The sequence below is a fragment of the Bacillus sp. FSL M8-0063 genome (assembly GCF_038005545.1).
Lineage (GTDB): Bacteria > Bacillota > Bacilli > Bacillales > Bacillaceae_G > Bacillus_A > Bacillus_A wiedmannii.
In genome coordinates, this window is the sequence record NZ_JBBOTJ010000001.1 from 2,438,270 (window position 1) to 2,495,940 (window position 57,671).

Sequence of the window (57,671 nt, forward strand, 5' to 3'; positions counted from 1 at the left end):
AATCGATCATTGGTTTAATGAGTTTTGCCTGCCCTGTTCCTTCTTTATTAATCATATCCAACATTTCAGGAGTAATTAGAGCGTCTTGTGTTACATTTAACGGATAAATAGTCGCATTCTTTGCGTACTTCATAACAATATTTGCGGCGATTGGATCTCCATAAAAATTCGCTTCTGATACAGGAGTAACGTTACCAGGAAATAAAAAAGCACCACCCATAATATAATACGAACATACCTTATCCATGACATTTGGATATAATAAAAATAACGTTGCCAATGTTGTTAATCGTCCTGTCGCTACAATAATGATATCTTCTGGACAAGGCTCAATTAATTTAATTAATTCACAAAAATTTTCCCGTTTACAAATCCTCATATCAGGTGGAATAATTGGACCTAAACCGTGATCTCCATGAATTTCAGGAAAGAATAAAGGTTCTTCTGCTGTCATCGGTCTTGCTGCACCCTCAATGATTTTTACTTCTGTAGCATAGTATCTTTCTAAAAAATACACATTTTCCGTTACAATCTCTCGCGATACATTCCCATATTCAGCAACAATACCTATAATATCTAATTTACATGTTTTATTTGCATAAATTAACGCCACAGCATCGTCAATACCAAAGTCTCCAAAAAAGATGATTTTCTTATTAACTATCCTCACCCCTCTTCAGCATAGTCTACTACTATTATTATGTGAAAAAGACAAGGCTGTGAAACGGTACAAACTAAAAAAGCCACCTATTTATTGGCGACTTCAATCTTTTTATAAGATAAATATGCTAGTACATTTTTACTTGAATCGTATTTTGGATTATTTCCTTTTCTCGGTTCTCTCATATGTGTTTTTTCAAATCCAGGAATATCTGGCATTTTCTCCATAAATTCAAGCATTTCTTCTTCAGTTCCTTCAATACGTACGCGAATCATTATTATATTTCCTCAATTCTCATTTTCTCTGTACTAAGTATAACGTACTTTGAAAAGACTGCAAGAAATTTATCTTTTTAATGTCGCGCTTTTTTTGCATACAAACAATGCCATTTCAGTATAAAACGAATTTATTTTATTATTTTCAATTTGAATATTAAAGAATTCTTGCATTTCAACTGGTGTTTTCATCATACATTCTGTTAATTTCATACGTTTCTGCAAAGGTACATTCATCATATCGCACCACCAGTCAAATTCAAATTTCTTGTCAAAAGTAAGGCATGATTGCATTTGCAAACCGTTTTTTTCTAACATGGTAATCCATTCTGTTTTTTTCAGCGCTCGTTCATGACTCGGATCTCGCTTTTTTTCTATAAAATTATAAAATGTATCAAATTCATTATTTTCCGGTGAAACATTATCTATCAAAATAAACAATCCATTATGTTCTAACGTACGATTTACTTCATAAATAAACTGAGCTGGATTCGTAAAATGATGTGCTGCAATTCGGCATGTAATCGTATCAAAAGAACTATCGGCAAACGGTAAACTTTCAGCGTTTCCAGCGACAAAAGATACATTTTCATATCCATTACTTATAATAAAGTTTTTTGCATTCTCTAACATTTTTTCTGTTAAGTCTAAGGCAACTACTTCTTTAAACAATGGAGCTAATACATTCGCAACATGTCCACCGCCAGTAGCAATATCAAGAAGACGATTATTATGACGAGACTCTACTTGTTGAACTACATATTGTAAATCGGGTCCTTTTGAATGAATTTTACTTTTTACATACTTTTCCGCATTATTACCAAACTGTTGTTTTACAAGCTCTTCTTTACTCATTTTATCATCTTCTTTCTATTGTTACTTACATATAAGATTCATGTAATAATTAAAGTTCTCTTTATGTATTTTCAAATCCTCTTTTCAGCTTACTTCTTATCATGCTGTCCTATCATCGATATAATATTAATGTTACGTTTTATTACTAAACAAAAAAGGCTACGGGAACTTGTCCCCTAACCTGACTAAATATTTATTACATTTTTACTTTTTCATATACATCTATATAATATAAATCCTCTTTCAACTTCATAATAACGTCTACTTCGTTATAAGTAGCCTCACGAGCATGTAAACCAAATTGATCCATACCAATCCATATCCATCCAGGTGTATGCTGTAGAACATCTATGTTAAAATAATCTAATTTAATAAGCTCCGATTTAATAAAATTATCTTTATTAGCGATTTGTTTATCTATTAAACCATATTCTTTTCCATTTTCAAGTAGCGATATAATTTTCCCTAAAATCGGATGTTCACGTATAATAAAATGATATTCCCTTTCGTCTACATTCGCCATAATTAAACAAGAATTAGATAAATCAGATCCTAAATTCGACATCTTTATTTATTCACCTCCTTTATGAGTTTCACAAACATAATAACAAATGAATATTCAAATAAAATTAATATAATGTAAAAAATAAAAAAGCTGACTCCCTTTTAGAAATCAACCTTTATATTTGGATCATCTGTATACTTTTACAAACTATTATAATGTTTCTTTTTCCTCATCATTCCCGGAAACTAAATTCCCAATAGCATCTGCCGTTACTTCAACTACAAATTCACAAATACCTGCTACAACTTCTCCAATTACTTCATCCATCTTTTTACCCCCTTATTTTATGTAACTTATTTGTAGTATAGAAGAGATTGGTTATTTTTAACTATCGGAAAACGTGACAAAAACATTACAATTTTGTAATGTTTTGTAATTTGTTTAGTTCCTATCCTTTGAAACTCCAAGTATGATTAACAAGCATATAGGCCATCATAATATCAATTAAGTTCCAATTATGCTAGAGGAGGCGTGTAAAATATACTACGTAAAATTAATTAAAGGTCAATCATTCTATGCTTTTGATCATCGTTTCTTAATGTCTGAAGAAGAAAAGGTTTCCGAGAAAGTTTATAATTACTTACGTCGTAATGAATTTTTCGAAGTACGTAAAGAAGAATATTCAGCCTGATGTATTAAAAGCATCAAGAAAAATATCATTTAATTGTGATATTTTCTTGATGCTTTTATTTTATTTATCCTTAATTTCAATGAATATGTAATCATTGGTTGTATGCATTTTGACTTACTTGTTTCATCTATTAACACATCAAATTTTTGACAAATCAAAAAGATTGAAATCCACTCATGAAACACGTAATATAGACTCTGACTCTAAAAAAGTTCGTTATAAATTATACATAAAATAAGGAGGTTTTATATACGAGTTTTTCATTTTAAAAGACGGAGAGGTTTTACATTATGTGGCGTAATAAAAATGTTTGGATTGTGTTAATTGGGGAGTTTATTGCTGGTCTAGGGCTATGGCTTGGTATTCTTGGCAACCTTGAATTTATGCAAAAATATGTCCCTTCTGATTTCATGAAATCAGTTATATTATTCATCGGACTATTAGCTGGTGTACTAGTTGGTCCTATGGCCGGTCGTATTATCGATCAATATGAAAAGAAAAAAGTTCTTCTTTATGCTGGGTTCGGTCGCGTTATTAGTGTTATTTTTATGTTTTTCGCTATCCAATTTGAAAGTATTGCCTTTATGATTGCATTTATGGTTGCTCTTCAAATTTCTGCAGCATTTTACTTCCCTGCATTACAATCTGTAATTCCACTCATCGTACGTGAGCATGAGTTATTACAGATGAACGGTGTACATATGAATGTAGGTACAATCGCTCGTATTGCAGGTACTTCACTAGGTGGAATTCTTTTAGTTGTAATGAGTTTACAGTATATGTATGCCTTCTCAATGGCAGCATACGCTTTATTATTCCTCTCAACTTTCTTCCTACAATTCGAAGATAAGAAATCAACAACACCAAGTAAACAAGCTGCGAAAGATAATAGCTTTATGGAAGTCTTTCGTATTTTAAAAGGAATTCCTATTGCTTTTACAGCACTTATATTAAGTATTATCCCTCTATTATTTATAGCCGGATTTAATTTAATGGTAATCAACATTAGTGAAATGCAACATGATCCAACGATTAAAGGCTTTATATATACCATTGAAGGTGTAGCATTTATGTTAGGGGCCTTCGTTATTAAACGTTTATCTGACCATTTCAAACCTGAAAAATTATTATATTTCTTCGCTGTTTGTACCGCTTTTGCACATCTTTCCTTGTTCTTTAGCGATATAAAATGGATGTCTCTTACATCATTTGGTTTATTTGGTTTTAGTGTTGGTTGCTTCTTCCCTATTATGTCGACAATTTTCCAAACGAAAGTGGAAAAAAGCTATCATGGTCGTCTCTTCTCATTCCGTAATATGTTTGAGAGAGTTATGTTCCAAATTGTCTTACTCGGCACAGGCTTCTTCTTAGATACGATCGGATTGCAATATATGGTTCTCATTTTCGGTGTGATTTCATTATTAATTATTTTCATTTCATTATCTAAACAGAAACAATATGAAAAACAACCTTCGCAATCTGCGAATTTATAACATAAACAAAGACGCATGGATCATATTTGATTAATCCATGCGTCTTTGTTATATAAAGCCTTATTTATTACGTTTATTGTAATTATTTAAAGGAGTACCCTCTTTCGCTTTCGAATACAGTATACTAACATGATATATACAGGAGGTGCGAAATTGTCTGATGGTATGCAGTTATTTAGTATCTTTATTTTTGTATTAGCTCTGTTTAGCATCATAAACTTTTTAGCTATTTCCTTATCTGGACATAACTTTAAAAGAAGAATTATCGCAGGTTTCATATTTTTACTGATAACTCCTATTGTTTTTTTTGCTACCTTAGCATTCGCTTCTATATTTGATAAAGCTGGATTTGGCGCAGGTGGGCTAGCCTTCATTGTTGCAATTATATATATTTAAAATGGAATAATGATCCTACTTTCCTCATTATTTTTCCTCAAAAGAGACATAACATAGGCTATAGTACTCTGCATGAATCTGACTTTATACTAGATTCATGCTTTTTCAATTCTCCCAAAATTTTTATGTGAAATTAAATAATTCTTTATAAAAATTTAAACTTTATTTATTACAATATTTGTATCGTATTCGCACGTTTATTGAAAATGAAAAGAAAGGAGTACAAAATGAAAAAGATTCTATTAATTATTCCAATATTCATCGTTCTACTTAGCGGATGTAGCAATAATGATATATACGGTTCTTGGGAAGTCGTTGACAACAAAAATGGTCTTTGCCCTGCATCTTATAAATTTGAAACAGTTGTAAAAGAAGAAAAGAAAGAAAAAATTGTTCAATATTTAGTTGAGATGCAAACATCAAAGGAAAAAGAAGATTTATACAAAGGCTCATTTGTAAAGAATTCTAATGTATATCACATTGATTATGGTAACTCATTTACATCGGATCAAACTTTAAAAGTTGTCGATGGCAAATTAAATGTATACTTTTATGCAGTGGAAAAGTTATGTACATATAAAAAGAAATGATTACACTTCATATAAGACGCAGAAAATATTTTCTGCGTTATTTTTAATTTACAAAACCTCCCCAAAAACATTTCCCTCTTTTAAATCTTTAAATTTAAATGTAGTATTATATAATAACAATATTTTAATGCGAGGTGCTTTTTTTGAGAAGTTTAAGTTCATTAATTGTATCAACAATCTGTTCCATTATCCTAATCCTATGGAGTGCACTTTCATTTTATGAAAGATTCTCGACAGGAAATTCATACTATTGGCTTAGTGGTATATTAGGCCTCGTTTTCATGTTCTTTTTCATCCAAAATATGCGGGATATACTTAATAAAAACTATAAAACATCCTAAACCGTATAGAAATATATAATAAACAATTCAGTTAACCAATCCTTATTTACAACGCCCTTTCAAAAAAGACTAATCCTCCCTCTAAATTTGTCAATCGTTTTAATTTTCATAAAAAAATGATAAAATGTAAACATGTGTTTTCAGAATAATTAAAAACGCAGAAAGAAAACACTGTTTTTAGGAGGGGTTTTGATGACTTACACGTTAGCAACTAGAATGAAAGCATTCCAATCTTCTATATTTAGTGAATTAGGGGCTTATAAAAAAGAAAAAATTGCAGCAGGTCACAAAATGATTGATTTAAGTATCGGGAATCCTGATATGCCGCCTGCTGACTTCGTAAGAGAAGAAATGGTACATACAGCAAGTAAAAAAGAAAGCTACGGATACACATTAAGTGGTATTCAAGAATTTCACGAAGCTGTAACTGAATATTACAACAACACTCATAACGTTAAATTAAATGCCAATAAAGAAGTTTTATTATTAATGGGTTCACAGGACGGACTCGTTCACTTACCTATGGTTTATGCAAATCCGGGAGATATTATATTAGTTCCGGATCCAGGATATACAGCTTATGAAACTGGAATTCAAATGGCTGGTGCAACATCTTACTACATGCCATTAAAGAAAGAAAATGAATTCTTACCTAATTTAGCAGCTATCCCCGAAGATATTGCTGATCAAGCAAAGATGATGATTTTAAACTTCCCAGGGAATCCAGTTCCAGCAATGGCTCATGCAGATTTCTTTAAAGAGGTAATCGCATTTGCGAAAAAGCATAACATTATTGTTGTCCATGATTTTGCTTATGCTGAATTTTATTTTGATGGCAATAAACCAATTAGCTTCCTCTCTGTACCTGGTGCTAAAGAAGTTGGAGTAGAAATCAACTCTTTATCAAAAAGTTATAGTTTAGCAGGTAGCCGTATTGGATATATGATTGGAAACGAAAAAATTGTTCGTGCACTTACTCAATTTAAATCAAATACAGATTATGGTGTGTTTTTACCAATTCAAAAAGCGGCATCAGCGGCACTAAGAAATGGCGCTGCGTTTTGTGAGAAAAATCGCGGTATTTATCAAGAACGTAGAGATACTTTAGTTGATGGATTCCGAACATTTGGTTGGAATGTTGATAAACCAGCTGGTAGTATGTTCGTCTGGGCCGAAATTCCGAAAGGCTGGACTTCTATAGATTTCGCTTATGCATTAATGGATCGTGCGAATGTCGTTGTTACACCCGGTCATGCATTTGGACCTCATGGAGAAGGCTTTGTACGTATTGCACTTGTTCAAGATAAAGAAGTGTTACAACAAGTTGTTGAAAACATTAGAAATAGCGGTATTTTTTCTCTTGAAAAAATAAATGAATTAGTTAAAAATTAATGATAACTCCCCTGCTTAACTGTAGCAGGGGTATTATTTATTGGAGGTACTTTCATATGCATATTAAAGACACTCTTCCTCATCGTTATCCTTTTTTAATGATTGATAAAGTAACAAATATAATCCATAGTCAATCCGTTACGGGATATAAACTCATTTCAAATAATGAGTGGTTTATAAATGATAATCAAAAACATATGCCTCATATGTTAATTGTAGAAGCACTTGCTCAGCTTAGTCCATTTGTACATACAAGTGACTCTGAAGGGCTAGGCTTCCTCTCCTCATTAGATGGGGTTGAATTCCATGGAAACGCATTTCCCGGTGATAAGCTTGATTTACATTATGAGCTAACTCGTAATCGACGAGGTTTTATTCTCGGTAAAGGTACTGCAACTGTTAACGATCAGCCGATTGTAACTATAGAAAAACTATTAATATATCAAGCAGAATAGAGATGATGTAATTCGTCGGGATATCTCACTCCTACAAATTCGTTTCACTAATATGAACAGAGTAAATAAATTACTTGGTTAGGGGCATGAAAATGGAAAGTACTATCGGTATCGATGCCGGAGGAACATTAACGAAAATTGCTTATTTGAACGAACAAAAGCAATTAGCTTTTGAAAAATTTTATTCAAATGAACAAGATAAAATAATAAATTGGCTTAAGAAAAACACTCGTATAAAACAAATATGTATTACAGGTGGTAAAGCAAAACAATTACAGCAACTACTTTCACACTCATATAAAATAGTAGAACGAAACGAATTTGAAGCTACTCTAATAGGTGTCCAATACATATTAAAAAAAGAAAAATATGATATAAATAACTTTATATTAACAAATATCGGTACAGGTACTTCCATTCATTACGTTTATAATGACCAATATATTCGCGCTGGTGGAACCGGTGTTGGCGGTGGTACTATTATGGGGCTTTCAAAATTGTTAACAAATATAGACTATTTTGAAGATGTGATTCCTTTAACAAAAGTAGGTTCTAGAAAAGAACTAGATATTACGGTTGGAGATATTTATGGTGGCATTCTCTCTCCTATTGATAATAGCTTAACTGCAAGCAATTTCGGAAAAGCTACCAAAACAGATTCAAATTTTAGTAGTGCTGATATACTAGCAACTGTGCAAGGGCTTGTAGGTGAAGTCGTTACTGCATTAAGCCTTCAATTCGCCGAAACAAAAAACATTGACCATATTATTTATATTGGTTCCACTCTATGTAATAACGTACACCTTCAAAATATTATTAGTAACTACACAAAATATCAAAATAAAACACCAATCTTTTTACGAGATGGTGGTAATAGCGGTGCGATTGGTGCTTTACTTCATGTTACGAATAAAAAAAGCTGACTTTTGTCAGCTTTTTTGCAACGGTACTTCAAATTCAATAATCGATTTCCCGTTTTCTCCAATTCGCTTTACACTAATTCTATCAATTACACATTGTAACTTTTCAGGGAAACTCTTAATTTCCTTAGCTACTTCAGCAGCTAACTCAGTACTTTCTTTTCTCCCGACTGTTACATGCGGTATGTACGAAATATCTTCTTTCAAAAATTGTAATAAAGCGCCTGTATACAGCATATCATGAAGTTCTTCTATTTGTTTTTGCCCCTTTCCAACTCGTAAAAATAAATATTCCCCTTCACTCGTAATTTGATTCGCAAATTCAATTTCTACCTCCTGTATCCCTTTTGATAATTTTAAAATATGTAATTTCAGCTCATCATTTGAAGTCGAGCTTTCAAATGGGAATACAATTGTAATATGCGGTGGGATTAAACCGAATAAAGGATCATGTTGTTTCCTAATGTCCTCTATTTCATTAATAGACATGTCGTTTAGAAAAAGTAAAATTGTACGCATTTTTATATCCCCTACTTTCTCTTTTTTATATTCATCATATTGTATGGTAGCTTGCACTTCAACAAATGATTTCAATTACATATAAAAAGAAAAAACTTCTCAAAAGAAAAGTTTTTTCTTATAAAGCATGATTACTATTTTCCCGCCAAACTTTCCTAAACTTTATATAACTAGCTATTCTCCAAGGGATAATATACGATACTGCAATAACATAAAATAATAAACCAATCGTTTGTTGATCTAAGTCAACAATATATTGTCTTGAACCGTATCTTAAAACGACAAGTGCAATAAAAGTAATTAAAAAGGCTGCACTTTTTTTCGTATAAATATTCCCATCATCTCTTCGCTCATAATTTGTTAAAACTATAAGTGGTACGGCGAAAAGAACCCCAATGAATGCTGCTATTATACCTTGTAAAATAGCTGGATGTACGGGACCAAAAAACCATAAAACACCAGGTGTTAAAAATAGTAATGGCCACAAAATACGTATCCCACTGCCCTTTATTGGCTTATACATAGAACGATAACGACGCCAGAGTATTAGTAGTGCAATGCATAAAAAGACTGTAACGAGTGAAGATGTATCTCTCATTTGTTTTTCCTACTCTCCCAAAATATTTACTTAATTACACTTTAAATTGTTTGCTCAAATGATACTTTTTGAATAAATATACCGCTAGTCACGATATAGACGATAGTTAATATAATTGAAATGACAATAAAGTATGGGATATCTATTAAAGATAGATTAGATGTAGAATTTAAATCCTGTATTCCTACGTCTGCATAAAGCACACTATTCAATGATATAAAAAATGTTCCGCCTATCATAAGACCAATCCACTTAAAACGTTTCTTAATCACTACTGCTACTTGAAAGAAAGTTGCTATTGTAACATACAATAATAGTTGTACAATAAACTGTTTAACTGAGTGTTCTCCTAACCTTTTGCATTTGGTACTAAAATCGCTAGATAAATAACGTTAAAGAGAAAATTCTTCTCCATCGTATCCTTACCATCAAACCAATATGTCTCAACCATATCTTCTGTAAAGGCTCCATTCCCTCTTGCACCATAGTTTACCTTTATACTTTCATTCTCTAAACTTATACTTTGAAATGTTTCACCACCGGGTAAATGATTAAGAATTGCAACCACATCTGAGTTATTATCAAACATATGTCCCAGCATATTTCTTAAAAGCACCAGGTTCAATATCAGATATTTCTTTTATTCTTTCTCCGCTAGAACAAGCAGAAATAAGTAAAAAAATTGTTAGCATAACAACCACATTACGATGCATATATTTCATTTAGCATCCCCCATTATTATCGATATTTCGTTCATTACAATACTTCTTCTCAAAACCCTTTAAAATATACGCATTTTAATCAAAATTAAAAATTTTCGATTTTTATGTTTACAATTATCCATTAATTGTATATACTTACTAACGTAAGAAAAAATTCTAAAAGGAGGTCGAAGGAAATGATGAAATTACAATTACATGCTTTAACTTTAGCGTTAACTGCACCTTTGTTTTTCGGACAATTAAATATGAATTCGACCACCCTAATGGAGAATTGAAAATCGCACTTTATTTCTATTAATTCATAAATTCGCCACAGGAGGTCGTATACTTTCCTGTGGCTTTTTGACGCCCAGCCGTAGGAGAACTATATCTTCCTGTGGCTTTTTTGTGCGATTTTTTAGCCTCTTATATTATTTTTTAAAGAAAGGAGCAACATTCGATGACTATTAGCGTATTGTTTTTAAGTATTACGATTCAAAGAAATACAATTTCCAAAGATGAAATTTTTCATAACGAGCAAATTGAAAAAGCTATGAATGATGTTAAGGAGCGCCAAGCGCTTTATTGTGATCACCTGTAATTCCTTTTCGAGAGGAGGAATTCATTTATGGCTTTTCATATTTTCTTTTTTACAACTGTACTTCAGAAAAAGACTTTATCTGAAGATGAAATCATTCGTAAACAACAATTAAAGCAACTGACTGATAAAATGACTGACATTAAAAGTTCATACTATACGCAAATGTATTAAAAATATATTTTTAAGGAGCAATACCTTCATGAAATTTAAAGCATTCTTTTTAACAATCACCATTCAAAAACGTAAGCTTTCTCAAAGTGAGATTTTGCGTGAGCAACACATTCAAACTATTATGGACGAAGTGAAAGAGCACCAAGCTTCTTATTACAGCCGTCTTTTCTAAATAACTTTTAAAGGAGCAATACCTTCATGAAATTCAAAGCATTCTTTTTAACAATCACCATTCAAAAACGTAAGCTTTCTCAAAGTGAGATTTTGCGTGAGCAACACATTCAAACTATTATGGGTGAAGTGAAAGAGCGTCAAGCTTCTTATTACAGCCGTCTTTTCTAAATAACTTTTAAAGGAGAAATATCCTAATGAAATTTAAAGCATTCTTTTTAACGATTACCATTCAAAAGCGTAAGCTTTCACAGCAAGAAATTTTGCGTGAGCAACACATTCAAACTATTATGGGCGAAGTGAAAGAGCGTCAAGCTTCTTATTACAGTCGCCTTTTCTAAATAACTTTTAAAGGGGAAAAAACATATGAAATTTAAAGTATTCTTTTTAACGATCACCATTCAAAAAACTAAGTTCTCAGACAGTGAGATATTGCATGACCATCAAATTAATAAAGCTATGGAGGATGTAAAAGAACGTCAAAGTCACTACTGTAGCCATCTATAATTCCTTTCGAAAGGAGGAATGTATCATGAAGTTTCACCTTTTCTTTTTAACAATTACAATTCAGAAAAAAAACTATTCTGATGCGGAATTAAAACAAGAACAACAATATAAACAGGTTATAGACGAAATTCGAGATCGTAGAAGCAAATACTACTCTCACCTATAAATCTTTAAAATATAAAAATTGAAAGGAGTCGATTATGATGTTGATAGCACGTTCTAAAGAAATGATTTGGATAGTTCAGAGGGATTCCACATAGTTTTATAGACATACTATCACACAAGTATATCGTTATATTTGATGTGTAATAAATATATAATAAAATTACACCCGTACACTTTTAATGTTGAGTAATAAACAAAAGATACACCACTTAAAAAGCGGTGTATCTTTCTCAATTTATACTATTTCCGATTATTTCGTTTCGTCTTAAACAATCTCACTAAGTTCGAAACAACTGTTTTCGTTACTGCATAAACTGGCACTGCTAAAATCATTCCGATAATTCCCGCAAAGTTACCTACCCCTAAAATTAAAATAATAATTGTTAAAGGGTGGATATTTAATTTTGAACTCATAATACGCGGTGAAATGATGTTACTTTCAAACTGTTGTACAATTGTTACGATAATAATTACGTACAACGCTTGCATCGGAGATACGAACAGACCTACAATAACAGCTGGTGCTGCACCAATAAATGGACCTAAGTTAGGAATGATATTTGTAAATGCTGCTATAATTCCTAAAACGAAAGCGTACGGTAAATCGATAATTAAATAACCGATAAAAGTAAAAGCACCTACAAATATACAAACGAGCGCTTGCCCTTGAATATACGCAGATAATGTTTCGTTCGTTTCCTTAATGATACGAAGTCCTTCTTCACGGTAAGACACAGGTAATAGACTAACTGCTTTCCCTGGAAACGCATGTCCATCTTTAAACATATAAAATAAAATAAACGGTACTGTGAAGATAACTAATGCAACGTTTGTGATAATACCAAATAAAGCCGTTGCACTCGACGTAATCGTGTTTGGTATATCCTTTAAGTATTCAATCGCGTTTTTCTCAATTGTTTCAATGGAAACGTAGTTTTGTGTAGATAACCATTCAAATAATCTGTGATGGGATAAATCTTGTATGTATAGTTTTCCCTCTTTAATATAACCTGGCATATTTTTTACTAAATCCATTAACTGTTGTGAGATCGTTGGAACAACTACCCCAACTCCAACTGCAGTTAATGTTATAATAAAAAGATATAACAGTAAAATCGCTAAATTTCTAGGTACTTTTTTTTTCTCCAAAAAGACTAACAATGGGTTAAATATGAAGTATAAAAATAACGCGATTAAGATTGGGAAAAACAACGTAGATATGAAGATACCAATCGGTTGAAATAGAAACGATATTTTTGTGCAAATAAATATGATCGCTACAACCATTAGCACTTCTAATGTCCAAAAGTGCACTTTCGATTTCAAAAAAACGTCCTCCTTTAAACTAGCACTTCTCTTCATTGTACCAAAATAAGCAAGAATTTCACATAATATTTTCCTTTACAATATTCCAAAATACCAATAAATACACTACAATGAGATTACATACAAATTTGCAGGTAAAGGTGATAAAAATGACACAATGCATCATATGCAGAAAAGATACGAAAGAACTTAGTGAACAATATGTCATCCCCGAAATATTATGTGGATATTATTTCACAAACTCAATTTGTGATACTTGCCATGAACAAATGACAACAAATATTGATCGTCCCTTAATTCGGCATAAATTAAGTCAATTTAAGATTGAACAAATGAAAAAACAAATTGATTCCCCGCTCTATACGAATGAACATGGTGAGGAACTTGCGGCTGCTGAGACAGATGTTGTTGAAGTAAGTGATGAAATACTTTATTCCAATACATTAATTATGAAACTATGTAAAAAGCACGATATTTCACTACATAATGAAATTTGGAAAGAAGAACGTGTAACGAAAGTAGCTAGCTCTATTCAACGTGAATTACTTTTAGATAACCGTAAATACAAAATGAGTGTATTAAAAATGGCTTATACTTTCGCTGTACAAGCTGTTGATGGCTATTTTGAAGATCCAGATGCGATTGATATTTCTAACATTCTATCAAATGCCGATTTTATGGAATTAAAAGAAAAAAGTATAGTTCGCGATTTAAGTAAAAGTTCTTTATGGAATACATTAAATACAAATAGCGAGAACCATTACTTTATTTTATTAAGTGATAAAGATGGCCTGTTCTGTTTCATTCGTCTATTTGATATATTTGACGTTGTCGTTCACTTATCAGAAAAGAGATATGAACTTTCATCTCCAATTGTCGGCGTAAATGATGTAAATAGACAGGAATTTTATATCCAAACTTTAAAACAGTATATGGATGGGCTATTTAAAGAAAAAAAACCTTCTATTTAATCGAAATCAGAACATACGGTCTCCTTTCTTGACGAAAAGACACTGTGTTATAATAAGTATGAAAAGAACAATACAATCACATAAACCAATTATTAATTGTAAATAAATAAAAAAGACCAGTGTGCGGCTACACACTAGTCCACGTAACTTAGCAGATTGGATTGTTCATTTATCCTATTTGTTTCTTACAAACAAAACAACCCACATTCTATTGGCATAGGTGGGTTGTTATTTTTTGAGCTTGTCTATTAAAACGACGACGAACGTTAACAATGCAACGAGAAACAGTCCACCCTGCAGTAACAACGCTATTTCACTCACGTATTATCACCCCCCTCCTATTCGGAGAAGTGATAATTGAACAACCAACCGTACCTTAAGTTACTATTTAATTTTACCATATTTTCTAATAGTTTACGATGAAAACCCGCAAGTGAAATACTTGCGAGTTTTTTATCCCGTATTAACAGGCAATAAACAAAATGTAGCAAAACATAGGTGAAACTGCCTGCAAATGCCCGATTGGTTCAACTAATAATCCTTTGGGACAATTCACCCAAAGGATTAAAGTTTCATTTTATTTCTCACTATTTTTTTAATGCATATGCATCAGCGATCATTTCCCCAACAATTTTATTTTCTTGTTTCTTCTCGTCTTTCAATAAAGGAAATAACATTTCTGCCACTTCATATGCCTCTTCTAAATGGGGGTATCCTGATAATACAAACGTATCAATTCCTAACGCTTCATATTCTTTTATTCTTTCTGCTACTGTATGCGGATCTCCAACAAGCGCAGTACCCGCACCACCTCTTACAAGCCCAATTCCAGCCCATAAGTTAGGACTTATCTCTAACGACTCTCTCGTACCTTTATTTAAGTGTGTCATTCGTTTTTGTCCGACTGAATCATATCTTGCAAATGTTTTTTGAGCGAGCTCAATTGTTTCATTATCTACATATTGAATTAACCTTTCAGCTTCTTCCCATGCTTCTTCTTCTGTCTCTCTTACAATTACGTGTAGTCTAATACCAAATTTTACGTTACGCCCCTTCTCTTCCGCAAGTTTTTTTACTTCATCTATTTTCTCTTTCACTTGCTCTGGTGGCTCGCCCCACGTTAAATATACATCACTATGTTCAGCTGCAACTTCTTTACCTGCAGCGGACGATCCGCCAAAATAAATTGGTGGATACGGTGTTTGAACCGGAGGAAATACAACTTTACTCTCCGTAACTTTAATATGTTTTCCTTCTAAAGAGATTGTTTCACCTTGTAATACTGACTTCCAAACTTTTAAAAATTCATCCGCTGCTTCATATCTTTCATCATGTTCAAGATATAATCCATCGCCATGCAATTCAACAGGATCTCCTCCAGCTACTACATTAATAAGTAACCTCCCATCTGAAATTCTATCAAATGTAGATGCCATCCTCGCTGCAACTGTCGGTGACATTAGTCCTGGTCTAACTGCTACTAAAAATTTTAATTTCTCTGTCTCAGCTGCAAGTGCCGATGCTAATACCCATGGATCTTCACACCCTTGACCAGTTGGAAGTAATACACCCGAATATCCTAAATAATCAGCTGCAGCTGCAACTTGTTTATAATAACCATACTCAGCTGCTCTTCCTCTTTTTGTCGTTCCTAAATATCGACCATCTCCATAAGCCGGAATAAACCATAATAATTCCATACCTTTACACACCCCTTATTTATTTTGAAACGCATACTAACATACTCTATATAAATTACCCCTAATAATTTACCCCGCTATTTGCGGGCAGTAAGATCCCCACCTTAAAATTCAGCGAAAGCAAAGAAGTTAGGTGGGGGATGACCCTCCCCACTGATTAAAGTTTCACTTTATATGTTAATTCCCTGTCTCTCCTTTAAAATTATCTCGCCATCTTAAAAACTTCACTTCTAGTAAACGTACGAGTGAATCAGAAAACTTTCCAACGAATGCAAAAATAATAATGCCGACAAATACGATATCTGTATTTGAAAATTGCCTTGCATCCATAATCATATAGCCGATACCTTCTGTAGACCCCATAAGTTCTGCTACTACTAAACTCACCCATGCAACTCCTAAAGATAACCTTGCTCCCAGTAATAGATTTGGCAATGCGGCAGGTAAAATTAATTTTGTAATTAATTTTCTTTTACTAAACTCTAACACTCTCGCAACATCGAATAGTTTTGAATCTACACCTCGTATCCCTAAAAACGCGTTTACGTATAAAGGAAAAAATGCACCGTCCGCAATTAATAATACTTTCGATGTTTCTCCAAAACCGAACCATAATACGAAAAGCGGTGCAACAGCTAAATGAGGTACAGTTCTTAACATTTGTACAGATGGATCTAAATATTGCTCACTTCTCGTTGAAAATCCAACAATCGTTCCTAAAATAATTCCTAAACTCCCGCCGATAAAGAAACCAGCCGCAGCCCTGAATACACTGAAACTTAAATGACCGAATAACTCTCCTGTTTTTATAAGTTCTTGAAAAGCTAGTAATATATCTAATGGTGTTGGTAAAACTGTTTTAGAAACTAAATCGAATACGCCGGCTAACTGCCAAATAATTAATACGATAATCGGTATAGTAATCGTTCTTACTAGCACTTTTACATTCGTCTTTCGCACTTTCTTTACATTATTTTTGCCAATCGTTATACCCGTTGGTTTCATAACAGCTTTCGTATTCTCCAATTTACAAAACCTCTTTTCATTTCGCCTTTAATGCTTTTTCTACGAAAGAATTGTCTACTACTTTATCTGTCTTAATTTCTTTCTTTATAGAGCCTAGCTTATATTGAAAATCCGCTGTCTTTTGCTGTTCCGCTATTATTTCTTTCGTTACTGGAACTAAAATTGGTTTGTCGTGATTAAACACTTCTTTTACAATTTCGGCATCTATTTTCTTTGCAGAAGTATATATTTTTATCGCTTCATCTAAGTTTGACTCTTGCCATACACGTGCTTTTTCATAAACTTTAAGGAATTTCTCAACTAATTCTGGGTGCTCCTTCGCAAATTTTGTTCTCGCAATTAAAAATTCTGGAGAAGAAACATTTAATAGTTCACCATCTGCAATAACTTTTGCCCCTTTATTTAACGTATGTAGCGAGATGAATGGATCCCATATCGCCCATACATCTACTGATCCGGATTCAAATGCCGGCTGTGCTTCATCTGGTTGTAACTGAATAACATTTACATCTTTCGCATTGATACCTTCTTTTTCTAAGGCTCGATACAATAAATTAAACGCGCTACTCCCTTTTGCTACCGCAATTTTTTTACCTTTTAAATCTTTTACACTCGTAATCTTACTATCTTTTTGTACAAGAATCCCTGTTCCTTTTCTCGCATAACTTGTATTAGCAATTTCGGTAAATTCAATACCTGCTGCTTGCGCTGAAATAACTGGGGAGTTCCCCACTTCACCAAAGTCTAATCGATTTGATGCAATCGCTTCAAAATAAGGAGGTCCGCTTTGAAACTCTGTCCATTTCACCTTAACCCCTTCTTTTTTAAACTCCTCTTCAAACCATCCTTTTTTCTGTGCTAATAATAGCGGGCTTAATCCTTGCTGTATACCAATTTGTACTGTTACATCTTCCTTCTTACTACTTGCTGTGCTTTTTTCACATCCAAATAAAAATAAAGAAATAGCTACTGCAAAAGAAAGAACTTTAATTTTTTTATACATATACTCACTCTTTCCCTATATACTTGTTTGAATTAATCCCCCGTGTTCAAACTGCTGTAATACTTTCTTTCGAATTTCTTGGAATGACTCCGAAGTTTTACTACGCGGATAAGATAAATTATTTTCAATCACTTTATGTATTTTTCCAGGCTTTGCACTCATGATGACAATTCGGTTCGAAAGATATATTGCTTCGTCTATATCATGTGTAACGAATATCATTGTCGTCTTTTTTTGTTCCCAAATGTTGAGCAGTACTTCTTGCAAATGACTTCGGGTAAATGCATCCAGTGCTCCAAATGGTTCATCAAGCAATAATACATTGGGATCCCTTAACAACGCTCTTGCAATCGCAACACGTTGTGACATCCCGCCTGATATTTCTTTCGGATATGATTTTTCAAAACCGTCTAATCGAACAATTTCAACCCATTCCTTTACCTTATCCTTCACATACTTATCTTTTAATGACAAATCAGCTGCAATATTTTCTTCCACTGTTAGCCATGGAAACAATCGATGCTCTTGAAATATAAATCCTTGCTTCTTACTCGGTTTTGTTATACGCTCCCCGTCAATAATGATTTCTCCTTCAAAATCGCTGTCTAAACCTGCAATAATTTTTAATAGTGTACTTTTTCCGCAACCACTCGGACCAATTACTGTAACAAAATCCCCTTTCTCTAATTGAAAATTAATATTCTCTAATACTTGAACCGTAGCATTTTGTTTCGAAAAATATTTTGATACTCCATCAATTGAAACAGTCACTTCTTCGCCTCCTTGAAATGATTCATCTAAATGAACAGATTCAGTATTTATGCAATAAAAAAACCAAAGGCATTTTATCAATAGATAAAATGCCTTTGGTTTCTCCAATCAGCAATACGTAATAGAATTAAGTACATATTATACAAATATTTCCGATAAGTCAACTGGGTTTTGTTTAAAAATACATATGATTCGTTTGAACATCCTTATTGTTATTTATTTAAAAATTATTTTTTATGGTTCTTAATCCACTGTAACCAATAAGAAAACTCACATGCCAAATGCATTTGATGCGATTTAATAAGGCTATTAGGACAAAGTGCCGGAAACTCTACAACTAGACTTACTTCTATACCAGTATCTGTATCTTTGAATTGATGTCGAACTCCACCAATAGTAGTACCGTCTTTCATACGTGCAACACCTGTTGATTGGTATTGATAAGACTTATCTCGAGGTGTCTTCAATCCCGTTTCGTCACCAAAAACAATAAAAAATTGAACTGGAAATGGAGAATTACCAGTAGTTTCGATAACCTCTAATTCATTTTCCCCAAAGGGTCTTAGTACGTAGTGATCTGGACAGGCTGATAAATTCACTTGATCATTTTCATCTGATTGTTCAAGCATAAAACTATCAATTCCATTTATCGCTTCTTCTGCTGTAATCCCATCTAAATAGATACTTGTTTTTGAAAATTTTCGTCTATCACCAGATAAAACAGTACAAATACGCATACCCATTTCACTTAATTTCAGTTTAATTTTCAACTTATCATACATTTCATTGTATGAATGATTTAACTTTAGTTCCGTTAGTTTTTTTTCATAACGTCTGTATCATTTAATTCCGGTTCTTTATGTCCTAATGTATTTAAAACTTTTTTAATACGTTCTCTTTTCCACTTTGTAAGTTGTTCATTCGAAATATTGTTTCCATCAATAATAATTTTCATATACATTCTCCTTCGATTTGATCGTATCGTATTGTATTTAATACTAAATTAATCATTTCTTGCTTCGTGTCTAGATTCAAATTCACCTCTGAATGAGCAATACTGCTAAGACCGTATAAAATAAATCCTGATGCTAATAATGAGTTACTAGTATTAAAAATCCCAGTTTTCACCCCTTCTTCGATTACTTGTCGAATTAATGGCTGCATTCGCGTAAATAATTTCTGTTCCAGTTGAAAATGTTGTTCCGTCTGAAACGAACTCACATTTTTATAGGGTGCTAATTTTTCGATAAATGTCCAAAATATATTTAGAGAATCTTTCAGCTTTTGCATGACAGACCGTTCATTAGAAATAAGTATTTCTTCAATTAACTCCATATTTTTCACAATAAAATCATTTAATACTTCATCAACAAAATTCTCTTTAGACTTGAAGTAATAATAAAATAAGCCCGTTGCTACACCTGCATGATTCACAACATCTTTTATGCTAAATCCTTTCATACCATTTTTCATATATAGTTCAAAACCAATATCCATCAACTCTTGCCTTCTAACATCTGGTTCTTTTGATATTCTTTTCATAGGTCATCTCCTACTATGTTTTACCTTCGACTGAATCTGATTCAATCATAAACGACTGAACTATATTCAGTCAATATTAGTTTCCACAAAAAAAGAGTAATCTCAAGAAATATACATCTAACCTTAGACTTATCAAAAAGTTAGATCATATAACTTAAGACTACTCAATTTCATTAAACACATATTTTCTTTTCAAATCGCTTTAGTTTAACCACACCATTTCTGTCTCTACAATCATTTGAGGAAGCGTATTTTGAATTATTTCCTCTAATGCTTCATTCACATCCCCCCCTCAAAACCCTCTAAAGGCTCAGGTAACTCATCCTCATCTAAAATAAAATATTCTCCACTTGGAAGTACCAATATATCAATAATTAAGTCTTCAAATGACACTAATTCGTCTGTTATTTGCGTATTTTTTACAACATTAAAATAAGAGCCTAAATACATTCCATTTTTATCTCTCCATATGTATAAATTGTACGGACGATTTTCCCAGTAGTATGCAATGGTGTAACTTCCTTTTGGGATTGTTAAACTCGCACGATGTGCAGTCATTGTAAATGAATACTGAACCTCATGAAATAACACGATACTTTGCAACTGCTTTTCAAGTAATAAGCAAGTGTGATCTACTACGGTCGAGTCATACCGAATTTTTCTTTCTATAATTTTACTTTTTGGTGTTAGTAATTTATTCATTCTTTGTTTCCCCTTATGCTATTTCTAATCTTAATTATATCCATTTATATAGTGATAAAGAAGTGTTTGGTCTCCAAATACACAATAAAAACTCCCTCTTATTTTAGAAGGAGTTTTTCACTGTCCATGTTTCATATTTTTTCACTTCTAATGGAAGCTCATTCGTTTTCAACCACTTCACTGCACTACATACAAGTGGAGATGAATTGTCTTCTGTAATGCTTTCTATAGAAACCCATCTCGCTCCTAAAGAATCTTGACCTTCAAATTGTTTTGGTACTATGATTTTCCCTGCACTCTTTTCAACATCATACAAAACTGCAATATGGTGTACATGTGTATAATCTTTAAACTTTGAAGGGTATTGAAAATCAACCGTACCTACTTGCTTTATAACCTTTACTTCTAATCCAGTTTCTTCTTTATATTCCCTATGGAGTGCCGATAACAACGACTCCTCTTCATTAAAGCTCCCACCAGGTAGATCATATCTGTTCTTATATGGACCTTTTGATTTATCAATTACTAATATATTATTATTTTCGATACAAATACCATACACACCAAGCGCACGATAAAAATTAGTAGCATTATTCATGGTTCAATTTCTCCACCATCACATCATAAAATTTTCGTTCCTCATCAACATTTAAGTAAACACGACTTACTGTTTTAGAAAATCCATATAATAATTGTGCTTTCATTGGCTCTTTGAGTATTATTTCAAATATTGGAGGTTCCTTTATAAATTCCATCACCGTTGCGTCAAGAACCTCTTTCTCTTTTTTTAAAAGTTCCCCTTTATAAAACGTAATCTTATCAATTTGTGTAAACGGTATAATGATTTTCTTCCCTAATCCAATTTGAATAATTACCTGTTCTTCCGTAACAATAATTGGATTTTTACGCATTGCTTGAATTTCAGCTAAAAAATAAAACATTGCATATACATTTAAAATAAGTAACACCCATGCTACAACTGGATTCCATTGATGAAACAAATAATGAAAACCGATACTTTCTATTAAGGTCGCATGGATGATCATAATATATACACCTATTGCACCAGTCTTTTTGTGATATGAGTATACGTATTCACCTTCTGGTACTTTTTCACGCCACGATAAAAATGCATAATAAATTAGCTTACACTCTGTTACAATGATATCTATTAATTTATTTCTTTTCATAGTGGCGTCAAACGCAGCATCAATTGCATAAGAAAATGAAGAATACTGACTTTTATATTCTTTATATTTTTTTATTATGTTAGGAAGCTTTCTAACAATTTTATATAGAAGGAATAACTCTAAACATACAAAAGCAATTTCTCCTGCAACTATACTATAAGAAACGTATGAAAAAGCTTGTAAATAGTCGCTTGGAATAATAAATCTTGCAAATATATAACCAGCTATTACAACAGAAAATATATACGTTAACGAGTATCTTTTTCGAATAATAAAGAAATACGTAATGACTGGAATTACAAACATGCAATCTAATAATGATCCAAGAACAACTTCTTTCGGAGTAGCTGGTACAATCGGAAGAGCATACAATAAATAGTTTGATAACAAGATTAAAGATACGAGTCCAATCCAGATACCTTTTCGCCTTCGCGAAAGTGCGACACTCATACTTTCACTCCTCTATTTAAAAACCTCATTTAAATGGTCTTTATAAAATGAAATAGCACGTTCAAATTCTTTAACTTCTTCTACTTTTACGACTGTTTCAAGTAATAATTTCATAGCGGATTCATGATCGTTTACGTTATATTTCGCTAATGACAAAAATACTTTCATCACATCATTATCTGGAAACTGCTGCAAACCTGTTTCTAAAACAGTAATTGCTTTGTCATACTCACCTATACAACGATATGTACTGCCAAGACCGATAAATGCACCGCAAAGCGACTCCCCATCAAGACCATTTGCAATTGCCTGTTCATAATACGGCACAGCCTCTGTTTCAAGCCCCATTACATCATGTATCCAGGCACATTGAAAAAGCACTTCTGCGTCTCGCGTAAAATTGGTTAACCCCATAAGTATCTCTCTAGATTGCGCATATTTCTTTTCATTTCTTAGTTTAATCGCTTGCTTTAATAAATGTTCCATAGAATCCACTCCTCACCAATTATTTTATGTATCCATCTTGAATGGTTAACATTTGTGTAAAAGTAAAATTCCCATAAATTAAAGTTTCGCTTACCTATATATACTATGCGGATTCACTCTTATCCAAATACTTAAAATTATAAAGCAATAATGTGATTACATAGTACTTCTAACCTTTTGACAATTTCTTTCGCCGTTTCATCTTTCCCATTACATAACTTTCCTTTACCGTCCTGTCCAATTACGTAGTGCACCGCTCCGCATGAATATAAAGAATGCGGTGAATTTGCAATCATTACATTTGCCTTAGATTCTTTCATTCTATTTTTCGTTCTTTCAAACAATTCTTCTTCATTTACATCACTTTCAAGTTTAAAGCCAACGAGTACGGTTTCTGGATCCCACTCTTTTATTTGCTTTAATACTTTTGGAGCCTTTTGAAAATGAATAATTGGCGCTATATCACTTGAGATTTTCCCATTCATATCAAGAACATTACCATCTTGATCACAAATTTTGTCTACAACCCAATCTGATCCAGCCGCTGCCATAATGACCGCATCGACCTTTTCATGCGTAATGATACTTTTCATTTTATCTTGCAAATCAACAATTCCTTCAAACGGGTGTAATTCTAATTGATTATTTACATCGTTCGGTTTCTCAGCGAAATAACCGTGTAAATATATAACATGTGCTCCTTTACTTATAAGCTCTTCCGCGATTATTCTTCCAATTGTACCTTTTGCCATATTCGTATGCCCACGTACTTGGTCCCATTTCTCTAAACAACCACCACTCGTAATTAATACCTTTTTCCCCTTCATTGTAACCATCCCTTACTGATTTTTCTTACGAAACCATTCTGTTCCAAAGTCAACGATATCTCGTTGCTTCATAAGACGGCACGTTGCATTTCCTATTTTTCCATTTGTTACTGTTCCTTTTCGCTCAAACTCTACACCGATTTCTACAAACTTATCAGAATCGTAATCCATATCAACAAACTCTTTCCATACTCTTTCACCATTTTCTAAAATAGGTGCGCCTACTTTTATTAACTCACATGCACCAGTACGTACTTCAGATAAATGTACAGACGTATTGGAATCATATCCAACACCAATTAATAATATGTATCCGTCTAAATCATATATTTTTCTTAATGGAGATTCCTCTCCTAAACTCATTGATAGCGACTGATTCATCGTTATTTCTTCTGCATGTTTTCCCCATGCAGCAAAACTTCCTAATGGATGGTTGCTGCGTACTACATCCGGATATGTACGAAAACATTCAACTACTTTTCCCATTGCCCTTGTTGGTGTTATATGTGGTTCAAACGCCGGGACGTTATCTCGAATGATTTGCCACCATTCTTCAGGTACAGGTGGTCTTGACCAATGTTTCGGATCAGATAAATCCGAAGATTGTGTTGGCATAATAATTGTTCCCTCTTCCGTAATAACTTTCATTAACGCCTCTACTACCGCAACTGCTCCGCCAGATACCCAGCCAATAGAACTTAGCGAAGAATGCACAATAACCGTCATTCCTTTTTCTAACCCTAATTCTCTTAAATCATTTGTAATTGTTTTGATTGTATTTGGCAATTGTGTACTTGCCACTATGTCATTCATTTTCACGATTGTTCCCCCATTTTTTAAAACTAATACATACATATATTATCATATTTTTCTTAATTTTTAACTTAATCATTTTTCATATTTATAAAATAGCGAACTATAAAAACAAATTGTTTTTTAATATATATAGCAAGGACGTTTAACATTTCTTACAAACATGTAGTTTTTATCAATAAACAAAAATATTTTTCAAATCAATTACAAATATAACACCGAAAAAAAGAATCACATATTATGTTAGTGATTCTTTTTTTATAAGAGAACGACGCCCCATTCCAACCGAAAAATGGCATATTTAATTTTAAAATGTGTTTCTTATAAAAAGTTTTCAATTTATGTATTTAAATCTCGAACTTCAGGAACATTTGAACTTATTTTTGCCCTTGTAGTTGCTCTACTATAGTTTTTGCCTGTGTATCAAGTCTCTGGGCCGCTTCACCAATACCATTGAATTCATGAACTGCTTGTTCTATACATGAGTAACTTTCAGTAACTCTCTTTTCTGATTGAAGGGTCCCTGCACTAATCTTTTGTACCTGTTTGGTTATATTCTCTACATTAAAGTGTACATCTTTCGTTACGGCTTTAACTTTATTTGCTAAATTACGAACTTCATTTGCAACAACATTAAAACCACTACCATAGGTACCTGCATGGGCGGCCTGAATTCCAGCATTTAAGGCCAATAAATTAGTTTGTGTGGCAATTTCATTAATCGTTTTCACCATGTCGCGTATCATATTAGTTTGTACGTTAAGCTCTTGTAATAACTTCATATTGTCATTAGTTTGTTCGACTATTTGTTTAATAGCCGCGGAAACCATATGACTACGCTTAATCCCTTCTTGCACACGTTCCTTTAGATTTTCCGCCATCTCTTGCAATTCAAATGTTACCTTAGCCGTCCCATTCTCACGCGCAGTAATATCTGTAGCGACTTTAATAACCGCTTGAATTTTTCCATTCTTATCTACAACAGGGGTATATGTCGCTTCTAGCCATATAATTTTCCCTTGTTTAGTAATTCTCTGTATTTTCCTTTGAAATGAGACTCCATTCCGAAAATTTCTCCAAAAGATATCATATTCTGGACTTTGAGCAAACTGTGAAGTACAAAACTGACGATGATGACTGTTTAATAGTTCATCCACTTCATAGCCCATTGCATATGCAAAATTATGATTTGCCCATATTACTTTTCCATAGGGATCAAACTCAATCATAGCTAGTGAACGTTCTAATGCAGCAAGTACCTCCCCTTGATTTAATACTTGTGTACTAAGTGAAGTAGTTTTTGAAATATGATCACTCTTCATATGCTTTTCCCCATTTCAAAAAAATTAAATATCATAGCATCTCGCATTAAATATACCACTATCGAATTATACTAATATTTATATAATTTGTCCCACTTTAATTTATATATATCAACGATCTTTAATAATATTTTTTTCAAAATAAAAAGAGCACTTTTAATTTCAAAGTGCTCTACCATTAATGCTTTTTTTCATATATTTCTTATCCTTCAATTGTAACCCCAGTAAACATCGATAAGTTTCCCGTAATTTTCTCGCCTACACGTAAAAATAACCCAGCGGCTCTCCCACTAATACAGTGTGAGCCAATTAATAGTTTACCAGTATACGGACCATCCCATGTGTCAATTGTATAGTCAGGCATTTCTATGTATTGCTGATATATTTTTCGTTGTTCAAAGTAATACTCCGTTTTATCTTCAGCTAATAGTTCGTCATTTTCGTATATAGATACCCCTCCGCCTTCACGGCCGTATAAAGGTTTAGAAACATATGATTCATTTCTTTCTATGAACGGTTTATTTGTAAAATATGTTGGTAAGAAGTAGTTCTGAATGTTTTCTCGCTCTTCTTTCTCAAAGAAAACTCCCTCTTCGAACAGTTGCCAAATTAATGCGAGTACACTTTTATTTTGCATAAGGAAAGCAGCAGGTGGATTAATGATTTTCACTCTTCCTTGCGCTATATGATCTAAAAATTGAAGTCCAATTCTTTTCCCATTTTTATCAGTATCTGAAACTAAATATTCAATTGGATATAATCTATATAAATAATGAATTCGTTCACCATTCGGCGTATATATACCATCATCTGCAACGACGATATCTTGTATACCTAAATAGTCCGTTGATTGATCTAAGCAATAGCTTCTTAAAAATTGAACTGTTTGATGATCTTCATCGTGCCAATCATAACTAGTAAAATATATCGTCTCTATAGGACTTATATTATAGTCATGTTTAATTTGTTCCCACGCCTGTACAATATGCTCTTCTATATGATTCGGATGGTTCACATCGTGATAACGGCACAACACTTCATTCGCGACAGACGGCTCTAAATAACCTGTTGGTGTATCACAATTTACTTCTATTAATTTAATATCTTCACCATTTACGATAAAATCAAACCTTGTAAAATATGAAAACAATCCAGTATGTTTCATTCTCGCAATTTCCCACGTTTCAGCTGGAAATCCTAGTTTTTGAAAATCTTCTGTCGTATTTACAATATATTGATACGTTCTATATAACACGTACATAATTTCCTCTGTCGCTTTTGAAATAGCAGTATAAGTTTTTACTGGCATACGATACATACTTGTTGCCATATATTGATTCCATTCTTCCTTCTCTAAAAGACTCGGCCACGTAAATCCATTTCGACCAACCTCTTCCGCAAGTGAAAACCATACTTTCATATACTCTTTCTGCTCTTGTTCTGTATACATGATCCTATTATCCTTTCGTATTATGATCCGGCTGGCGCTTTTGCGTTTCCAATTCCACTTGAACCAGAATTCACTTTCGGCGTTTGAGTAGTAGATGATTTCGGCGTATTTGTATCTGGCGTCACTTTATTTGATGTACTCGGCTGTTGTTTGTTTAAATCTACTTTATTGGAAGAATTATTGTTGTTACTGTTAGTTCCACCGTAGTATCCTCCACCACCGCTGCCACCAGTTCTACTTTGGTCTTTTTCACGATATGGAATAATATTATTTGCATACGGTTTCTTCATTACATTGGGTTTTGCTGTATAATTCATATTTGAAGTTCTGCTTGCTAATAAATATCCTGCTACGAATGGCAGTATCGGTAAATGTGAGTTTTCATTATACGATGAAAACGATGGATTAATTTCCTTGCATAACTCATCATTTTCTACATTTTCATTGGTAGGAGTTTTATCATCACAATGTAAAGCTTCTTGTTCATTGCCTTGCTTTGCACCATCTGTTTTAACAGCGGTACTTTCTTTCTGTGCAGTTTCTTCTTCATAATCACCACACCCAGTTAATAAAAATGATGACACCCCAATTGAAGTAGCAATTTTTATAAATTTACTCTTATCCATTCTCATGTGTTATACACCTAATTTCTTTTATCTATATTTTTCCAGATACCTTTATTATATAATGTATCTGTTAATTTTTTCAAACTAAAGCCTATATGCACATTTGCATATTTTATGCTTTTTATTCCATAAATAAAAACAAACTAACATTAGATTATAATTTTGTTTATAGACTAAAATAAATTGAAAGACGACCTAATACCCAGGTCGTCTTTCAATTATTTTATTTTTATATATTAAACGTCTCAATAAAATCTCTAATGGTCCATTCAGATTGTTTTTTTCCATTATTGTAGCTAATAGGACAGACAATATCCAAATACTTATAGCTATCAATGCAGCAAAAGCGTTACTTACATGCCCTCCTAAATCAAATGCTACAGGTGATAAAAGTATAACAAGCAGTGCCTCATTCAAAACAAAAAATGTTAATGAACGCTTTCCTAGAGCAATTAATGAACAGCTAAAGTACCCTAGATTTTTTAATCTACTCCCTATTATACCGAAACCCGTTGCATATGCTAATCCTCCAACAATTCCAGTTAAAATATGGATTCCATTTATCATTCCAGCTGTAAATACACTTGGATACCATATAGTCCCTATAAAAGATAGAGGCAAAGCACCTATTAAGGAAATTGCTAATCCTATAATTGTTATATAATATAATTTTTTCAAATGTTGCTCTGGTTTTATTAATAACTGATATCTAGCAATCCACAAACCAAGAATTACCGAAGGAAGAATTGGGAACATAAAATGGATGAGAACAGGTATAACAGGAAAGAAAAGTAATCGTAACATTATAGTACTTAGATACGTGTCTTTTGCTGAAACATCTGGTGAAAAACCGTAATCACCTATTGCTTGCATATTAAATCCCCATATTATTGGAATAAAAATGATATACAATATAGTGATAATCGTAAATGTTCGAATTAATGTTTTCATTTTACACTTTAATAGCGGGCTAACAAGAAGCCCCGCTACGCCATAGGCCATAAGAATATCTTGCCCTCCAATTAAGACTGCTAACACAACCCCAAACAGTATTAAATACAAAGAGCGTCTTCTTACAATTTTCACAGCATGATTTTCATTTTTCCCTTTTGATATTTGCCCTTCAAGTGCTAGAACCAAACCGTAGCCTAATAATACGGCAAACATCGCTCTAGCACGGTTATCAATTATGAATATACCAAAAAAGTTTACAATTTGATCAAAGAAACTTCCGCTTTCCACCCTATGCATAATTCCAGGATCTGCAGCATACAAGTAAAGCGGTGCATGGGCAAGTACGATTAATAGTAACATAGTACCTCTTGCTAAATCTAATGAGACTGCACGCTTCTTCTCAATTGCGCCATTATTTATTGATTTACTCATATTTTACTTCCTTAGCACCAACTAACCTTTTTTACATTTTTGTCAAAAACTAATAACTAGTTGCTATTAAAATTAGAAAAAATAAAGTGAAACTTTAATCAGTGGAGCTTTTGTTCATCCACGCACTGATTATTATCCCCGTACCAATTGGCGTTTACTGGCTTCAGGGCTTCCACCTAGCTTCCTTACTCCAGCCGAATTTTGAGGTGGGAGTTTTACTGTCCACAAATAGCAGGATACATATAAAACGAACTATTTCTTCAAATCCTATTCCGGATATTATATTCTAAGATGATTTTAATATGTTTTATTTTTAAAATACAAATGAAATCTTTCAATCCCCGGATATCTTTCTCCTAAACTTTTAACCTGAAAACCAATTTTTTCATAAAATTCTACTGCCTCATTGTCTGTCTCTGCTTCTATATAAGTTAATTGAAGCATTTTTACTACTTCTTTTATCATTTGCAACGCAATTCCTTTATTACGATATTGTGGAGCGACTGCTATGTGACATATTCTCGCTTTATTTGCTCCGATTATTTCAATACCTATACAAGCCTTTTCTTCATATCTGTACAAAGTCCCTTTACTACTTTCATAATATAAAACTGCTTTCTTTAAGCTAGTTTCACTTGGCCCGACTGCATACTGTAACACATTTAAAATTGGATTTTTCTCAATTTGTTCCACGCGTTGCAAATTCATTTCTACATCCCTTTCCATGAAAAAAGACTAGCTCTTTCTATAAAGAGCTAGTCTCATTACGCCGTTATTTTTTCTTCTTTTTTCACAACGACCGCTACATAACTATGTAGTATCATTCCGACAATAACAAGACTCATTCCGATCCAAGATAAAGATGACGGAATTGGCGCAGATAGCAAGATGAGCTCTCCTACTAGCGCAAATAAAACTTCACCGGACTGTGTTGCTTCGACTGTTGCTAGTTTTTGTGGATCATCTTTTACAAGATCTGTCGCAAAGAAGAATAGTACTGTCGCGATTAAACCAGAACTAACTGCTACAATAAAACATTGGAAAACTTGGCCACTTGACGGTAATCCGCCTGTTGATACTTCATAACCTGATAGTAAAAACCAAAATGGTAAACTTGCTAATGTCATACCAAGAACTCGCTGGAATACATCTAATTCGCCTTTACAAACTTGCATCATTTTTCGATTTCCAAGAGGATACGCAAACGCTGCAATAAGTACAGAAACTACACATAAAACAGTTTCTCGAATTCCTAATGAAGAAGCATGTTCTACTTGCATGAGTACAACACCGCATAAAATAACCCCAGACATAACTAATTCCTTCATTGGAAGTTTTTTATGTAATGGATCTGCTGCAAAAAATGGTGTTAACAAAATTCCTGCGACAATCGTAATTTGCCATGTTGATGCAACAAGCCAACCAGGTCCAAAAGCTCCGGCAAAACTAAGTGGTGCATAGAAGAGACCAAACCCAACGATACTCCACACTAACCATTCTTTCGGATTATTTTTCATATATTGAAAGAGTTGCTTTAAGTTCCCTCTATACATGACAATAAGTAAAAGCATTGGAACCATAAAGTAGTACCGTAATGAAGCACTCCAAATCCAGCTTCCACCTTCTAAGTCCATCGCCCGGTTTAAAACAAAGGTAAAGGCAAAGAAAAATGATGCCAATATCCCTACTGCAATAGCTTTCATTATAAAACCCCTTGTTTAGTTTCTTCTTATACTATACAACAAATTAAATATAATTAAAATTCGAAATCTTCATCTCGCATCTATTCTAGCTCTATATAGTTTTCTTAACTGACTAATATGAGCTTGATGGTACCGATTATGATCGGCTATATGCCATATTCCCCACCTTATAGTCGCAGTTTCTCCCTTCTCATAAAAAACTTCCCTTGTTAAATCATTTTCTGTTAGTTCCATACACTCCTCATAAAACATATGTTGCACCGCTTCATAGTCTTGCATTAATTCTTGTAATTTATACTTTCTTAAACTAGGCAATCCTCCCATTTCATTCAACATTGGTCCATATTTATTTTCAAGTGTCGGTGGAACTTCCTCTCCTTTTAAACGGTACACCCAGTGTAAATCGACTATTGCTAAATGCTGAAGTAGTTGCCCAATACTATTTTCATTATTTTCTGACCCTTTGAAGGACAGTTCTTTCACATCAGTACCTTCTACTAACTTTTGCAATCGTTTAAATGTATCAGTAACCGTCGCATACAAAATCGCTACTTGCGGGTTCATATTTTTTTCTAAATGGAGATCTTTCATACTAAACTCCCCCCATTAAAAGAACAACACCATATGTTCATCATCACTATACACACCATTCATTTTTATAGCTCTCTTTTCAATCCCATACGTTTTAAAGCCCATTAATTCATACAATTTTTTTGCTGGTTCGTTTGTGGACACAACACCTAATGTTAATTGTTCCAAGTTCAGTTCTCTTGCTCTTTCAATTGCCTTACGTATTAACTCACGTGCAAAACCACTTCTTCGATTGTCAGCATCTACATACATCGCAACGATATGACCTTTATGTTTATACGCCTCTTTCTCTTCTGTTAGTAAAGTGACAACTCCAACTAATTGATAATCCTCATTAAAAGCACCAAATGTACAGCTAGTAGTAGCTGTTAAATTACTTTCCACTCGTTTAATAGGATTTTCCTGACGAATCGCCTCTTCATAAGTTGTTACAAATGCCTCTGGATTTATTTGTAATGCTTGTAAACGTAAATCCCAATATTTTTTCGCATCTTCTTTCGTAAGTAATCGAATCATATTTCTCCAGCCCCTTTTAGTTAACATAACATTTTTATAAGCTACCATTTAAAGATTCGTATTCTTCTCTTAACATACTATAACGATAACGATGAATGAACTTCCCTTGACGTAATCGATCATTTCTCATTAATCCTTCACAAATAAAACCAGCCTTTTCATAACTCTTTCTAGCTTGAAAATTATCTTCATCTACACGTAGCCAAACTTTCTCTAATTCAAATTCAATGAATGCTAGATGTAACATACTATATAAACCTGCTAATCCATATCCTTTACCCCAATACTCTTTATCACCAATCGCGATTCCCAGTTCTGCATTTTTATTTGTTTTATCAAAGTTTTTAAGGTCTACCCATCCAATATGTATGCCGTTCTCTGTTACTATAGCTCTTTGTTCATAACCATTTTTTCGATTTATACATGCTTCAATCCACTTTTTCGTATCATCACGAGTGAACGGTGGATATTGATCTGGTACAACTAAATGATTTGTCACTTCTTTATCTAATGACCATTGATATCGCTCTTCTACATCATCTAGTGTCAGTTCTCTTAATTGAACGTATGGTACATTCATTGCGTTATCCCCTTTTTATTTTCCTATAGAAAACCCTTCAAACATTCTTCCTCCGTACTGTTCTAGCGTTTTTTCTACAAAAGTAATTAATTTTCTTTTCTCTCCCGTTGTATAAAAATGATCGAACGCCGCTACAAATTGGTCTGCATATTGTTCATCATATTTTCTAAGTACCTTTATAAACCATTTTGAATTTCCAAGCCATTTACCATTTACTCTTAATACATATTCATGTAATAAATCAGCTAATAAATTCGCGATAAACAATTCTTCTTCTCTTTTTGATGCACCAATAAAATCGTCCAAAGTATCCGTAATAAAATACCGTTTCTGCTTCATCATTTCTTCCGTCCATTTAGCTGGCCCTTTATTTAGTAAATCATTTGCTTCACTTTTTAATTTCTCAACAATTTCATTTTCCCCTTTCAATACAATACCCTCTGAAACTAATTGTGGTAACGAAGGTCTCCCTCGGTCACAATCCATTTTAAAAAAGGTTTTACACGTTTCAAAATTATGTACAAAGACTTCAACAGGCCATCCATTACTATAGAAAGATTCTCTATAACAAGACGTTAAATTTTGATCAACTATAACAATGTCCAGATCAGATGTTTTTGTCGCTTCTCCTCGTACAACGCTTCCTCCCAGTAAAGCTACATCACAATTCGGAAATTGTGATGTAATTATGCTTTGTGCCGCTTCCATTGGTTTCATAACCGTTCCCCATTTCTTATTTCACTTTCTTTTTTTCAGCTCTTTCTCTCGCTTTTTTTATATACGGCTCTGCGTCTGGTGTTTTGCATGATGTTGCCCCGTGATCAACTTGTACTTTTCCAATTTCACGTGCAATTACAATCGCCTTTCCCTCTAAGTCTTCATTACGAATTCCTATCGCGATTAAAGCACTATTCATCGCTTCTTTTTTTCTATTTTTTTCATTATGTATATTTGTTTTAACCTCTTCTAAATACGGAGAGAAGAAATCATCATGTAACGTTTTATTTTTAATCGCTATATTTGCTAATAAAGACCAGCCAGCTCTTCCAATCCATTCATCATCAGACTTTGTCCATTCTTCCATTCTTTCTATCGCGATTGGCGACGTACAAATAGCCGTCATCAAAACGTCCATTAAACAATAATAATCAACTTCCTGTACCCATTTATTAAGCTGTTCTGTCGTAACTTTCTTTGGATCTAAAATCATTGTTGCTAAAGTCATTGCATCCATATTTTTTGTTTTCCATAATGAAATTGCTAAATCATGATCTTTTTTTATCTTCTTTTTTAACAATTTTAAATTAGCAAAACTAACTCCGAATAGTGGTTCTTTCGCTCCGTGGTTTTTATACGTTTTACGATTTTGTTCTGTTCCATATTCCTCTAGTTGTTGCATTACTTCTTCAAGTAACATATGCCCACCTCTTTATCTTTTATGTTGACTTCATATATATATGTACGATATATTCTACATTACTTTTTGGTTTTCCCATATGTATTTTTTAAATACGGTATGTGAAATTTTATAGTTGCTATATATAACTAAAACAACCACGAAAAACCTGTACATTTTACATATACAGGTTTTCATTTCTTCAATTTCTCATATTGTAAGAAATAGAATATGATAGAACTTTTATTGGTCTGATTTTCTCTATATTTGTTGTAAGCTCTTTACATCTGACCACTCTTCTATAGACCCGGCGTCCGGAAAAACTGTAACTACATTAAAATTCGCACCTTTTTCTTTTCCAATTTGTTTAGCAGCTAATAAATTCGCTGCCGCAGACGTTCCTATTTTCATACCAGTTTCATTATAAAAACGTGCCATTTCATACAAGGTTTCTTCATATGAATATGTCCATTGTTTTTCTATCAAATTGTCTTCCTGTTCTATGAAATGTTGTTTCCTTCCTAGGCCGAATCCACCTGATCCTGCATATTTCTTTAAATCATTTGGTGGTTGTTCGGAACCATAAGGCAATTCAGCAGGCATTACTAAATGTAGCTCAGCTTTTTTTGTATAATTCTTTACTACTTTATAGACCCCCATTAGAGTTCCACCAGTACCAGCAGATGCTACCCATGCGTGTATTGGCTTTCCATTCATTTGTGTAATAATTTCTCGTCCTGTTCCTTCTATATGACTTAATAGATTTGCATTATTATAATGTTGGAATAAAAAGTATAACTCTGGTTTTTGTTTGCTAATCTCAATTGTCTTTTCAATTACTGCATAAAAACCCATACATTTATCAACTAAAATCACATTAGCTCCATAATGTTTAAGTTCATTTAGTAGTGATTTACCAGTTCCAGAACTTAAAACTAACGTGCATTGAACTCCTAAACAATAACAAATATAGCCAATTGATCTCGCTAAGCTTCCACCGCTATACTCTAAAATAGGTTGTTTTTTGTCCGCTTCTTGTAAATATTTATTAATCATTCCAAGTGCGGCTCTATCCTTAATCGATCCTGTAGGGTTGTGCCATTCACATTTAGCATAAACAGAAAGATCCTTCGTTTTTTCGCATTCTAATTTAATGAGAGGTGTATTCCCAACATTTTTAGCGAACTCATTAAAATGCTTTAATGTCATACTTCTATTCCTCCTACATAAATCATATTTATTTTTAGCTAAAATACTTTCTACATTTTCATAACTCTCTTGGCTAAATCTTTTTATATAAAAATCCCTACAAATGCTGTAGGGATTTATGACTAAATCATTTTGTTACACTCCATTACATACGAAAAGAGCTTCTTTATTCAAATGCGTTCATAAGCACAATTCTCCAACCATCTGGATCCTCTATTGTGGTCCCTTTCTCTATCCAATACGGATTTTCTGGTTCCACCTCATGATAGCCCATATTACTTAATCGATTCACTATTTTTTCAATTTCATCTTTATTTGGCATATAAAATACTAATAAATTATCTTTTGTCGGTGCCGGACATGGACTTCCATTAACGTGCGTTGTAAACTCTAAATGATACTCGGCATCCGGTACTCCAAACATAACCCCATCATATCCTTCATGATTGTGAAATTCTCCTATACGCTTTAACCCTAACCCTGTCTCATAAAAACCTATAACTTCTTCAAATTTATCTGTTGGTCTTGCAATTCTAAATTGAACCCAATTCTTCATGCAAATCTCCTCCTTTTCATTTTCCAAAGCTTTATAGTAATTATTATAAGTTACATATATTTCCTTTCATATCCCTCATTAGTGTGAGAACTACCTAAGTTGAAAGACCTATTAGTTTATAAATAGTAGGACTTTAGTATTAAATTCATATAAAAGTAGTTATATAAATATTGAGATGAAATAAATAGTTCTTCCTTATATTTTATTACGTATGAAAAAGTTCTCCTTGCAGGGCCTTTATATACCGATCAGCAGATCTTTGTACAGCCTTATTCGCATCTTCCACCACACCTTGAAATGCATTATATAGTCGACTAAACTGGATATCTTTTACTTTCTCTGCCATATCTCTAACTTTATTCGCTGGTAATGGGATGAGATTTGGATAACTATACATAAAACTTACCCATTTTTGATCGGAAACTACTTGTATAATATCACCTGATAACAAAATTCCTTTCCCTTCGTTACCTTCTTTCCAATGCATAACAGTCCCGCCCTTAAAATGGCCTCCTAAACGATGCAATGTAAGTTCTTCCGATAATATCAAATGTTCCCCAGACCAAAATTTAATTTGTTTACTCGGGCGAACTACCCACTCTTTATCATCTTCATGAATATAGATAGGTACATTGAATGTTTCCGCCCATTTTACTTGTGTAGAGTAATAATGTGGATGAGAAAGTGCTATTGCTTGAATACCACCTAAATCATATATACTCTTGATCGTTTTATGATCTAAATAGCTAATGCAATCCCACATAACATGTAGAGTTTTACTTTGTATTAAAAATGCTGTTTGTCCAATTGCAAATTTAGGTTTTGTAGTAATGCTATACAAACCACTTTCTTCTTTTATTATTTCATTTTTGTATAAATTGCTATTTTGCATAGTTTCTAATGTTGTCCATGACTGCCCAATTGGATTCACATATTGCCTTTCCTCATTGCAAATATTACAACGGGAAGGTGCTTCTTCATTTTCGGGATACTGTACTCCACATGTAGTGCAAATATAATTAACCATATTCCCACTCCCTTTTTAAATTTAATTGTTCTTATACCAATATTTTAATAGAAAACAAAAATATTCGAATCAATAATTGGAATGAAAATGAAGTAATACGAAAGTATGATTAGCCCCCTTCCTTTTAACACTTTAGTCTAATTTCTTAAATTTTTTATTTGCTGCTTCCAAGAAAATAGAGTTTTTAATATATTAAAACTTCCTAATATACTTAACCCTTTAATCGTTAAAAGAAAGAGCACATCTTCATAAAATAAATGAAGCAATTGAAAGATTTTGTTACAACTTTATCACTATAATACTTACTAATACACATCAGGGGGATAGTAGATTTAAATTAAGGAGAGAGTATAATAAAAATTGTAATTATACTGTACGAAGGATGTAATACAGAAAGCAGTAGCAACATAAAGTTTGTTGATAAAACTATCGGGTGAATTTAATTTGATGATTGAAGAGTTTGTAAAGATAAATGAATATTGATTTCAAGCTTCATTTTAGGGGAAATAAACATCACAAACTACATGAATTAAAAAGTAGCCTTAAGACAAAATTTAAATCCATGAAATATTTAAATGCATATGCAATTTTATACAACCACTTTTTTTATAAAGTAAGAAAAGTGGTTGTATGTTTTAGAAAGTATTCTTTGTTACAAAATCACGTTACATATTTCATTAATCTAGACCTACTCATTTTCTTTTTTCTTCTTTTGTTCCTCAGATGGCTCTTCTGTTGGATCTGGTTCTTGTTCATCCTTTTTGTTTAACTCATTATTTTTTTCTTTAGCAGGATCTTGTTTTTCATTTTTTTCCTCCTGTCTTTGTTCAGAAGGTTCCTCCGTTGGATCTGGCTCCTTTTCGTCTTTTGGAGCTGGATTACAGCCAATTAATAATCCTACTGTAAATATGCTTGTCATAAATATTGAAAGCATTTTTTTATAATTCAATTAAAGCACCTCCTAAAATTAATATCCCTTGTATTGTTTCCAACTCATAATTAAAATTATCCAATTATTTGTGACGTTTCTTTCAAAATGACATCCCTTTAAAATCTTGCATATTTTCGAACAAACTTTTTTGCACTTGTAAAAAAGTTTTTTTGCAATTACCTCCCTATAATTGCTAATATAGTAGAGTAGAACTTTTATAGAGAGAAGGAAAATTATGCACAATGGAATTCGAATGACAACTTTAGTAAAAAGGGCTATGTTGATTTGCGCGGGGGTATTATTTACATACGAAGCGGCTTTAGGATCAGCACATATTGCTCTAGCAAGCACAGAGGATGAAGCAAAATCTGTTCAACTTGTAAGTGAAATTCAATCATCTCTTGCACCGAAAGAAGCTCCAAAACAATATAATGGGCAAGTTAGAAAAGTAGCTTACTTAACATTTGATGATGGTCCTGGAAAATACACAGCTGAGCTTTTAGATATGTTAAAGAAAGAAAATGCAAAAGCAACATTTTTCCTAATTGGTTCAAACGTAAAAGCTTTCCCTGACCTTGTAAAACGTGAAGATGCTGAAGGCCACTATGTTGGGATGCATAGTATGACTCATAACTACAAGAAACTTTACACAGAAGGTCGTTATGTAGATGAAATGAAGGAAGATCAAGGCTTAATCGCTGGTGTTCTAGGTAAATCACCAGTATTAACTCGTCCATCTTACGGCTCAATGCCAGGATTAAATGAAGCTCTTCGTAACAAAGTTGTTGAAAATGGGTTGAAAGTTTGGGATTGGACAATTGATTCTTTAGACTGGACATACAGCAAAATGCCTGTTGATGCTGCATCAGCTAAAATTGTACAAAACGTTGTAAATGGAGCTAACAAGCCAACAGAAGTAATTCTAATGCACGATATTCATCCACAATCCGTTAAAGCAGTACCAGGAATTATTAAAGGGCTGAAAGAAAAAGGATATGAATTAGAAAGTTATAGTGAGAACGAACACTTCCCATTAAACTTCTGGCACGATAATCGTATGTAATGAAAAAGACTCTATTTCCTCTAGTAGGTTATTGAGTCTTTTTTTATCGTTTTTGAAATTTCTTCTCGTATATTCGATTTCCCCCTCTTCCTTTATATCAATAGAAAATATAAATCACATTAATTTAGTAACATCACATGTTATTCTAAAAACGACTAGTACGAAATTAAAACATATATCAAAATACAGTAAGAAATTATAGATTGAATATACAAATTCAATCCTATTTTTATATTATCAACACTTTAGCACATATTACTCTTAAGGAGTGATGTGTATATGGATTTTCTTTCAGCTGAATATTTGTCAGCCTTACTTGCCATCATTGTAATTGATTTAGTGTTAGCCGGTGATAATGCTATTGTAATTGGATTAGCAGCAAGACGATTACCGAAAGATCAACAAAAGAAAGTTATTATATGGGGAACTATCGGGGCAATCGCGATTAGAGCCCTCGCTACTTTAGTTGTCGTTTGGTTGTTAAAAATACCAGGGCTACTTCTAATTGGTGGTGTACTCCTTATATGGATCGCTTACAAATTAATTGCTGAAGGCAAAGATCATGACATTAAGGCAGAAGAAGGATTTTGGTCTGCTATTAAAACCATTATTATAGCTGATGCGTTAATGGGAATTGATAATGTTCTCGCTGTTGCCGGAGCTGCGCATGGCAATTTTTCTTTAGTCATCATCGGGCTATTAGTGTCCATTCCAGTAGTAGTATGGGGTAGTACATTAATTTTAAAATGGGTGGACCGATTCCCTGTCATCATTACAATTGGAGCAGCTGTTTTAGCTTATACTGCCGCGAAAATGATTGTAGATGAGAAATGGTTCGCTGGATTTTTCGAAAGTAATCCTTTCATAAAATGGGCATTTATCATTATTATCATTGCCGGTGTAGTATTCTTTGGAAAGATGAAACAAAAAACGAAAGATAATTCTATATAATGACAACGTTATATGTACAAACAAAAGCGCTACTCATAGGAGTAGCGCTCTTTAATATTTATTTCGTTTCCCCGTCTTCAGTCGTCTTTACCTTCGTTTTATTTTTATCACGATGGTTATAGTTATACTTTGAACGATCGACCGGTGTAAATCCTTCCGGTGTGTAGAATCGTAATAAGTCACCATTTACGACTTGGTCAGAGTATTTTAGTGATTTTTGAACCATTTGTTCATTTTGTTTTATTTCGTCTGTTAATTCTACAGCGTTACCAGTAGCTGTATCATAGTATTTTCCATTCAATGCAGTAACTGTTGGACTTACGAAGTTTCCGTTACGGAATGGAACAACTTGTTTATGCTCTGGTGATAGTAAATCAGATCCGAACTGGACATAATTTTTCGTATCTGTACCTAGTAAGTGTAATAGTGTCGGAAGAACATCAATTTCTCCGCCGTATTGATGTTGTACGCCACCCTTCATTCCTGGAACACGAATGATTAATGGTACACGTTGCAGTTGTGCATTTTCAAATGAGTTCATTTCTTTACCCATTATTTGAGACATTGCTGCGCCATGATTATCTGAAATACCGTAATGGTCACCGTACATAACGATAATTGAGTTATCGTATAAACCAGATTGTTTCAAGTAATCCATGAATCCTTTTACAGATTCATCTAAATAACGCGCTGTTTGGAAATACGTATCTACTGAAGAGTCACCTGTTTTAGCTGGTTCAATCGTCGCTTCCTCTTTATCAATTGGATAAGGGAAATGGTTCGATAACGTAATGAACTTCGTATAGAACGGTTGTTTCAGTGTTTGTAATAACGGAATTGATTCATTAAAGAACGGTTTATCTTTTAATCCATAGTTTACTACATCTTTTTCATTCATATCATAGTATGACGCATCAAAGAATTTATTGAAACCAAATGATTTATAAATATCGTCACGGTTCCAGAACGTTTTGTAATTACCGTGGAATACAGCTGATGTGTATCCTTGTTGACCTAAAATAGCTGGTGCTGATTGATACGTGTTATGAGCTTTATTTGTAAAAACAGATCCTTGTGGTAATCCAAACATTGAGTTTTCTAACATGAACTCCGCATCAGATGTTTTACCTTGTCCTGTTTGATGGAAGAAGTTATCAAAGTATAACGTATTCGCATCTTTTGTAAATGAGTTTAAGAACGGTGTAACTTCTTGCCCATTTAATTTATAATCAATTAAAAAGTTTTGGAATGATTCTAAATGAATATAAATTACGTTCATTCCTTTTCCTTTACCAAAGTACTCAGGATTTGGACTTGCATATGTTGATGCAAGATAATTTCTAACCTCTGTCATATTATCTCCATCAGCTAACGCTCGTTCTGTTGATGCTTTCGCACTTTGAATGCCATCATAAATCGTATAGTTGTATGCCCCTAAATATTTCACAATATAATTACGGTCAAATGTTCTTGTTAATAATTCAGGACGATCGGATTCTGCAAGACCTAAATTAATGCTGAATAATAAAATACCTGCTACAAATACTAGTGATAATTTATGTTTCGCAACACGAATTGGTTTTGGACTTGCAAATTTTGTTGCGACTAAAGCAATTAAAATGATTGTATCTAAGAAATATAGTGGATCATAGACGTGTAGCAATGCAAAAATACTACCACCTAAATCTCCAAAGTTATTCGTTTGTGTTAATGTCGGGAACGTAATAAAGTCACTGAAAAAGCGATAATATACTACGTTTGCGTATAACAGTATAGACATTAACAAATTAATAACAATTAACCAAATGTAAGCACGTTTCCCCTTTGCGAATAATGCGAGCCCTAAAAATAAAACTGCTGAGCTTAACGGGTTGAAAAACAGTAAAAACTTTTGGATTGTGTTGGATATCCCTAAATTAAATTCTGTCACATATGCTGCGTATGTTTTTAACCAGAATAAAATAATGGCAAACACGAAAAATCCAAAGTGATTGCTTAACACTCGCTTACTCTTTAATAGTAATTGTTTCATCTCTCCACCTCTTTTGATCATCCAAGGCTTATTTTTTTATAAGTCTGTCTCTATTCAATTTTTATCTTCAAATAGATTTTGTTTGTTTAACTAAATGAAGAATATTAGTAATTATAATTTGAAGCTAGTATTTATTCAACTATTTCTTTCTAGACATTTTGACCTTGGTTTCTATTTAATAAAATAAATTTGTAACATTTTCTGTTTTCTCCCATGTCCCATCCACTAATTATGACACCACATACTATAAACTTTTATTCACTGCTTCGCAAATAAATATGTCTCCAGTTCTGGAACATTAATGTAATATAATGAATTTAACAATAGATAGCATTAGTTTTTTTGGTGTATATTACATCCCTTCATGAATTTCATAGTTTATTCATGCTGTAGCCATTTCTCTATATGCAACATCAAAATAACTTTCCACCGCTAAAGTTATTTCTGTATAATTATTCACAATTCATAAAAACAATGATTATAAAAAAACCTCGCTCTCATAAAGAGAGCGAGGTTTTTCATCATTTATTATTGACCTTTGTACATTGCATCTACTTGTTTTTGAAGTTCTTCATTTTCTAAGAACTCATCGTAAGTAGCCTCTTTATCAATTACACCGTTTGGCGTTACTTCGATAATGCGGTTTGCAATTGTTTGTACGAACTGATGGTCATGAGATGTGAATAACATTGTACCTTTGAATGCGATTAAACCGTTGTTTAATGCAGTGATAGACTCAAGGTCTAAGTGGTTCGTTGGATCATCAAGTGTGATTACGTTCGCACCACTTAACATCATTTTAGATAGCATACAACGAACTTTTTCGCCTCCAGATAATACAGAAACGTTCTTCTTAACTTCTTCACCTGAGAATAACATACGGCCTAAGAAACCACGTAAGAAGCTTTCTGACTCATCTTGTGGAGAGAATTGGCGTAACCAATCAACTAAGTTGGAGTCACTGTTCTCAAAGTATTTAGAGTTATCTCTTGGGAAGTAAGATTGAGATGTTGTAACGCCCCATTTGAATGAACCGCTATCTGGCTCCATTTCACCCATAAGGATTTTAAATAATGTTGTCATCGCAATATCGTTACGACCGATAAATGCAACTTTATCACCTTTATTTAAAGTGAAGTACACATTATCTAACACTTTTTCACCATCAATTGTTTTAGAAAGACCTTCAACAGTTAATAAGTCATTTCCTATTTCACGCTCAGGTGTAAAGCCAACAAATGGGTAACGACGTGACGATGGTCTAATATCATCTAATGTAATTTTATCTAATAATTTTTTACGAGAAGTTGCTTGTTTCGCTTTAGATGCGTTTGAGCTAAAGCGTGCAATGAAGTTTTGTAACTCTTTTACTTTCTCTTCTTTTTTCTTATTAGCATCTTGTGTTAATTTTAAAGCTAATTGGCTTGACTCATACCAGAAGTCATAGTTACCAACATAAAGTTGAATTTTACCGAAATCAAGATCAGCCATGTGCGTACAAACTTTATTTAAGAAGTGACGGTCATGGGATACAACGATTACTGTATTTTCAAAGTTCATTAAGAAGTTTTCTAACCATTGAATCGCTTTTAAGTCCAAGTGGTTGGTAGGCTCATCTAGTAATAGAATGTCAGGTTTACCAAATAATGCTTGAGCAAGTAATACTTTTACTTTCTCTGCACCAGTTAATTCTGACAATTTCTTATCATGAACATCTTCACCAATACCTAAACCTTTAAGAAGGATTGCAGCTTCTGATTCTGCTTCCCAACCGTTAAGCTCAGCGAACTCACCTTCAAGTTCAGCAGCACGCATACCATCTTCATCACTAAAGTCTTCTTTCATGTAAATGGCATTTTTCTCTTGCATTACTTTGTAAAGTTGCGTGTGACCCATAATTACTGTTTCTAATACTGGGAACTCTTCATATTCGAAGTGATTCTGTTTTAATACTGCTAGACGCTCACCTGGCGTAATATGTATATCACCTGTTGATTGTTCGATTTCACCAGATAAAATCTTTAGAAATGTTGATTTACCCGCACCGTTTGCTCCGATTAAACCGTAGCAGTTACCTGGCGTGAATTTTATGTTAACATCTTCAAATAATTTGCGATCCGCAAAACGCAAACTAACGTTACTTACTGTAATCATTTGTGTCCTCCTACTAATACCGCTTATTTCAGCGTTTTCTCACCGATTGTCTTAAAAAATCGCATATTACGACTCAATTATTGTAGACTATAGCTATTATATAGTAGAAGATGGATGAATAGCAACGGTTGATTGCTATTCATCCCTTTTCTACCTTGAATAAAAAGAAAGAAGACCTAGAAAAAGTTAAGAAATATTATGATGAATTAGGAAATTCTGCTCCTATGTTATTCTCTCATACACACGCAAAAGGCAATTTTCTTTTACAAATGAATGGAGATATGAAAGATGAAGAATTTGCAAAATATATAGACGTGATGGACAAGTTTATTAAATAAGAAAAATCCCCTTTTAAAAGGGGATTCTTTTATTTTCTTTTACTTAATTTCTTCGTATAATGCTTCATTTTACTCGTTAACCCTATTAATGCAGGTAACAATATTGGCATCACAATGATAGCTAATAGTAACAGTGCAACACCAACAACAGATGCTACTTGTATAAGTGTCAATACACCTGAAGGGATTAATGCAGCAAATGTACCACCTAAAATAAGTGCCGCTGATAATACGACTCCTCCTATGTGACGAGATGCATTTACAATTTTCGTTGCGGGGTCCCCTTCTAGCTCATTGTATCGCATCATTACAAAAATGCTATAATCCACACCTAAAGCGACAATCATAATAAAACTAAAGAATGGTACATTCCAGCTTAATGACTCTACATTTAGTAAGTGTGCACTAATTTGTTCACTTATGCCAAGTGATGCAAAATAAGCTAATATTAAAGATCCAATAATGAAGATTGTATTTAAAAATGACCGTGTAATAATGAGTAATACAATCGCAATTCCAATTAACATAATTGTAGCTGTACGTAAGAAATCTTGGCCTGTTACTTCTTTTAAATCAACATTTCTAGCTGTTGTGCCGCCGATTGCTTTTTTCACCGATTTTAATTCTGTACCATTTAACGTACCGTCTATCGTTTTATTAATTTCTTCAATGATTGGCATTGCTTCTTTTGAATACGGATTTACGTCTAAAATGATTGTCATTTTAGCAGTCTTTCTATCTTGTGACATGTACGTATTCAATGCTTTTTGGAAATCTTCCCCCTCTAAAACTTCTTTTGGTATATAAAATTTCGCAGAGCTTTTTGATTCATTTAGTTCTCCTAAATATTTTTGAGCATCTCCTAGTCCGTTACTTACCTTTTCAAGCCCTTCTGTACTTTTAGATAATCCTGATTGTAATTGCCCCATCTGTTCTTGCAAGTCTTTCAGCCCGGTTAATAACTGGCCTTGCCCATCATTTATTTTTGTTAATCCGGTTTGTAACTCAGATGACTTGTTCGCAATTTGTTTTGAGCCTGAAGCACCTTCATTTAATCCATTTTTAAGATCAGCTGCTCCTTTTTGTAACTTAGTAACTCCATCGCTCATTTCTTTTAAGCCGTTATCCACTTTCGATAACGATTGATTTGCTTCTTTAAATGAACCCATCGCCGCTTTATGTTGCGTTGCTAATTGGTTTAATTCATTTGAAAGCCCACCTAATTGCTTTTGAGCCTCTTTAGCGATCCCTATCGTTTGCAGTATGTTCGGATCATTTGCTAATTCTGGTTTCGTTTGAATGAAATTGGTCATTAATATGTCAATTTGTTCATAGCCTTTTTTCGCCCCATCAATCGCTTGAGAAATACTTCCGAAGTATTGATCGTAGGAACTTAAACCTTTTTCTAACTGCGAATAACCAGCATGAAGTTGTGACGTTGCATTAGATAGAACATTTATATTTTCATTTACTGAGGTTAATCCACTCTCAATTCGCTGCGCACCTTGTGCTCCGTTGTTTATACCACTTGAAAGTTGATTTAAAGCTGTTCCTAATGCTGTTACACCATTTTTCGCTTCCGTTGTTCCATCAATTAATTTTTGAACGTTTGCAAGACTATTTGAATCTTTACTACCCATTTTATCTTTTGCAGTAGTTAATCCATCATTAATTTCATTTATACCACCATTCGCATCTCCTAAACCTGTATTCAGTTCTCCCGCTTGTTTATTTATATATAGTTCTTTTATCCTTTCACCGGTTGGACGCGTCGGTGAATATACTTCTGAAACACCTTTCACTTTCAAAATCTTATCAGTTAGTTCGTCTAAAGTTTGCAGCGAACTCGCCTCATCTAACTTGTTATCTGATTGAATGACTAACGTACTTGGTGAAGAGAAACCAGGTGGAAAATGCTCTTCTATTACGTTAATCCCCATTTTCGACTCATATTTATTATCTACTTCAAATAAATCATTGTAATTTAATGTGTTAGAGTATTTCATTACGAAAGGAATCGATATCACAAATACGATGATTAAAGCTGCGAATGGTCTTACTACTGAGTTTTTCGCAAGAAATCCCCATAAACGACTATCCTCATGACCTTTAAATGTTTTAACTGGATAAAACATTCCTTTTCCTAAAAGCACCATAAAAAATGGATTTAACGTAGTTAATACGAGTAATAATACTGCGACACCAATTGCTACCGCTGAAGTAGATTGATATAATTTAAAACTCGCTAAAGCAAGAGATGCAAAACCAATTAGTACTGCTATCCCACTATATAAAACGGTTTTCCCTGCTGATTTAAACGTTTCTTTCGTAGCCAAAAATGAATTCTCTTGTTTACTTAATTCTTCTTTAAATCTTGTATATAATAAAATGTTATAGTCTGTTCCAACCCCAAACAGGACAACGACTACAAACACTTGTGTAAAGTTAGAAAACGGAAAATTAAATTGATCTACTAAATGGGCAATAATCCCCATTGAAACTAAATATGATACACCAACAGTAAGAAGAGAAACAATCGGAACAATTGGCGAACGAAATACAATGATTAATACAACTAGAATGAAAATGATAGAAATAACTTCTGTCTTCTTCACTCCCTCTTGAGAGGAAGTAAGAAAATCACCAGCTATTAAATCACTTCCTGTTAAGTACGTTTTTACCCCTTTCGTTTGCACTTTTTTATGAAGCCCATTTGCAACTTTTGATATTTCACCATTTTTTTTATCTACTGAGATTTGCGTTAAAATGGTCGTATTGTCTTTAGATATCAACTGTTTTTCCAAATCTTTATTATCTAAATGTGAAACAACTTCCTTAATTCCTAATTGCTCTTTTTCATTTTGTAAAGCATGGATTGTTTTTACGATTTCCTCTTTTTGCTCAGTTGTTAAAGCTGTTTTACTTCCACTATTAAAAACAGCTATAATTTCATACTTTTCAGTCCCGTCTTTATCCATCTCTTTTATCATCTTGTCAGCAATACTACTTTGTTCTGTATTAGGAATCGTAATGTGCCCTTTTTCTTTCACTAATTTATCCATATTAGGCATCGTTACGATCATTGCAATAGTAATAACTATCCATAATAGAAAAGATAAACTTCTCCAATTTTTCAGCTTACTCATTTTAATCATCTCCCATTTTGAAAATTAAAAGGGAATGAATATTCATTCCTATCCTTTTAAAAATACTTTTTTCGGAATGAACGTTCATTCCTATCATTATATTACATTATTTTTTAAACTTTATTAAACTACCTTTTCCGGAATGAATGTTCATTCCTGTTGTTACACAAATATCCTCTCCTACTCTCATGTTTTAAATCTATTCAGGAATGAATATTCATTCCTATACTTATTAGCTATAGAATCAAATGATTCTAATAGCGTTCCAAGAACTTTCTTCCAATTCTTTTACTAATTCTTTTGAGTATTCTAATTGCCCTGTTGCAATTACCTTCGTTAGTTTTTCTAGCGGTTGATATACAATAATAATTAAAGCAACTGGAGGCAATGGACGAAGAAAACCTTTTGCGATTCCATCTTCAATAATATTCATAAAGAAGCCTATAAAATCTTCAAATATTTTCTTACTTTGTTCATCAAGAAAATAACTATCACAGTGAGAATTTGTAAATAAAAAAGCATCCACATTGTTTCTCGCAAATTCAAATAAACGGTTGTACGTATGACTAAACTGTTCACGAATATTTGCTTCAACAGGAAAATCCGTTTTTATCATTTCAGAAAGCTCTAACATACTTTTTGAAAATAATGAGTTAACAAGTGCCTCTTTATTTTCAAAATAGCGATAAATAGTACCCGCACCGACTTTTGCCTTTTCAGCAATCATTGGAATTGTCGTACCATCGTAACCACGCTCTGCGAAAAGTTTCATCGCAGCATCAAAAATATCCTCTTGTTTGTTTTTAGCCATTTTTTCCACCTCTATTTTCAGGAATGAAAATTCATTCCGTTTTTAATTATAAATTACATGGATTAAAAGTCAAGTGCGTGACCAGTATCGGTTCGGTTTTTAATCCCTTGTTTGTGAAAAAATTATATCAGCGATTTTCAAGATATATCGATTTACCGACAAAAACTGACAGTGTAATTTGAAGCCGTCCCAAAATTTTATTTGGGACAGCTCAATTTCCTATTTATAACTTAAAAGAAATCATAAATAAATGCTTTACGTACTGGAACTATATTCTCAAACGCTCGTATTTCCTCTTCACTTCCGCTAATTAATTCTAGTTCATTAAGTTGTAACGGACGTTTGTATCCAAACATTATTGTAGATAATGCATTTATATCTAGACTAATTCCTTTATCCTTTATTTCTTCTTCTATAATTGTTATTTCATGATTTGCAAGCCTCACTGTAACGTTATTCCACGGTGCAAATGAATCTGTAATATGTAAAATCACTTCTTGCTGTGCATTGTTCCAATTCAACTCATATTGTTTTAAGAACTGCTCCACATCTACAATTCTGCCCATAAAATATGGCTTTATTTCTGCTTTCACGCGTGGCTCTTGCAGTGTATATAATAACGGTTCGTTTTCAATTACTGTCATTTCAAGTTCTTTAATCATAGAATCATGCTGACAAATAAAGTTCCACAGACCATTTCGCGCTTCATTATGCAGTGGAACAAATTCTTCTACTGTCATTTTATAGTTTTCTATTTTATATAGCATGTAGCCAGCTGCCGTTTTATTTTTATCGTAATAAATCGCTAATGTTAAATCATCATAAACAGCTTGTAACCACCATTTTTCATCGCGAACTAGCATACCGGAAAAATGTTCTGCAAATGTTTCATAAATCTTTTCGACCTCTTCTGGGTGATTTTCTTTATTGAAACGTTTCACAGTACCATTTACTTGTTTTTTCATAACTAAATCACTCTTTGTCATATGACATACAAAGAGATTCGCACAAAGTTCCCAGCCGTATTTACGGTAAAATGAAACAGCAAATGGATGTAGCATTGATACTGTATATCCGTCATTTTTCATCGTTTGAAGTGAGTGTTGAAGTAATTCTTTTACATATCCGCTTCTTCTATACTCTGGATACGTCGCTACCCCTGCAACGCCTCCCATTTTAAATTTCTCTTTGCCTATGTATATATGAAACGGAATAAGATGCAGTTTTGCTGCTACATCTTCACCTTCCATAATACCGTATATTTCATGACTTTCTTTCATCTTTGTAAGTTGTTGCTGCAATCGTTCCCCATCAACTTTATATTGAAAAGCGTATTCCGATAAGCGTAATGCTTCTCTAAATCTATCTTCTTTTAATTGTATAACGTTCATCTATTTCTCCTCCATTCCTTGTTTGAATTGTACCATAATTCTCAATATTCTGGTGCGGTGAATGAAATTATATGGACTTAACGACACGAATCCAATATAAAAAGCAGATACATCCGGTATCTGCTTTTTATTACTTTATTTTGCTAACTTTCGAAGTTCTTCGAAGAATGTAGGATATGATACGCCTACTGCTTCTGCGTCTTCAATTGTTGTTTTTCCTTCTGCTAGACAGCCCGCAATTGCAAGCATCATTCCAATGCGGTGATCACCGTAACTATTTACTGTATTGCCTTTTAGTGCTGATTTCCCGTAAATAATCATGCCGTCATCAGTTGCTTCTATGCGAGCTCCTAGTTTCGTTAACTCCGCAACGACTGTATCGATACGGTTTGTTTCTTTTACTTTTAATTCGTGCGCATCTTTAATTACTGTAATTCCTTCTGCTTGCGTTGCTGCTAAGGCGATAACAGGAATTTCATCGATTAATCTTGGGATAATATCTCCGCCAATTTCGATTCCTTTTAATGAAGATGTTTCAATTGTAATATTTGCAGCTGGTTCTGATGCTCCTTCGTTAATTGGCTCTACAGTGAACGTAGCACCCATTTCCTCTAAAACATCAATGATCCCTGTACGAGTTGGATTCATCCCTACATTTTGTAATACTAGTTTACTATTTGGAATGGTTGCGCCCGCTACTAAGAAGAATGCTGCTGACGATACGTCACCTGGCACTTGAACGTCTGTTGCTGTTAACTTTTGTCCACCTGCAAGTTTCACTGTTTTTCCCTCACGAATTACTTTAACTCCAAAGGCTTCAAGCATTCTTTCCGTATGATCGCGTGAAATATGTGGTTCTGTAACAGCTGTTACACCTTCTGCTCGAAGTCCTGCAAGTAAAATAGCTGACTTTACTTGCGCACTTGCTACAGGTGAAGTGTATTCAATTGCTTTTAAATCTCCACCACGTATTGTTAACGGTGTAAACGTCCCTTCTTCGCGGCCATCAATGTTTGCACCCATTTGTTTTAATGGATTTGTAACACGTTTCATCGGTCTTTTTGCGATAGATGCATCACCTTGTACGCAAGAGAAAAATGGTGTATTTGCCAAAATTCCTGACATTAAACGTATTGTTGTACCAGAATTACCAACATCTAATACAGCTTTCGGTTCTTGTAAGCCTTCTAATCCTTTACCAACTACAGTGACTTCATCACCGTTTTGCACGATTTCTACTCCCATTTCTTTAAAGCAAGAAATTGTACTTAAACAGTCTGCACCGGGCAAGAAACCTTTAATCGTTGTTTTTCCTTCTGCAATCGCGCCGAACATGACAGCGCGGTGTGAAATGGATTTATCTCCTGGAATTGTAATAATACCATTTAATCCGTTATTAACAGGTTCTATTGTTCTTTCCTTCATGTTTTCACCTTCTCATTTAAATTGTTTCATAAGTTTGGTATTTTTCTTCTCCAAGCGCTAGCTTTGCTTTCATACGATCTTCTTCTCTTTGGAAGCTAATACGTAATACCCCAAGCAACCCTTCACGCGCTTCTAATATTTGCAAGTTCGTAATACTAATTTCTTCGCGTGCCAAAATACTCGTAATATGAGCCAATGCCCCTACTTTATCTAAAACATCGACGTATAAGTCGTGATAGGCAGGAATTGCCCCTCTCTTTCGTACTGGTAAAGAGTCACGGTATTCTTTCGCGTCTGCAAAATAGGTTTGAATCTCGCCTGCATCTCCAGTAGAAACTGTGTCATATAAATCTTCCATTTCAGAGATCCACTCTTTTAATAATACCATTAAATGCTCGCGATTTTGCTTAACAATATCACTCCACATTTTTGGGCTACTAGATGCGATACGTGTAATATCTTTAAACCCTCCCGCAGCTAGTTGATGAATGAGCGGATTATCTCCTGCATGTTTCTCCACTTGCTTTACTAATCCAGCTGCGATAAGATGCGGAAAATGACTAACGATCCCTGTTACATAATCATGTTCCTCTGTATTTAGAACGAGAAAATGAGATCCTGTTCCTTGTAACCAACGCTTTAGTTCTTCCACATGTTCATTTGGCACATGATTCATCGGCGTTAAAATATAAAATGCATTTTCAAATAAATGTGCTTTTGCACTTTCAACTCCCGTTTTATGAGAACCTGCCATCGGATGTCCACCAATGAAAGAAACTTCCTTTGAAAATAAAGCTTCCGCTTCATTCATGATCGTCCCTTTTGTACTACCAACATCTGTTACAATAACATCTTCCCGTAAATGAAATGACGCTAATTTGTGTAATAACTTCTTCGTTTCTTCAACTGGAGAAGCAAACACAATTAAATGTGCCTCTTCACATGCATGCTGTAAATCTACTGCTACTTCATCTACTACGTGTAATTCTTTTGCACGCTCTACTTGTTCTTGAAATATATCATAACCTGTTATCGTTACATCGTGCTCTTTCTTAATTGCTAATGCGAGAGAGCCTCCTATTAAACCTGTTCCAATTAATACTACCTTTTTACGCATTTGCCTCATCTCGAGACTTTCTTTTTTTATTTTCAAAGTGTTGTTTTAACACTGAAATCACTCCTTCATTTTGCTCCCTTGTTCCGACTGTAATACGGACACCATTCTGGAACGGACGTATAATAAACCCTGCGTGTGCACAAGCTTCATAAATCTCTCCAGCATTCTCAACTGGCAAGAAGATGAAATTGGTTTGCGATGGATAAAATGGAATTTCATTTTCCTTACAAAAGCTCTCGTATTTTTGTAATCCCTCTGTATTCACACGAACTATTTCTTCAATAAACTCATTATCACCAAAAGCAATCGTCGCTGCTTTTTGCGCTAATGAAGATACGTTAAATGGCAAACGTACGACATTTAATTTCTCGATTAACTCTTCTTGTCCAATCGCATATCCAACGCGGAAAGAAGCTAATCCGTACGCTTTAGAAAATGTTCTAAGTACAAGAATATTTTTATGTTTTTCTAAAAGCGGTAATGTCTCCGGGAAATCTTTTGCTGTTACGTATTCATAGTACGCTTCATCAATGACAATTAACGTATTTTCACTAATACCTTCAATAAATCGAGTCAAATTTCGATCATTCACATATGTGCCTGTCGGGTTGTTCGGATTACAAATCCATACGATTTTCGTATTATTATTTATTGCTGACGAAATTTCGTCTAAATCGTATACACCGTTATTTAAAGGGATTTCTTTCACTTCACAACCTTCAATAATTGCATGATGACGGTACTGCGGGAATGTTGCACCAGCCGTTACGATGTTATCTCCTGCTTTAAGTACTGCACGGCTTATTATTTGAATGACTTCGTCTAAACCACTACCGCAAAGTATTTGTTCCATTTGGACATGTAACTTATCTGCAATTGTTTGACGGAGCGTTGTAGCACCTCCGTCAGGATATAAAGCATGTTCCAACCACGATTTTTGCAACTCATCTAAAACACGTGGTGAACAGCCGAACGGATTTTCATTTGATGCTAATTTCACAAATGAATGATCTCCGTATACTTCTTTCATTTGTTCAGGTGATTTACCTGGTTTATATGGTTGTAATGATGATAGCTGATCTTTTACTTGCATGTTAAAACCACCTTTTTATTAAAATTCTTTTGCGTATTTGTTATGTTGCGTAATGTTTTGCTGAATTAAATCCATACGATCTTTTCCGAATTGTTCGACTAGTGCATGTGCAAGTTCCCATGCTACAACAGATTCAGCTACTACACCTGCTGCTGGTACTGCACAACTATCAGATCTTTCAATACTCGCTTGGAATGCTTCTTTCGTATCAATGTCAACACTTGCTAACGGTTTATATAATGTAGGTATTGGCTTCATAACACCTCTTACGACAATTGGCATTCCTGTTGTCATACCGCCTTCTAAACCACCGGCATTATTCGTTTTTCTCGTGTATCCATTTTCTTCATCCCATAATATTTCATCGTGCACTTTACTTCCTGGCTGTCTTGCTGCTTCAAAACCAACGCCAATTTCAGCACCTTTAAATGCATTAATACTCATAATTGCACCAGCAAGTTTTGCATCTAATTTACGATCGTAATGAACGTAACTACCAACGCCAATTGGCATACCTTCTGCAATGACTTCAACAATACCGCCGATTGAATCCCCACTACTTTTAGCGTTATCTATCGCATCCATCATCTCTTGTTCTACTTCTTTATCTAAACATCGAACTGGTGAATTTTCAGTAATCGTTTGAATTTCTTCTATTGGTAAGTTTGAAATTCGTTTCGCTTGTACCCCACCAATTTCAAGAACATGCCCTGCAATTTCTACGCCTAATTCTTTCAAAATTTGTTTCGCAACTGCACCAGCAGCTACACGAACTGTTGTTTCTCTTGCAGATGAGCGCTCTAGTACGTTTCTTATATCACGATGTCCATATTTAATTGCGCCGTTTAAATCCGCATGTCCTGGACGTGGTTTTGTAATTGTACGTTTCATATCTTTACTTTCTTTTTCCGAAATTGGCTCTGCACCCATTACTTTCGTCCAATGTTTGAAATCATCATTTTTAACGATTAACGTTATTGGTGAGCCAAGTGTCATCCCATGACGAACACCACTTACAATTTCAACTGTATCAGTTTCTATTTGCATGCGTCTTCCGCGTCCGTGCCCTTTTTGTCTTCTTAATAATTCTTTATTAATATGTTCCGCTGTTAATGTTAAACCTGCTGGTACACCTTCTAAAATAACTGTTAACTGCGGTCCATGTGATTCTCCAGCTGTAATGTATCTCATTTCTCTTGCCCCTTTACTATTTTTTTGTACAAAAAAGTCCCTACTGAGCGCTCAGTAGGGACGATGTTTATCGCGGTACCACCCTAGTTGTAGACAACTATCGTCTACCTCTCTTCTTCTGTAACGATCGTTTGACCGTCTTTCCCTCCAAAAGTTGGCGGAAAAGATGCTCCAAGGCTGTAATTCATGCTTATCTTTGTACTGATTCACACCGACCATCAGCTCTCTTTAACAGTGAGATAAGCACTACTGTTTCCTCTTCAGCGCATATATGATATGGAATTAAGATAATTTATTTTTGAAACCTTTTAACTCATCCATGAATCTATGGAATTCTGGAATATCCATTTGTTGTGCAGAATCTGATAATGCAACCGCTGGGTCTGGGTGTACTTCAGCCATTACTGCATCTGCGCCAATTGCAAGTGCTGCTTTCGCTGTTGGTAATAATAAATCTCTGCGTCCAGTTGAATGCGTTACGTCAACGATTACTGGTAAATGTGTTTCTTTCTTTAAAATCGGTACTGCTGAAATGTCTAATGTGTTACGTGTCGCTCTTTCGTATGTGCGGATACCACGCTCACATAGAATAATTTGGTCGTTACCTTGTGCAATGATGTACTCAGCTGCGTTAATGAACTCATCAATTGTTGCTGCTAATCCACGTTTTAGTAATACTGGCTTGTTAACTTTACCTACAGCTCGTAATAAATCGAAGTTTTGCATGTTACGTGCGCCAACTTGAATGACATCAACGTAGTCTAGCGCCATTTCAACATCGTTCGGATTTAAGATTTCACTAATGATCGCTAAGTCGAACTCATCTGCTACTTGGCGTAAAATTTGTAATCCTTCTACTCCTAAACCTTGGAAATCGTATGGAGATGTTCTCGGTTTGAAAGCACCACCGCGCATTAATTTTAGACCTTGGTCTTTCATCGCTTGCCCTACTTGGCGAACTTGCTCTAAGCTTTCTACCGCACAAGGTCCCATGATGAACGTTTGTGTTCCATTTCCAATCAATTCACCTTTTACATTAACGATTGTGTTTTCTTGTTTCTTTTTACGTGATACTAGTAATGCTTTACGGTTATCATCTTCTTGTAATTCTAAGCTAGCTTTGAAGATTGTTTTGAAAATGTGTTGAACTGTTGACGTTTCGAATGGTCCTTCGTTATGCTCTGCGATCATGTCAAGTACTTCACGCTCACGTACTGGATCAAAACGTTTCGTACCTTGTACTTGCTTCTGTTCCCCAATTTTTTGAACGATTTCACCACGTTTGTTTAAAAGGTGTAATAGTTGTAAGTTAATTTCATCTACCTGTTTACGTAATTGATCTAATTCATGATTTGCCATTTGGAAATCCTCCTCTAATGTTTTAAAAGTATAGTAAGAGAATGAAAAATTCTCTATTTTCTGAACTGATAAATTATACAAATTTTAAGTGGAATCGATACCTCTTCTTATTTTAAACGAATATTTACTATAAGGACACTATCGACTAGATAAAAACCCACTTTTTTGTACAAAAAATCCCTACTGATCCAATCAGTAGGGACGATATTTATCGCGGTACCACCCTAGTTGTAGACTTCTTTCGTCTACCTCTCTTCATTGTTAACGATCATCTGACCGTCTTTCCCTTCATAAAGACAATACTATCTTTATTACGAAAAAGATGCTCTAGGACTGTAATTCGCTCTTGTTTTTGTACTGGTTCACACCAACCACCAGCTCTCTGTTACAGGGAAACAACAACTACTGCTTTTCCTTTCAACGCATATATATTTAATTTTCAAGTTGGACCACTAAAATACAAAAAGTCCCTACTGAATAAATCAGTAGGGACGATATTTATCGCGGTACCACCCTAGTTGTAGACTAACTTTCCGTCTACCTCTCTTCACTGTTAACGATCAATTGACCGCTTTTTCTTCATAAAGACAATACTATCTTTACTACGAAAAAGATGCTCCAAGACTGTAATTCATGATTATCCCTGTACTGGTTCACACCAACCACCAGCTCTCTGTTACAGTAAGACTAACCACTACTGTGATCTCTTCATTGCACTTTGTTTATTCAAATGTTTTTGAAATTGAATAAGTATGATTCGTATTATAGAACGCTTTTCAAAACACTGTCAACAACTTTTTATATTTTTTTTAAAATTCCACTTCCGTCCTACATTTCTTCTTGTAAATTCTCCATAACAATTCCGATGCGAATTATCTCATTATCTATTGCATTTAATACATATTTTTCTACTCCATACTGGATTAATATTTCTTTTATTTGAATAATTTCAGTTTCAAGTAAATCAGCTTCCTGAAGCGTTTGTAGTAAAGTGAAAAATACATTTGCATACAATTCTTTATACATTTTTATACTCTCTGTCTTTTCAAGTATTTCATTAAACAACTGTTTTAACTCCGTTTGATTCCCTTTTCCAAGCACATCTGAAAATGTTTTTATTATAGATAATCCTCTTTCTACTATTTCATCCATAAATAAAATAATACGCAAAAGCATTACATATTCTCTAGCTGTGATTTCACCCATTTTCGGTCGCTCCCGCAAAAATACACTGAGCCAAGATGCCCAAAATTTTTGTTGTTCTTTTGCACTTAGCGTTTTTACGTAATAGCATAAAAACTGCATAAATTTAATTTTATTTTCTTCATTTTCTTGTATAAGTAACGGGTATAACCAATCTGTTTTTTGCTCCCAATACAGTACACATTTAATAAATACAAAACTGAGCCATTTCAAGAAAGATTCCCTCGTATGCGGATGTAATACTTCCAAATGTTCTACTGCATACTTAATAAATCGTTTCATTTCTGTAA

The 57,671-nt window shown here is 33.7% G+C and carries 61 protein-coding genes, 5 pseudogenes and 3 other annotated features (2 of these 69 running past the window's edge); of the genes and pseudogenes, 18 read left to right on the plus strand and 48 right to left on the minus strand.

The features are described from left to right. The 4 genes from MKX31_RS12295 to MKX31_RS12310 form a co-directional block, all read right to left on the minus strand. Positions 1-670, minus strand: partial view of a nucleoside hydrolase gene (locus MKX31_RS12295; protein ID WP_064475558.1) — the 5' portion only. 296 nt of this gene lie to the left of the window's left edge; the window shows 670 of its 966 coding nt (coding positions 1-670); its start codon is at positions 668-670; its stop codon lies off the left edge, out of view. Between the two features lie 77 nt (positions 671-747). After that, a complete protein-coding gene (locus MKX31_RS12300) occupies positions 748-936 on the minus strand; it encodes a DUF3970 family protein (RefSeq protein ID WP_000621879.1) in 189 nt (62 codons plus the stop codon). Positions 937-1,005: 69 nt separating this feature from the next. Continuing rightward, positions 1,006-1,791, minus strand: coding sequence for a class I SAM-dependent methyltransferase (locus MKX31_RS12305; RefSeq protein WP_340980915.1), 786 nt, complete (start codon positions 1,789-1,791; stop codon positions 1,006-1,008). Positions 1,792-1,987: 196 nt separating this feature from the next. After that, positions 1,988-2,356, minus strand: coding sequence for a hypothetical protein (locus MKX31_RS12310; protein WP_098103617.1), 369 nt, complete (start codon positions 2,354-2,356; stop codon positions 1,988-1,990). A gap of 478 nt (positions 2,357-2,834) precedes the next feature. Here MKX31_RS12310 and MKX31_RS12315 point away from each other — a divergent pair, with 478 nt between their 5' ends. From MKX31_RS12315 to coaW, 7 genes are all read left to right on the plus strand, one after another. Continuing rightward, on the plus strand, positions 2,835-2,987 hold the full coding sequence (locus tag MKX31_RS12315) for a YqbF domain-containing protein (RefSeq protein WP_071723536.1): 153 nt from the start codon (positions 2,835-2,837) through the stop codon (positions 2,985-2,987). Positions 2,988-3,277: 290 nt separating this feature from the next. Then, the gene (locus tag MKX31_RS12320) at positions 3,278-4,480 is read left to right on the plus strand and encodes an MFS transporter (RefSeq protein ID WP_000269247.1); all 1,203 of its coding nucleotides are present in this window, start codon (positions 3,278-3,280) and stop codon (positions 4,478-4,480) included. 153 nt (positions 4,481-4,633) lie between these two features. Next, a complete protein-coding gene (locus tag MKX31_RS12325) occupies positions 4,634-4,876 on the plus strand; it encodes a hypothetical protein (RefSeq protein WP_340980917.1) in 243 nt (80 codons plus the stop codon). 227 nt (positions 4,877-5,103) lie between these two features. Next, positions 5,104-5,466 (plus strand): hypothetical protein, encoded by a 363-nt coding sequence (locus tag MKX31_RS12330; RefSeq protein ID WP_064475563.1) that lies wholly within the window; start codon positions 5,104-5,106, stop codon positions 5,464-5,466. A 533-nt stretch (positions 5,467-5,999) separates the two neighbouring features. Next, the gene (locus MKX31_RS12335) at positions 6,000-7,199 is read left to right on the plus strand and encodes an LL-diaminopimelate aminotransferase (RefSeq protein ID WP_340980918.1); all 1,200 of its coding nucleotides are present in this window, start codon (positions 6,000-6,002) and stop codon (positions 7,197-7,199) included. Between the two features lie 56 nt (positions 7,200-7,255). Next, positions 7,256-7,654: a 3-hydroxyacyl-ACP dehydratase FabZ family protein gene (locus MKX31_RS12340; protein ID WP_098102550.1), complete on the plus strand. Its 399-nt coding sequence runs from the start codon at positions 7,256-7,258 to the stop codon at positions 7,652-7,654. Positions 7,655-7,746: 92 nt separating this feature from the next. Continuing rightward, positions 7,747-8,577 (plus strand): type II pantothenate kinase, encoded by an 831-nt coding sequence (gene coaW, locus MKX31_RS12345; RefSeq protein ID WP_088046644.1) that lies wholly within the window; start codon positions 7,747-7,749, stop codon positions 8,575-8,577. Between the two features lie 6 nt (positions 8,578-8,583). Here coaW and MKX31_RS12350 read toward each other — a convergent pair whose 3' ends face one another. The 4 genes and pseudogenes from MKX31_RS12350 to MKX31_RS12365 form a co-directional block, all read right to left on the minus strand. Beyond that, complete coding sequence (locus tag MKX31_RS12350) at positions 8,584-9,093, minus strand: 2'-5' RNA ligase family protein (RefSeq protein WP_340980919.1); 510 nt, start codon at positions 9,091-9,093, stop codon at positions 8,584-8,586. A 118-nt stretch (positions 9,094-9,211) separates the two neighbouring features. After that, the gene (locus MKX31_RS12355) at positions 9,212-9,691 is read right to left on the minus strand and encodes a CcdC family protein (protein ID WP_064475568.1); all 480 of its coding nucleotides are present in this window, start codon (positions 9,689-9,691) and stop codon (positions 9,212-9,214) included. A 41-nt stretch (positions 9,692-9,732) separates the two neighbouring features. Next, positions 9,733-10,044 (minus strand): annotated as a pseudogene (locus MKX31_RS12360) (DUF4052 family protein); the annotation flags it as partial. After that, positions 10,044-10,413: pseudogene (locus tag MKX31_RS12365) on the minus strand (DUF4825 domain-containing protein); the annotation flags it as partial. The pseudogenes MKX31_RS12365 and MKX31_RS12360, both read right to left, overlap by 1 nt. A 439-nt stretch (positions 10,414-10,852) precedes the next feature. Here MKX31_RS12365 and MKX31_RS12370 point away from each other — a divergent pair. From MKX31_RS12370 to MKX31_RS12400, 7 genes are read left to right on the plus strand one after another with little or no spacing between them, the layout of a single operon-like run. Then, positions 10,853-10,993 carry a YrzI family small protein gene (locus MKX31_RS12370; RefSeq protein ID WP_000156189.1) on the plus strand — a complete coding sequence of 47 codons (141 nt, stop codon included), beginning with the start codon at positions 10,853-10,855 and terminating at the stop codon, positions 10,991-10,993. 27 nt (positions 10,994-11,020) lie between these two features. Continuing rightward, complete coding sequence (locus MKX31_RS12375; RefSeq protein ID WP_064475571.1) at positions 11,021-11,164, plus strand: YrzI family small protein; 144 nt, start codon at positions 11,021-11,023, stop codon at positions 11,162-11,164. A gap of 28 nt (positions 11,165-11,192) precedes the next feature. Then, complete coding sequence (locus tag MKX31_RS12380; RefSeq protein ID WP_017560126.1) at positions 11,193-11,336, plus strand: YrzI family small protein; 144 nt, start codon at positions 11,193-11,195, stop codon at positions 11,334-11,336. 26 nt (positions 11,337-11,362) lie between these two features. Continuing rightward, positions 11,363-11,506: a YrzI family small protein gene (locus MKX31_RS12385; protein ID WP_098111721.1), complete on the plus strand. Its 144-nt coding sequence runs from the start codon at positions 11,363-11,365 to the stop codon at positions 11,504-11,506. Positions 11,507-11,532: 26 nt separating this feature from the next. Next, a complete protein-coding gene (locus MKX31_RS12390; protein ID WP_000668981.1) occupies positions 11,533-11,676 on the plus strand; it encodes a YrzI family small protein in 144 nt (47 codons plus the stop codon). A gap of 25 nt (positions 11,677-11,701) precedes the next feature. Beyond that, positions 11,702-11,842: a YrzI family small protein gene (locus MKX31_RS12395; RefSeq protein ID WP_000669812.1), complete on the plus strand. Its 141-nt coding sequence runs from the start codon at positions 11,702-11,704 to the stop codon at positions 11,840-11,842. Between the two features lie 25 nt (positions 11,843-11,867). After that, positions 11,868-12,008: a YrzI family small protein gene (locus MKX31_RS12400; protein ID WP_064473550.1), complete on the plus strand. Its 141-nt coding sequence runs from the start codon at positions 11,868-11,870 to the stop codon at positions 12,006-12,008. Between the two features lie 239 nt (positions 12,009-12,247). On the opposite strand, the gene MKX31_RS12405 is transcribed toward MKX31_RS12400, so the two are convergent. Continuing rightward, positions 12,248-13,333, minus strand: a complete 1,086-nt coding sequence (locus MKX31_RS12405) for an AI-2E family transporter (protein ID WP_340980920.1) — start codon at positions 13,331-13,333, stop codon at positions 12,248-12,250. 149 nt (positions 13,334-13,482) lie between these two features. Between MKX31_RS12405 and MKX31_RS12410 the strand changes: the two genes are divergently transcribed. Then, positions 13,483-14,304, plus strand: a complete 822-nt coding sequence (locus MKX31_RS12410) for an HNH endonuclease (protein ID WP_064475576.1) — start codon at positions 13,483-13,485, stop codon at positions 14,302-14,304. A 228-nt stretch (positions 14,305-14,532) separates the two neighbouring features. On the opposite strand, the gene MKX31_RS12415 is transcribed toward MKX31_RS12410, so the two are convergent. The 28 genes and pseudogenes from MKX31_RS12415 to MKX31_RS12550 form a co-directional block, all read right to left on the minus strand. Continuing rightward, positions 14,533-14,625, minus strand: a complete 93-nt coding sequence (locus tag MKX31_RS12415; RefSeq protein ID WP_001289320.1) for a putative holin-like toxin — start codon at positions 14,623-14,625, stop codon at positions 14,533-14,535. Between the two features lie 266 nt (positions 14,626-14,891). Beyond that, complete coding sequence (gene ssuD, locus MKX31_RS12420) at positions 14,892-16,004, minus strand: FMNH2-dependent alkanesulfonate monooxygenase (protein ID WP_340980921.1); 1,113 nt, start codon at positions 16,002-16,004, stop codon at positions 14,892-14,894. 177 nt (positions 16,005-16,181) lie between these two features. Further along, complete coding sequence (locus tag MKX31_RS12425) at positions 16,182-17,030, minus strand: ABC transporter permease (protein WP_340980922.1); 849 nt, start codon at positions 17,028-17,030, stop codon at positions 16,182-16,184. A 16-nt stretch (positions 17,031-17,046) separates the two neighbouring features. Beyond that, the gene (locus tag MKX31_RS12430; RefSeq protein ID WP_340980923.1) at positions 17,047-18,033 is read right to left on the minus strand and encodes an aliphatic sulfonate ABC transporter substrate-binding protein; all 987 of its coding nucleotides are present in this window, start codon (positions 18,031-18,033) and stop codon (positions 17,047-17,049) included. A 15-nt stretch (positions 18,034-18,048) separates the two neighbouring features. Continuing rightward, positions 18,049-18,804 carry an ABC transporter ATP-binding protein gene (locus MKX31_RS12435; protein WP_064475580.1) on the minus strand — a complete coding sequence of 252 codons (756 nt, stop codon included), beginning with the start codon at positions 18,802-18,804 and terminating at the stop codon, positions 18,049-18,051. 227 nt (positions 18,805-19,031) lie between these two features. Beyond that, positions 19,032-19,759 (minus strand): annotated as a pseudogene (locus tag MKX31_RS12440) (hypothetical protein). Continuing rightward, complete coding sequence (locus MKX31_RS12445; protein WP_340980924.1) at positions 19,756-20,346, minus strand: TetR/AcrR family transcriptional regulator; 591 nt, start codon at positions 20,344-20,346, stop codon at positions 19,756-19,758. The pseudogene MKX31_RS12440 and the gene MKX31_RS12445 overlap by 4 nt, the downstream one beginning before the upstream one ends. 202 nt (positions 20,347-20,548) lie before the next feature. Then, positions 20,549-21,048 (minus strand): annotated as a pseudogene (locus tag MKX31_RS12450) (DUF402 domain-containing protein). A 103-nt stretch (positions 21,049-21,151) separates the two neighbouring features. Next, entirely contained in the window at positions 21,152-21,646 is a 495-nt protein-coding gene (locus MKX31_RS12455) for an NUDIX hydrolase (protein WP_327942739.1), read from the minus strand. Next, a complete protein-coding gene (locus MKX31_RS12460; protein WP_340980925.1) occupies positions 21,639-22,688 on the minus strand; it encodes a hypothetical protein in 1,050 nt (349 codons plus the stop codon). Before MKX31_RS12460 ends, MKX31_RS12455 begins: the two co-directional genes overlap by 8 nt. A 12-nt stretch (positions 22,689-22,700) precedes the next feature. Then, positions 22,701-23,174 carry a tetratricopeptide repeat protein gene (locus MKX31_RS12465; protein ID WP_064475584.1) on the minus strand — a complete coding sequence of 158 codons (474 nt, stop codon included), beginning with the start codon at positions 23,172-23,174 and terminating at the stop codon, positions 22,701-22,703. A gap of 137 nt (positions 23,175-23,311) precedes the next feature. Then, the gene (locus MKX31_RS12470; RefSeq protein WP_340980926.1) at positions 23,312-24,001 is read right to left on the minus strand and encodes a phosphopantothenoylcysteine decarboxylase domain-containing protein; all 690 of its coding nucleotides are present in this window, start codon (positions 23,999-24,001) and stop codon (positions 23,312-23,314) included. 12 nt (positions 24,002-24,013) lie between these two features. Next, positions 24,014-24,814, minus strand: coding sequence for a BA2930 family N-acetyltransferase (aacC, locus tag MKX31_RS12475; RefSeq protein WP_141669125.1), 801 nt, complete (start codon positions 24,812-24,814; stop codon positions 24,014-24,016). Between the two features lie 377 nt (positions 24,815-25,191). Next, positions 25,192-26,136, minus strand: a complete 945-nt coding sequence (locus tag MKX31_RS12480) for a methyl-accepting chemotaxis protein (RefSeq protein WP_340980927.1) — start codon at positions 26,134-26,136, stop codon at positions 25,192-25,194. 202 nt (positions 26,137-26,338) lie between these two features. After that, positions 26,339-27,586: a glutathionylspermidine synthase family protein gene (locus tag MKX31_RS12485; protein WP_222659847.1), complete on the minus strand. Its 1,248-nt coding sequence runs from the start codon at positions 27,584-27,586 to the stop codon at positions 26,339-26,341. A 20-nt stretch (positions 27,587-27,606) separates the two neighbouring features. Then, entirely contained in the window at positions 27,607-28,218 is a 612-nt protein-coding gene (locus MKX31_RS12490) for a hypothetical protein (RefSeq protein ID WP_064475589.1), read from the minus strand. 189 nt (positions 28,219-28,407) lie between these two features. Beyond that, positions 28,408-29,598, minus strand: coding sequence for a DUF418 domain-containing protein (locus MKX31_RS12495; protein WP_064475590.1), 1,191 nt, complete (start codon positions 29,596-29,598; stop codon positions 28,408-28,410). A 297-nt stretch (positions 29,599-29,895) separates the two neighbouring features. After that, positions 29,896-30,306 carry a GNAT family N-acetyltransferase gene (locus tag MKX31_RS12500; RefSeq protein WP_064475591.1) on the minus strand — a complete coding sequence of 137 codons (411 nt, stop codon included), beginning with the start codon at positions 30,304-30,306 and terminating at the stop codon, positions 29,896-29,898. A gap of 56 nt (positions 30,307-30,362) precedes the next feature. Next, a complete protein-coding gene (locus MKX31_RS12505) occupies positions 30,363-31,301 on the minus strand; it encodes a DMT family transporter (RefSeq protein ID WP_088046647.1) in 939 nt (312 codons plus the stop codon). A gap of 69 nt (positions 31,302-31,370) precedes the next feature. Then, complete coding sequence (locus tag MKX31_RS12510; protein WP_098101522.1) at positions 31,371-31,892, minus strand: DinB family protein; 522 nt, start codon at positions 31,890-31,892, stop codon at positions 31,371-31,373. 15 nt (positions 31,893-31,907) lie between these two features. Further along, on the minus strand, positions 31,908-32,408 hold the full coding sequence (locus MKX31_RS12515) for a GNAT family N-acetyltransferase (RefSeq protein ID WP_064475594.1): 501 nt from the start codon (positions 32,406-32,408) through the stop codon (positions 31,908-31,910). A 34-nt stretch (positions 32,409-32,442) separates the two neighbouring features. Then, the gene (locus MKX31_RS12520; protein ID WP_064475595.1) at positions 32,443-32,988 is read right to left on the minus strand and encodes a GNAT family N-acetyltransferase; all 546 of its coding nucleotides are present in this window, start codon (positions 32,986-32,988) and stop codon (positions 32,443-32,445) included. Positions 32,989-33,003: 15 nt separating this feature from the next. Continuing rightward, entirely contained in the window at positions 33,004-33,705 is a 702-nt protein-coding gene (locus MKX31_RS12525) for a nucleotidyltransferase domain-containing protein (RefSeq protein WP_340980928.1), read from the minus strand. Positions 33,706-33,721: 16 nt separating this feature from the next. After that, positions 33,722-34,405 carry a DNA alkylation repair protein gene (locus MKX31_RS12530; RefSeq protein ID WP_000923446.1) on the minus strand — a complete coding sequence of 228 codons (684 nt, stop codon included), beginning with the start codon at positions 34,403-34,405 and terminating at the stop codon, positions 33,722-33,724. Between the two features lie 240 nt (positions 34,406-34,645). After that, positions 34,646-35,593, minus strand: a complete 948-nt coding sequence (locus MKX31_RS12535; protein WP_340980929.1) for a PLP-dependent cysteine synthase family protein — start codon at positions 35,591-35,593, stop codon at positions 34,646-34,648. 166 nt (positions 35,594-35,759) lie between these two features. Beyond that, positions 35,760-36,149, minus strand: a complete 390-nt coding sequence (locus tag MKX31_RS12540) for a VOC family protein (protein ID WP_064475599.1) — start codon at positions 36,147-36,149, stop codon at positions 35,760-35,762. 205 nt (positions 36,150-36,354) lie between these two features. Further along, complete coding sequence (locus MKX31_RS12545; protein ID WP_340980930.1) at positions 36,355-37,176, minus strand: hypothetical protein; 822 nt, start codon at positions 37,174-37,176, stop codon at positions 36,355-36,357. 688 nt (positions 37,177-37,864) lie between these two features. Beyond that, on the minus strand, positions 37,865-38,125 hold the full coding sequence (locus MKX31_RS12550) for a hypothetical protein (RefSeq protein WP_001106983.1): 261 nt from the start codon (positions 38,123-38,125) through the stop codon (positions 37,865-37,867). 217 nt (positions 38,126-38,342) lie between these two features. On the opposite strand from MKX31_RS12550, the gene MKX31_RS12555 reads away from it, so the two are divergent. Together MKX31_RS12555 and MKX31_RS12560 are read left to right on the plus strand one after the other, a co-directional pair. Beyond that, entirely contained in the window at positions 38,343-39,170 is an 828-nt protein-coding gene (locus MKX31_RS12555; RefSeq protein ID WP_064475601.1) for a peptidoglycan-N-acetylglucosamine deacetylase, read from the plus strand. Between the two features lie 279 nt (positions 39,171-39,449). Beyond that, positions 39,450-40,121, plus strand: coding sequence for a TerC family protein (locus MKX31_RS12560; protein WP_075307552.1), 672 nt, complete (start codon positions 39,450-39,452; stop codon positions 40,119-40,121). Positions 40,122-40,179: 58 nt separating this feature from the next. Here the strand turns inward: MKX31_RS12560 and MKX31_RS12565 are convergent, their stop codons facing one another. Further along, on the minus strand, positions 40,180-42,153 hold the full coding sequence (locus MKX31_RS12565) for an LTA synthase family protein (RefSeq protein ID WP_340980931.1): 1,974 nt from the start codon (positions 42,151-42,153) through the stop codon (positions 40,180-40,182). A 528-nt stretch (positions 42,154-42,681) separates the two neighbouring features. Further along, positions 42,682-44,307, minus strand: coding sequence for an ABC-F family ATP-binding cassette domain-containing protein (locus MKX31_RS12570; protein WP_000633871.1), 1,626 nt, complete (start codon positions 44,305-44,307; stop codon positions 42,682-42,684). A 164-nt stretch (positions 44,308-44,471) separates the two neighbouring features. Between MKX31_RS12570 and MKX31_RS12575 the strand changes: the two are divergent. Continuing rightward, positions 44,472-44,645: pseudogene (locus MKX31_RS12575) on the plus strand (stress protein); the annotation flags it as partial. Between the two features lie 29 nt (positions 44,646-44,674). Here the strand turns inward: MKX31_RS12575 and MKX31_RS12580 are convergent. The 9 genes from MKX31_RS12580 to MKX31_RS12620 all read right to left on the minus strand — a co-directional run. Next, positions 44,675-47,791 carry an MMPL family transporter gene (locus MKX31_RS12580; protein WP_064475605.1) on the minus strand — a complete coding sequence of 1,039 codons (3,117 nt, stop codon included), beginning with the start codon at positions 47,789-47,791 and terminating at the stop codon, positions 44,675-44,677. A 244-nt stretch (positions 47,792-48,035) separates the two neighbouring features. Further along, on the minus strand, positions 48,036-48,602 hold the full coding sequence (locus MKX31_RS12585) for a TetR/AcrR family transcriptional regulator (protein ID WP_001107298.1): 567 nt from the start codon (positions 48,600-48,602) through the stop codon (positions 48,036-48,038). A gap of 230 nt (positions 48,603-48,832) precedes the next feature. Next, positions 48,833-49,993 (minus strand): GNAT family N-acetyltransferase, encoded by a 1,161-nt coding sequence (locus MKX31_RS12590; RefSeq protein ID WP_064475606.1) that lies wholly within the window; start codon positions 49,991-49,993, stop codon positions 48,833-48,835. 135 nt (positions 49,994-50,128) lie between these two features. After that, positions 50,129-51,418, minus strand: coding sequence for a 3-phosphoshikimate 1-carboxyvinyltransferase (gene aroA / locus MKX31_RS12595; RefSeq protein ID WP_340980932.1), 1,290 nt, complete (start codon positions 51,416-51,418; stop codon positions 50,129-50,131). Between the two features lie 16 nt (positions 51,419-51,434). Then, the gene (gene tyrA, locus MKX31_RS12600) at positions 51,435-52,535 is read right to left on the minus strand and encodes a prephenate dehydrogenase (protein ID WP_001228147.1); all 1,101 of its coding nucleotides are present in this window, start codon (positions 52,533-52,535) and stop codon (positions 51,435-51,437) included. Continuing rightward, complete coding sequence (hisC, locus tag MKX31_RS12605; protein ID WP_340980933.1) at positions 52,528-53,628, minus strand: histidinol-phosphate transaminase; 1,101 nt, start codon at positions 53,626-53,628, stop codon at positions 52,528-52,530. Before hisC ends, tyrA begins: the two co-directional genes overlap by 8 nt. Before the next feature lie 18 nt (positions 53,629-53,646). Further along, positions 53,647-54,819 (minus strand): chorismate synthase, encoded by a 1,173-nt coding sequence (gene aroC / locus MKX31_RS12610; protein WP_001269422.1) that lies wholly within the window; start codon positions 54,817-54,819, stop codon positions 53,647-53,649. Positions 54,820-54,872: 53 nt separating this feature from the next. Then, positions 54,873-55,092: a binding site (T-box leader), on the minus strand. A 9-nt stretch (positions 55,093-55,101) separates the two neighbouring features. Beyond that, a complete protein-coding gene (locus MKX31_RS12615; RefSeq protein ID WP_001273578.1) occupies positions 55,102-56,178 on the minus strand; it encodes a bifunctional 3-deoxy-7-phosphoheptulonate synthase/chorismate mutase in 1,077 nt (358 codons plus the stop codon). A gap of 194 nt (positions 56,179-56,372) precedes the next feature. After that, positions 56,373-56,608, minus strand: a binding site (T-box leader). 54 nt (positions 56,609-56,662) lie between these two features. Continuing rightward, positions 56,663-56,899, minus strand: a binding site (T-box leader). A gap of 107 nt (positions 56,900-57,006) precedes the next feature. Next, positions 57,007-57,671, minus strand: partial view of a DUF4020 domain-containing protein gene (locus MKX31_RS12620; RefSeq protein WP_340980934.1) — the final stretch only. The gene runs 2,815 nt beyond the window's last position; only the last 665 of its 3,480 coding nucleotides appear in the window; the start codon falls outside the window, past its right edge; the stop codon is at positions 57,007-57,009.

What these genes read in the sequence shown, in the direction of transcription:
- MKX31_RS12300 (WP_000621879.1), bottom strand. Translation starts at nt 936, where the DNA reads ATGATTCGCGTACGTATTGAAGGAACTGAAGAAGAAATGCTTGAATTT.
- MKX31_RS12305 (WP_340980915.1), bottom strand. Translation starts at nt 1,791, where the DNA reads ATGAGTAAAGAAGAGCTTGTAAAACAACAGTTTGGTAATAATGCGGAA.
- MKX31_RS12310 (WP_098103617.1), bottom strand. Translation starts at nt 2,356, where the DNA reads ATGTCGAATTTAGGATCTGATTTATCTAATTCTTGTTTAATTATGGCG.
- MKX31_RS12320 (WP_000269247.1), top strand. Translation starts at nt 3,278, where the DNA reads ATGTGGCGTAATAAAAATGTTTGGATTGTGTTAATTGGGGAGTTTATT.
- MKX31_RS12330 (WP_064475563.1), top strand. Translation starts at nt 5,104, where the DNA reads ATGAAAAAGATTCTATTAATTATTCCAATATTCATCGTTCTACTTAGC.
- MKX31_RS12335 (WP_340980918.1), top strand. Translation starts at nt 6,000, where the DNA reads ATGACTTACACGTTAGCAACTAGAATGAAAGCATTCCAATCTTCTATA.
- MKX31_RS12340 (WP_098102550.1), top strand. Translation starts at nt 7,256, where the DNA reads ATGCATATTAAAGACACTCTTCCTCATCGTTATCCTTTTTTAATGATT.
- coaW (WP_088046644.1), top strand. Translation starts at nt 7,747, where the DNA reads ATGGAAAGTACTATCGGTATCGATGCCGGAGGAACATTAACGAAAATT.
- MKX31_RS12350 (WP_340980919.1), bottom strand. Translation starts at nt 9,093, where the DNA reads ATGCGTACAATTTTACTTTTTCTAAACGACATGTCTATTAATGAAATA.
- MKX31_RS12355 (WP_064475568.1), bottom strand. Translation starts at nt 9,691, where the DNA reads ATGAGAGATACATCTTCACTCGTTACAGTCTTTTTATGCATTGCACTA.
- MKX31_RS12370 (WP_000156189.1), top strand. Translation starts at nt 10,853, where the DNA reads ATGACTATTAGCGTATTGTTTTTAAGTATTACGATTCAAAGAAATACA.
- MKX31_RS12375 (WP_064475571.1), top strand. Translation starts at nt 11,021, where the DNA reads ATGGCTTTTCATATTTTCTTTTTTACAACTGTACTTCAGAAAAAGACT.
- MKX31_RS12380 (WP_017560126.1), top strand. Translation starts at nt 11,193, where the DNA reads ATGAAATTTAAAGCATTCTTTTTAACAATCACCATTCAAAAACGTAAG.
- MKX31_RS12385 (WP_098111721.1), top strand. Translation starts at nt 11,363, where the DNA reads ATGAAATTCAAAGCATTCTTTTTAACAATCACCATTCAAAAACGTAAG.
- MKX31_RS12390 (WP_000668981.1), top strand. Translation starts at nt 11,533, where the DNA reads ATGAAATTTAAAGCATTCTTTTTAACGATTACCATTCAAAAGCGTAAG.
- MKX31_RS12395 (WP_000669812.1), top strand. Translation starts at nt 11,702, where the DNA reads ATGAAATTTAAAGTATTCTTTTTAACGATCACCATTCAAAAAACTAAG.
- MKX31_RS12400 (WP_064473550.1), top strand. Translation starts at nt 11,868, where the DNA reads ATGAAGTTTCACCTTTTCTTTTTAACAATTACAATTCAGAAAAAAAAC.
- MKX31_RS12410 (WP_064475576.1), top strand. Translation starts at nt 13,483, where the DNA reads ATGACACAATGCATCATATGCAGAAAAGATACGAAAGAACTTAGTGAA.
- ssuD (WP_340980921.1), bottom strand. Translation starts at nt 16,004, where the DNA reads ATGGAATTATTATGGTTTATTCCGGCTTATGGAGATGGTCGATATTTA.
- MKX31_RS12430 (WP_340980923.1), bottom strand. Translation starts at nt 18,033, where the DNA reads ATGTATAAAAAAATTAAAGTTCTTTCTTTTGCAGTAGCTATTTCTTTA.
- MKX31_RS12445 (WP_340980924.1), bottom strand. Translation starts at nt 20,346, where the DNA reads ATGAAAAGAATATCAAAAGAACCAGATGTTAGAAGGCAAGAGTTGATG.
- MKX31_RS12455 (WP_327942739.1), bottom strand. Translation starts at nt 21,646, where the DNA reads ATGAATAATGCTACTAATTTTTATCGTGCGCTTGGTGTGTATGGTATT.
- MKX31_RS12460 (WP_340980925.1), bottom strand. Translation starts at nt 22,688, where the DNA reads ATGAGTGTCGCACTTTCGCGAAGGCGAAAAGGTATCTGGATTGGACTC.
- MKX31_RS12465 (WP_064475584.1), bottom strand. Translation starts at nt 23,174, where the DNA reads ATGGAACATTTATTAAAGCAAGCGATTAAACTAAGAAATGAAAAGAAA.
- MKX31_RS12470 (WP_340980926.1), bottom strand. Translation starts at nt 24,001, where the DNA reads ATGAAGGGGAAAAAGGTATTAATTACGAGTGGTGGTTGTTTAGAGAAA.
- aacC (WP_141669125.1), bottom strand. Translation starts at nt 24,814, where the DNA reads ATGAATGACATAGTGGCAAGTACACAATTGCCAAATACAATCAAAACA.
- MKX31_RS12480 (WP_340980927.1), bottom strand. Translation starts at nt 26,136, where the DNA reads ATGAAGAGTGATCATATTTCAAAAACTACTTCACTTAGTACACAAGTA.
- MKX31_RS12485 (WP_222659847.1), bottom strand. Translation starts at nt 27,586, where the DNA reads ATGTATACAGAACAAGAGCAGAAAGAGTATATGAAAGTATGGTTTTCA.
- MKX31_RS12490 (WP_064475589.1), bottom strand. Translation starts at nt 28,218, where the DNA reads ATGAGAATGGATAAGAGTAAATTTATAAAAATTGCTACTTCAATTGGG.
- MKX31_RS12495 (WP_064475590.1), bottom strand. Translation starts at nt 29,598, where the DNA reads ATGAGTAAATCAATAAATAATGGCGCAATTGAGAAGAAGCGTGCAGTC.
- MKX31_RS12500 (WP_064475591.1), bottom strand. Translation starts at nt 30,306, where the DNA reads ATGAATTTGCAACGCGTGGAACAAATTGAGAAAAATCCAATTTTAAAT.
- MKX31_RS12505 (WP_088046647.1), bottom strand. Translation starts at nt 31,301, where the DNA reads ATGAAAGCTATTGCAGTAGGGATATTGGCATCATTTTTCTTTGCCTTT.
- MKX31_RS12510 (WP_098101522.1), bottom strand. Translation starts at nt 31,892, where the DNA reads ATGAAAGATCTCCATTTAGAAAAAAATATGAACCCGCAAGTAGCGATT.
- MKX31_RS12515 (WP_064475594.1), bottom strand. Translation starts at nt 32,408, where the DNA reads ATGATTCGATTACTTACGAAAGAAGATGCGAAAAAATATTGGGATTTA.
- MKX31_RS12520 (WP_064475595.1), bottom strand. Translation starts at nt 32,988, where the DNA reads ATGAATGTACCATACGTTCAATTAAGAGAACTGACACTAGATGATGTA.
- MKX31_RS12525 (WP_340980928.1), bottom strand. Translation starts at nt 33,705, where the DNA reads ATGAAACCAATGGAAGCGGCACAAAGCATAATTACATCACAATTTCCG.
- MKX31_RS12530 (WP_000923446.1), bottom strand. Translation starts at nt 34,405, where the DNA reads ATGTTACTTGAAGAAGTAATGCAACAACTAGAGGAATATGGAACAGAA.
- MKX31_RS12535 (WP_340980929.1), bottom strand. Translation starts at nt 35,593, where the DNA reads ATGACATTAAAGCATTTTAATGAGTTCGCTAAAAATGTTGGGAATACA.
- MKX31_RS12540 (WP_064475599.1), bottom strand. Translation starts at nt 36,149, where the DNA reads ATGAAGAATTGGGTTCAATTTAGAATTGCAAGACCAACAGATAAATTT.
- MKX31_RS12545 (WP_340980930.1), bottom strand. Translation starts at nt 37,176, where the DNA reads ATGGTTAATTATATTTGCACTACATGTGGAGTACAGTATCCCGAAAAT.
- MKX31_RS12555 (WP_064475601.1), top strand. Translation starts at nt 38,343, where the DNA reads ATGCACAATGGAATTCGAATGACAACTTTAGTAAAAAGGGCTATGTTG.
- MKX31_RS12560 (WP_075307552.1), top strand. Translation starts at nt 39,450, where the DNA reads ATGGATTTTCTTTCAGCTGAATATTTGTCAGCCTTACTTGCCATCATT.
- MKX31_RS12565 (WP_340980931.1), bottom strand. Translation starts at nt 42,153, where the DNA reads ATGAAACAATTACTATTAAAGAGTAAGCGAGTGTTAAGCAATCACTTT.
- MKX31_RS12570 (WP_000633871.1), bottom strand. Translation starts at nt 44,307, where the DNA reads ATGATTACAGTAAGTAACGTTAGTTTGCGTTTTGCGGATCGCAAATTA.
- MKX31_RS12580 (WP_064475605.1), bottom strand. Translation starts at nt 47,791, where the DNA reads ATGAGTAAGCTGAAAAATTGGAGAAGTTTATCTTTTCTATTATGGATA.
- MKX31_RS12585 (WP_001107298.1), bottom strand. Translation starts at nt 48,602, where the DNA reads ATGGCTAAAAACAAACAAGAGGATATTTTTGATGCTGCGATGAAACTT.
- MKX31_RS12590 (WP_064475606.1), bottom strand. Translation starts at nt 49,993, where the DNA reads ATGAACGTTATACAATTAAAAGAAGATAGATTTAGAGAAGCATTACGC.
- aroA (WP_340980932.1), bottom strand. Translation starts at nt 51,418, where the DNA reads ATGAAGGAAAGAACAATAGAACCTGTTAATAACGGATTAAATGGTATT.
- tyrA (WP_001228147.1), bottom strand. Translation starts at nt 52,535, where the DNA reads ATGCGTAAAAAGGTAGTATTAATTGGAACAGGTTTAATAGGAGGCTCT.
- hisC (WP_340980933.1), bottom strand. Translation starts at nt 53,628, where the DNA reads ATGCAAGTAAAAGATCAGCTATCATCATTACAACCATATAAACCAGGT.
- aroC (WP_001269422.1), bottom strand. Translation starts at nt 54,819, where the DNA reads ATGAGATACATTACAGCTGGAGAATCACATGGACCGCAGTTAACAGTT.
- MKX31_RS12615 (WP_001273578.1), bottom strand. Translation starts at nt 56,178, where the DNA reads ATGGCAAATCATGAATTAGATCAATTACGTAAACAGGTAGATGAAATT.